44 protein-coding genes and 2 pseudogenes (2 of these 46 running past the window's edge) are annotated in these 57,671 nt (G+C 30.9%); 28 read left to right on the plus strand and 18 right to left on the minus strand.

What is annotated here, in order from left to right; translation table 11 throughout:
- The 3 genes in view from arfB to pnuC are tightly spaced (each overlapping or abutting the next) and all read right to left on the minus strand, a layout consistent with a single transcriptional unit that may run on beyond the window.
- Positions 1 to 322 carry the 5' portion of an alternative ribosome rescue aminoacyl-tRNA hydrolase ArfB gene (arfB, locus tag MED152_RS09680; RefSeq protein ID WP_015481692.1) on the minus strand. It extends 83 nt beyond the left edge of the window, so the window shows 322 of its 405 coding nt (coding positions 1-322); the start codon lies at positions 320 to 322; its stop codon lies beyond the left edge, outside the window.
- A complete protein-coding gene (locus tag MED152_RS09685) occupies positions 315 to 911 on the minus strand; it encodes an AAA family ATPase (protein WP_015481693.1) in 597 nt (198 codons plus the stop codon). The genes arfB and MED152_RS09685 overlap by 8 nt, the downstream gene beginning before the upstream one ends.
- Positions 875 to 1,504, minus strand: a complete 630-nt coding sequence (gene pnuC / locus MED152_RS09690) for a nicotinamide riboside transporter PnuC (protein ID WP_015481694.1) — start codon at positions 1,502 to 1,504, stop codon at positions 875 to 877. Before pnuC ends, MED152_RS09685 begins: the two co-directional genes overlap by 37 nt.
- Before the next feature lie 123 nt (positions 1,505 to 1,627).
- Here pnuC and MED152_RS09695 point away from each other — a divergent pair, with 123 nt between their 5' ends.
- Entirely contained in the window at positions 1,628 to 1,936 is a 309-nt protein-coding gene (locus tag MED152_RS09695) for a hypothetical protein (protein WP_041383575.1), read from the plus strand.
- A gap of 20 nt (positions 1,937 to 1,956) precedes the next feature.
- Here the strand turns inward: MED152_RS09695 and MED152_RS09700 are convergent, their stop codons facing one another.
- Positions 1,957 to 2,583, minus strand: a complete 627-nt coding sequence (locus tag MED152_RS09700) for a 4'-phosphopantetheinyl transferase superfamily protein (RefSeq protein ID WP_015481696.1) — start codon at positions 2,581 to 2,583, stop codon at positions 1,957 to 1,959.
- A 63-nt stretch (positions 2,584 to 2,646) separates the two neighbouring features.
- Here MED152_RS09700 and ahcY point away from each other — a divergent pair, with 63 nt between their 5' ends.
- From ahcY to MED152_RS09810, 22 genes are all read left to right on the plus strand, one after another.
- Positions 2,647 to 3,954: an adenosylhomocysteinase gene (gene ahcY / locus MED152_RS09705; RefSeq protein ID WP_015481697.1), complete on the plus strand. Its 1,308-nt coding sequence runs from the start codon at positions 2,647 to 2,649 to the stop codon at positions 3,952 to 3,954.
- Positions 3,955 to 4,195: 241 nt separating this feature from the next.
- Positions 4,196 to 5,335: a PepSY domain-containing protein gene (locus MED152_RS09710; RefSeq protein ID WP_015481698.1), complete on the plus strand. Its 1,140-nt coding sequence runs from the start codon at positions 4,196 to 4,198 to the stop codon at positions 5,333 to 5,335.
- Positions 5,336 to 5,416: 81 nt separating this feature from the next.
- The gene (locus MED152_RS09715; RefSeq protein ID WP_015481699.1) at positions 5,417 to 6,847 is read left to right on the plus strand and encodes a DASS family sodium-coupled anion symporter; all 1,431 of its coding nucleotides are present in this window, start codon (positions 5,417 to 5,419) and stop codon (positions 6,845 to 6,847) included.
- 204 nt (positions 6,848 to 7,051) lie between these two features.
- Positions 7,052 to 9,352, plus strand: a complete 2,301-nt coding sequence (locus MED152_RS09720) for a chondroitinase-B domain-containing protein (RefSeq protein ID WP_015481700.1) — start codon at positions 7,052 to 7,054, stop codon at positions 9,350 to 9,352.
- 17 nt (positions 9,353 to 9,369) lie between these two features.
- Entirely contained in the window at positions 9,370 to 10,395 is a 1,026-nt protein-coding gene (locus MED152_RS09725; RefSeq protein ID WP_015481701.1) for a polysaccharide lyase family 7 protein, read from the plus strand.
- 1 nt (position 10,396) lies between these two features.
- Complete coding sequence (locus tag MED152_RS13835; protein WP_238559137.1) at positions 10,397 to 10,888, plus strand: gluconokinase; 492 nt, start codon at positions 10,397 to 10,399, stop codon at positions 10,886 to 10,888.
- The gene (gene gndA / locus MED152_RS09735; protein ID WP_015481703.1) at positions 10,881 to 12,284 is read left to right on the plus strand and encodes an NADP-dependent phosphogluconate dehydrogenase; all 1,404 of its coding nucleotides are present in this window, start codon (positions 10,881 to 10,883) and stop codon (positions 12,282 to 12,284) included. Before MED152_RS13835 ends, gndA begins: the two co-directional genes overlap by 8 nt.
- Before the next feature lie 19 nt (positions 12,285 to 12,303).
- On the plus strand, positions 12,304 to 13,578 hold the full coding sequence (locus tag MED152_RS09740; RefSeq protein ID WP_015481704.1) for an Nramp family divalent metal transporter: 1,275 nt from the start codon (positions 12,304 to 12,306) through the stop codon (positions 13,576 to 13,578).
- Between the two features lie 16 nt (positions 13,579 to 13,594).
- Positions 13,595 to 14,695: a polysaccharide lyase family 7 protein gene (locus tag MED152_RS09745; protein WP_015481705.1), complete on the plus strand. Its 1,101-nt coding sequence runs from the start codon at positions 13,595 to 13,597 to the stop codon at positions 14,693 to 14,695.
- Between the two features lie 13 nt (positions 14,696 to 14,708).
- Positions 14,709 to 15,473, plus strand: a complete 765-nt coding sequence (locus MED152_RS09750) for an SDR family NAD(P)-dependent oxidoreductase (protein WP_015481706.1) — start codon at positions 14,709 to 14,711, stop codon at positions 15,471 to 15,473.
- Between the two features lie 150 nt (positions 15,474 to 15,623).
- Positions 15,624 to 17,108, plus strand: a complete 1,485-nt coding sequence (locus MED152_RS13415) for a T9SS type A sorting domain-containing protein (RefSeq protein ID WP_015481707.1) — start codon at positions 15,624 to 15,626, stop codon at positions 17,106 to 17,108.
- A gap of 86 nt (positions 17,109 to 17,194) precedes the next feature.
- The gene (locus MED152_RS09760; protein ID WP_015481708.1) at positions 17,195 to 19,456 is read left to right on the plus strand and encodes an alginate lyase family protein; all 2,262 of its coding nucleotides are present in this window, start codon (positions 17,195 to 17,197) and stop codon (positions 19,454 to 19,456) included.
- Between the two features lie 15 nt (positions 19,457 to 19,471).
- Positions 19,472 to 19,846, plus strand: coding sequence for a cupin domain-containing protein (locus MED152_RS09765; protein ID WP_015481709.1), 375 nt, complete (start codon positions 19,472 to 19,474; stop codon positions 19,844 to 19,846).
- Positions 19,847 to 20,122: 276 nt separating this feature from the next.
- Positions 20,123 to 23,353, plus strand: a complete 3,231-nt coding sequence (locus MED152_RS09770) for a TonB-dependent receptor (protein WP_015481710.1) — start codon at positions 20,123 to 20,125, stop codon at positions 23,351 to 23,353.
- Positions 23,354 to 23,359: 6 nt separating this feature from the next.
- Positions 23,360 to 24,955: a RagB/SusD family nutrient uptake outer membrane protein gene (locus tag MED152_RS09775; RefSeq protein WP_015481711.1), complete on the plus strand. Its 1,596-nt coding sequence runs from the start codon at positions 23,360 to 23,362 to the stop codon at positions 24,953 to 24,955.
- Between the two features lie 13 nt (positions 24,956 to 24,968).
- On the plus strand, positions 24,969 to 26,153 hold the full coding sequence (locus tag MED152_RS09780) for a hypothetical protein (RefSeq protein WP_238559138.1): 1,185 nt from the start codon (positions 24,969 to 24,971) through the stop codon (positions 26,151 to 26,153).
- 26 nt (positions 26,154 to 26,179) lie between these two features.
- Positions 26,180 to 27,658 carry a PKD domain-containing protein gene (locus tag MED152_RS13420; RefSeq protein ID WP_015481713.1) on the plus strand — a complete coding sequence of 493 codons (1,479 nt, stop codon included), beginning with the start codon at positions 26,180 to 26,182 and terminating at the stop codon, positions 27,656 to 27,658.
- Positions 27,659 to 27,820: 162 nt separating this feature from the next.
- Positions 27,821 to 28,522: a FadR/GntR family transcriptional regulator gene (locus tag MED152_RS09790; RefSeq protein WP_015481714.1), complete on the plus strand. Its 702-nt coding sequence runs from the start codon at positions 27,821 to 27,823 to the stop codon at positions 28,520 to 28,522.
- Between the two features lie 14 nt (positions 28,523 to 28,536).
- Positions 28,537 to 29,838 carry an MFS transporter gene (locus tag MED152_RS09795; protein ID WP_015481715.1) on the plus strand — a complete coding sequence of 434 codons (1,302 nt, stop codon included), beginning with the start codon at positions 28,537 to 28,539 and terminating at the stop codon, positions 29,836 to 29,838.
- A 39-nt stretch (positions 29,839 to 29,877) separates the two neighbouring features.
- On the plus strand, positions 29,878 to 30,642 hold the full coding sequence (locus tag MED152_RS09800; RefSeq protein ID WP_015481716.1) for an SDR family NAD(P)-dependent oxidoreductase: 765 nt from the start codon (positions 29,878 to 29,880) through the stop codon (positions 30,640 to 30,642).
- A gap of 470 nt (positions 30,643 to 31,112) precedes the next feature.
- Positions 31,113 to 34,280 carry a TonB-dependent receptor gene (locus MED152_RS09805; protein ID WP_041383979.1) on the plus strand — a complete coding sequence of 1,056 codons (3,168 nt, stop codon included), beginning with the start codon at positions 31,113 to 31,115 and terminating at the stop codon, positions 34,278 to 34,280.
- An 11-nt stretch (positions 34,281 to 34,291) separates the two neighbouring features.
- The gene (locus tag MED152_RS09810) at positions 34,292 to 35,614 is read left to right on the plus strand and encodes a RagB/SusD family nutrient uptake outer membrane protein (protein WP_015481718.1); all 1,323 of its coding nucleotides are present in this window, start codon (positions 34,292 to 34,294) and stop codon (positions 35,612 to 35,614) included.
- Between the two features lie 388 nt (positions 35,615 to 36,002).
- On the opposite strand, the gene MED152_RS09815 is transcribed toward MED152_RS09810, so the two are convergent.
- The 4 genes and pseudogenes from MED152_RS09815 to MED152_RS09830 form a co-directional block, all read right to left on the minus strand.
- Positions 36,003 to 38,396, minus strand: coding sequence for a polysaccharide lyase 6 family protein (locus MED152_RS09815; protein ID WP_015481719.1), 2,394 nt, complete (start codon positions 38,394 to 38,396; stop codon positions 36,003 to 36,005).
- Between the two features lie 84 nt (positions 38,397 to 38,480).
- Positions 38,481 to 39,185, minus strand: a pseudogene (locus MED152_RS09820) (YifB family Mg chelatase-like AAA ATPase); the annotation flags it as partial.
- 27 nt (positions 39,186 to 39,212) lie between these two features.
- Entirely contained in the window at positions 39,213 to 39,494 is a 282-nt protein-coding gene (locus MED152_RS09825) for a hypothetical protein (protein WP_015481721.1), read from the minus strand.
- A gap of 336 nt (positions 39,495 to 39,830) precedes the next feature.
- The gene (locus MED152_RS09830) at positions 39,831 to 40,385 is read right to left on the minus strand and encodes a tyrosine-type recombinase/integrase (protein ID WP_015481722.1); all 555 of its coding nucleotides are present in this window, start codon (positions 40,383 to 40,385) and stop codon (positions 39,831 to 39,833) included.
- A gap of 787 nt (positions 40,386 to 41,172) precedes the next feature.
- Between MED152_RS09830 and MED152_RS13745 the strand changes: the two genes are divergently transcribed.
- The 4 genes from MED152_RS13745 (at position 41,173) to MED152_RS09845 (ending at position 43,976) form a co-directional block, all read left to right on the plus strand.
- Positions 41,173 to 41,325 (plus strand): hypothetical protein, encoded by a 153-nt coding sequence (locus MED152_RS13745; protein WP_187288757.1) that lies wholly within the window; start codon positions 41,173 to 41,175, stop codon positions 41,323 to 41,325.
- 98 nt (positions 41,326 to 41,423) lie between these two features.
- Positions 41,424 to 41,906: a hypothetical protein gene (locus tag MED152_RS09835; protein ID WP_015481725.1), complete on the plus strand. Its 483-nt coding sequence runs from the start codon at positions 41,424 to 41,426 to the stop codon at positions 41,904 to 41,906.
- Positions 41,907 to 42,256: 350 nt separating this feature from the next.
- Positions 42,257 to 42,412 (plus strand): hypothetical protein, encoded by a 156-nt coding sequence (locus MED152_RS13750; RefSeq protein ID WP_015481727.1) that lies wholly within the window; start codon positions 42,257 to 42,259, stop codon positions 42,410 to 42,412.
- Positions 42,413 to 42,590: 178 nt separating this feature from the next.
- A complete protein-coding gene (locus tag MED152_RS09845) occupies positions 42,591 to 43,976 on the plus strand; it encodes a hypothetical protein (protein WP_015481728.1) in 1,386 nt (461 codons plus the stop codon).
- A gap of 358 nt (positions 43,977 to 44,334) precedes the next feature.
- Here the strand turns inward: MED152_RS09845 and MED152_RS09850 are convergent, their stop codons facing one another.
- The 10 genes and pseudogenes from MED152_RS09850 to lpdA all read right to left on the minus strand — a co-directional run bounded on the left by MED152_RS09850 (position 44,335) and on the right by lpdA (position 57,362).
- On the minus strand, positions 44,335 to 46,053 hold the full coding sequence (locus MED152_RS09850; RefSeq protein WP_015481730.1) for a recombinase family protein: 1,719 nt from the start codon (positions 46,051 to 46,053) through the stop codon (positions 44,335 to 44,337).
- A gap of 50 nt (positions 46,054 to 46,103) precedes the next feature.
- A pseudogene (locus MED152_RS09855) lies at positions 46,104 to 46,940 on the minus strand (YifB family Mg chelatase-like AAA ATPase); the annotation flags it as partial.
- Positions 46,941 to 47,029: 89 nt separating this feature from the next.
- A complete protein-coding gene (locus MED152_RS09860; protein ID WP_015481732.1) occupies positions 47,030 to 49,609 on the minus strand; it encodes a phosphoenolpyruvate carboxylase in 2,580 nt (859 codons plus the stop codon).
- Positions 49,610 to 49,757: 148 nt separating this feature from the next.
- Positions 49,758 to 50,165, minus strand: a complete 408-nt coding sequence (locus MED152_RS09865; protein ID WP_041383581.1) for a hypothetical protein — start codon at positions 50,163 to 50,165, stop codon at positions 49,758 to 49,760.
- 2 nt (positions 50,166 to 50,167) lie between these two features.
- Positions 50,168 to 52,138, minus strand: a complete 1,971-nt coding sequence (locus MED152_RS09870; protein WP_015481734.1) for a protein-disulfide reductase DsbD — start codon at positions 52,136 to 52,138, stop codon at positions 50,168 to 50,170.
- On the minus strand, positions 52,138 to 53,448 hold the full coding sequence (gene tilS, locus MED152_RS09875; RefSeq protein WP_015481735.1) for a tRNA lysidine(34) synthetase TilS: 1,311 nt from the start codon (positions 53,446 to 53,448) through the stop codon (positions 52,138 to 52,140). The genes MED152_RS09870 and tilS overlap by 1 nt, the downstream gene beginning before the upstream one ends.
- Positions 53,449 to 53,470: 22 nt before the next feature.
- Positions 53,471 to 54,292, minus strand: a complete 822-nt coding sequence (locus MED152_RS09880) for an alpha/beta hydrolase (protein WP_015481736.1) — start codon at positions 54,290 to 54,292, stop codon at positions 53,471 to 53,473.
- Between the two features lie 51 nt (positions 54,293 to 54,343).
- Positions 54,344 to 54,577: a hypothetical protein gene (locus MED152_RS09885; protein ID WP_015481737.1), complete on the minus strand. Its 234-nt coding sequence runs from the start codon at positions 54,575 to 54,577 to the stop codon at positions 54,344 to 54,346.
- A gap of 2 nt (positions 54,578 to 54,579) precedes the next feature.
- Complete coding sequence (pabB, locus tag MED152_RS09890; RefSeq protein WP_015481738.1) at positions 54,580 to 55,881, minus strand: aminodeoxychorismate synthase component I; 1,302 nt, start codon at positions 55,879 to 55,881, stop codon at positions 54,580 to 54,582.
- Between the two features lie 80 nt (positions 55,882 to 55,961).
- Positions 55,962 to 57,362 (minus strand): dihydrolipoyl dehydrogenase, encoded by a 1,401-nt coding sequence (gene lpdA / locus MED152_RS09895; protein ID WP_015481739.1) that lies wholly within the window; start codon positions 57,360 to 57,362, stop codon positions 55,962 to 55,964.
- A gap of 103 nt (positions 57,363 to 57,465) precedes the next feature.
- Between lpdA and MED152_RS09900 the strand changes: the two genes are divergently transcribed.
- Positions 57,466 to 57,671, plus strand: partial view of a heme-binding domain-containing protein gene (locus tag MED152_RS09900; RefSeq protein ID WP_015481740.1) — the 5' portion only. 268 nt of this gene lie beyond the right edge of the window; 206 of the gene's 474 nt are visible here — the first part of the coding sequence; it begins with the start codon at positions 57,466 to 57,468; its stop codon lies beyond the right edge, outside the window.

The raw sequence follows: 57,671 nt of genomic DNA on the forward strand, positions 1-57,671 counted from the left end.
TGCTAGGTTTAGTAGGTCTTCTTTTTTTGGGTCTAATTAAATTGGTTTTAAGCAATCGTAAAAAACGTTTTATTGATAATTCTTTGTTCTTGTGTTGCGATCTTGTTTCTTCACAAAATAAAATTAATTGATTTTCCTTGGTTAATTTAGACGCTAATTTCTCTTTCAGCAAATCTTTTTCTTTATCAGATAAAGCCAAAGAATTTTCCAAATCGAAGGTCAATTCAATTTTTGACGAGGTTTTATTTACATGCTGACCTCCAGCACCAGAGCTCCTAATAGCCTTAAAGTTTAGCTCTTTTACAATTTGCTCTTTATTCATTATTAGCTTTACATTGTAAATTATTAACGCCAACAAGCAATTCATCTATAGCTTTTGTAGCTGTGTGCAAGCGTGTTTGTTTATCTCCCTTTAATAAAATATAATTACAATTATGAGATTTTAGTGCATCTTCAAAGGCAGAAAACATTTCTTTTCTTAAATCTGGTTTGTCTCTAATTTCATCTGCTTCCCAAGGAATATCAATATAGGTGAGCAAGTATAAATCGTATGAATTATTTTTGGAAGCTTTGTCCAGTTGTTCATCAACAAAACCTCCATAGTAAGCTTCAGAATAAACTTTAGTTTCTAGTAAATCTGTATCGCAAATAAGAATTTTATTGGCTTTTTGGGCTAAGGTATTTTCTAGTTTCATTTGACCTATAGCAATAGGAAGTAAGTCTTTAGCTTCGCAAGTTTTTTGCTCTTTGTTCCATTTTTTTTGTAAATATTCACGTGCAAATTCAGGAGCCCAAACAGTATTGTAGTGCTCTGCTAATTGTTTAGAAAGTGTAGTTTTTCCAGTAGATTCTGGTCCGAATAATACTACTTTAATTAGGTTGTTGGGTTCTTGTGTAAGCTTTTCTTCCATGTTAAATAGCCAAAAATGGCAATAAATGTAAATCCTAAATATTGAAAGCTGGTAAAGGTAAATCCTTTATAGAAATATAAAGGTATAGAAATTAAATCTCCAACAATCCAAAAAATCCAATTTTCTATTTTTCGTTTCGCCATTAACCACATACCCACAAAGAAAATTGCAGTTGTAGTTGTATCTACATAAGCTACCCAAGAGGTCCATTTATCAAATTTTGTATATATTAAATACACAAAAATAAGAGTGGCAATAAATATAAAAACAGAGGTTGTTTTCTCTTTTTTTGTAGTTCTAGAAATTGGGGTAACATGGGTTTCATCAACTTTGCTTGTCCAAATATACCAACCATAAATACTCATTATAAAATAGTAGGCATTAATCATCATATCACCTAAAAGTTCCCATTTATAAAGCAAGTAAACAAATATTACTGTACTTACCATACCTGTTGGGAAAACCCAAATTTTGTTTTGCTTAGAATACCAAACAGATAAAAAGCCAAAAATTACTGCTATTATTTCTAGGGATGTATCTAGGGTAGAATAGTTTTTGTATTGACCAAAAAGAAAATCGAAAGCTTGCATCATTATTTACTGAACTTAAAAAAAAGTTTTGACACCCAATAGGTGATTAAAATTAAAATCGGGATTATTATAGTACCATAAGTATTTATCCAAAATAGTTTCATAGCTAACTGACCTCCTTGAAAATTGTTCGTTTCTGAAAAAGTAAATGAGATATTACCAGCTAAAATATATGAAATAACAATCCAAAGAACAGCCAAAGTTATTGAAGCCTTTGAAAGATTGGCTAACATTTTAGTCATTTTTGTAGATGGATTCTCGAATTCATTTATCCCAAAATATAAAGTTAGGGGTAATGCGATTATTCCAAACCATGTTATAAAGGTGCCTAATGGTAAAGTATTACTTTCATTCAAAGACAAAGTTAATAGTGATGAACCTGTGATTAGTAATAGGCTTGTTGTACAAAAGAGAAAGAAAGCACAGAGAAAATAGAGTTTTCTTTTTTTCATAAATTAAAGAGCATAAACACAAGTAAACCCTTCAAATTCGGTAAAAGCAACGTCGTAAGTAGCAGTTTCTCCATTAAAACGAATTTCTCCAGTTGTTTTAGCAGATTCAAATTTGAAGTCTGCTACATAAATATGATGTAAAAAAAGCAACTTTTTCTTCCCATAAATTTTATACAAACTTTCTTTAGCACCCCAAACAATAGTTAATTTTCGAATTAAAGCATCATGGTTTGCAATGGTTTTGTATTCTTCAAAAGGAGTAAATTTATGTGCGATTTTTAAAATTTTATCTCTTTGTTTTTCAATATCTATACCTACTTCTTTTTCTGTAGAATATATGATTGCTGTAAAATTAAACGAGTGTGTAATAGAAATATACCTTTCATTTGCTAAATGAGGTTTACCAAATTCATCGTAAATTAAATCAGCATCAGTTAAACCCACTTCTTTTAGTAAATGTCTAATAGATAAAAAACCTTTTTGATGCAATTCAGACTTCATAGATTGCAATCTTGCCTCATTTTTATCGGTTAATGAAATTGTTTCTTTTAGCGTTTCTAAGCTTTCTTCAATCTTCCAAATGAAGACTTTAGTAGTTTGTGAAACTGTTATAGTTTTGTAAAGAGGCATAGGTTTTAGAAAATGATGTTGTATCTTTGCAATCGATAAAATTAGACAATAAATATACATAATATGAGCACAAATACAGCGTATGTACCATTTAAAGTTAAAGATATTTCTTTAGCAGATTGGGGTAGAAAAGAAATTGAATTGGCAGAAGCAGAAATGCCAGGTTTAATGAGTTTAAGAGATGAGTATGGAGATTCTCAACCTTTAAAAGGTGCAAGAATTGCAGGTTGTTTACATATGACAATTCAGACTGCTGTTTTAATTGAAACTTTACAAGCTTTAGGAGCAGAGGTAACTTGGAGTTCTTGTAATATTTTTTCTACACAAGATCAAGCTGCTGCTGCAATTGCTGCAACAGGCACTCCAGTTTATGCTTGGAAAGGTATGAATGAAGAAGAATTTGACTGGTGTATAGAACAAACTTTATTTTTTGGTGAAGATAAAAAGCCATTAAATATGATTTTAGATGATGGTGGAGATTTAACCAACATGGTTTTAGATAAATATCCAGAATTAGCTGCAGGTATTAATGGTTTATCAGAAGAAACAACTACAGGAGTTCATAGACTTTACGAAAGAGTAAAAAACGGAACATTACCAATGCCAGCTATTAATATTAACGATTCTGTTACAAAATCTAAATTTGATAACAAATACGGTTGTAAAGAATCTGCAGTAGATGCAATTCGTAGAGCAACAGATATTATGTTAGCAGGTAAAAGAGTAGTAGTTTGTGGTTATGGAGATGTTGGTAAAGGTACAGCAGCTTCTTTTAAAGGTGCAGGTTCTATTGTTACTGTTACAGAAATAGACCCTATTTGTGCTTTACAAGCAGCTATGGATGGTTTCGAAGTGAAAAAATTAGAAACAGTTGTGGCTAATGCAGATATCGTAATTACCACTACTGGAAATAAAGGAATTGTAAGAGGTGAGCACTTTGAAGCAATGAAAGACAAAGTTATTGTTTGTAACATTGGGCACTTTGATAATGAAATTGATGTTCCTTACTTAAATAACAATAGCGAGAAAGTAGAAATTAAGCCACAGGTTGATAAATACAACATTAATGGTAAAGATATTATTCTTTTAGCTGAAGGACGTTTAGTAAACTTAGGTTGTGCAACTGGGCACCCAAGTTTTGTAATGTCTAACTCATTTACAAATCAAACTTTAGCGCAAATTGAACTTTGGAATAATGCTGATGCATATGAAAACAAAGTTTATATGCTACCTAAGCATTTAGACGAAAAAGTAGCAAAATTGCACTTAGCTAAAATTGGTGTTGAGTTAACAGAGTTAAGCAATGATCAAGCAGATTATATTGGTGTAACTGTAGAAGGGCCATACAAGCCAGAACACTACAGATACTAAAATAGATTTAAAAATAATTTTAGTAAAAGGTTCTTTCTCTCAGAGAAAGAACCTTTTTTTATTGCTAATAAGTAAGAAGATTATATATCTCATTAATATTATTTAAATTTAATCTAAATAAACTTTGTAATTTCAAATCCACGTATTATTTTCGCACTTTATTTAAAATCATTCTAAATGGTTAGGCTGTTGCCTTCATTAGAATTGGTAAAAATGGTTCTAAAAATAGTGTTTGATTAAAATGGGTAAGAAAAAATATAGTGCTAAAAAATTTATTAATGATGTTCATCTATGGTTAGGTTTAGCAAGTGGAATTATACTGTTTTTAGTTTGTTTAAGTGGAACAGTTTTAGCCTTTGAACATGAAATAAAAGATGCTTTTTCAGAGGAATTTTATATTGAAAAAAAATCAGAAAGATTAACTATTGATCAATTGGTTTTAGCTTTAGAAACCAACAATGAAGGCACTGTATCAAGTGTTAAAATTCCTGAAAATGAAAGCAAACCTTATAGTTTTAGAGTAAAAAAAGATCCGAAGCAAAGAAGAGGTTCTACAGTTTTGGTAAATCCGTTTACAGCAGAAATTAAAAAGGTAGAAAAATCTAGTGCAGATGCATTTTTGTCTACGATGTTTAGACTACACAGATGGTTGTTACTAGACACCAAAATAGGTAGACCAATTGTAGGTACAGCAACAATTATATTTTTAATATTGGCCATTTCTGGTGTGGTTTTATGGTTTCCTAAAAAGCTAAAGTGGAAATATTTAAAACAAGGATTAAAAATTAAAACCAAGGCCAAATGGAAAAGAATTAACTATGATTTACACAATACCTTAGGTTTTTATGCCTGTATTTTCTTAATTATTATGAGTATTACAGGTTTATGTTGGTCTTTTGCAAGCTACAGATCAGGTTTAAGTACTTTAATTGGTGCAAAAGTTTTTAATAGATCTTCACCCAAATTTAACTTAGCTCAAAATAAGGACGGAAAAACCATCTCACTTAACGAAGCTTTAGCAATTACAAACTCAAAATTAGTTTACGAAGGTGATGTTTCTTTGAGTTTCCCTACTAAGAAAAATAATTATTTTAGTATTAGTAAAACCAACAAAGAAAACTGGTCTCCTGTTACTTCAGACAGATTATATTTAAGCAATTCTGGTAACGTATTAGAAGTGCAATATTTTAAGGACAAACCTTTAAACGTTCAATTTGCATCGTTAATAAAACCAATTCATACAGGAGAAATTTTTGGCAATTTTTCTAAAATAATATATTTTTTAGCGTGTTTAATAGCTACAAGTTTGCCTGTAACAGGTACTATTATTTGGCTAAATAAATTAAAGAAAAAGAAGAAGAAAAAAGCCAAAGGAGCCTAAGATTTATTTTAATAGGTAGTTTTAAGCTTTCAGTTAGTTTGTAAAAACTTTTACTATTTTGCAAATGCTTAATGCATTAACATGAAAACTACTAAAAAAATAGGATTATTTCTAGGGCCACTTCTATTTTTCCTAATCAAATTTTTACCGATAACTTTGGTTTCCCAAAAAGCAGATGCAGTAATTGCAGTTGCTATTTGGATGGTTATTTGGTGGATAACCGAAAGTGTTCATATTGCTGTTACTGCTTTATTACCACTTATTTTATTTCCGCTTTTAAAAGTGATGCCAATTGCAGACGTTGGCGCCAATTATGGGAGTCCAATTATCTTTCTGTTTTTTGGTGGTTTTGTGTTGGCCCTAGCTTTAGAAAAAGTAAACCTTCATAAAAGAATTGCACTAAATATTGTAAAATTTACGGGTACAACATCAGAAAAAGTTGTTTTAGGTTTTATGCTGGCTACTGCTTTTATGAGTATGTGGATCAGTAATACAGCATCTACAGTGGTTATGCTACCTATTGCAATATCTGTAATTCGTTTATTAATAAATGATGAAGATGGTTTTACAAAGGGCGATAAGAATTTTGCACTAAGCATTATGTTAGGTATTGCGTTTGCTGCAAATGCAGGTGGAATTGCTACAGTTATTGGTACGCCTCCAAATTCGGTTTTAATTGGTTTGTTAGAAAATCAATACAATATCCAAATTTCGTTCTTAACATGGATGAGTTTTGGATTGCCATTTTCTTTAATAATGATAGCAGTTGTGTATTTTGTATTAGTAAAATGGATGTTTCCTTGTAGAGAAATTCAATTTACAGCATCAGCTAATGTTATAGATGATGAGATTAAAAAATTAGGCAAAATTTCGTCCGAAGAAAAAAGAGTGTTAACCATATTTGGTATTACCGTTTTTCTTTGGATTACAAGAACCCTTATTAATGCTATTTTTCCAGAACTAAAGCTTTCAGATACAATTATAAGTTTAATAGCGGCTGTTGCATTATTTGCAATACCCATGAGTTTTAAAAGAGGAAACTTTGTTTTGCACTGGGATGATACTAGCAAATTGGCTTGGGGTATTTTACTGCTATTTGGTGGTGGTTTAGCATTAGCAAAAGGCATGGCTTCAAGTGGACTAGTTGCTGTTATTACAGATGTAATTGCTGCAGGTAATTTTAATATTTTACTAACAGCCTCATTGCTTATACTATTAATGTTATTTATGACAGAACTAATGAGCAATGTTGCTTTAGTTGCTGTTTTAGCTCCTGTAGTTGCAGGTATTGCAATAGGTTTAAATATACCAATGCTTAATTTACTAATACCAGTAACCATGGCAAGTAGTTGTGCTTTTATGCTACCTATGGCTACTCCTCCAAATGCAATTGTTTTTGCCAGTGGTTATGTAAAAGTGAAACAAATGGTAAAAGCAGGTGTTGTTTTAAATATGATTGCAGTAGGCTTATTAATTCTTTATTATCAATTTATAATTCCTTTATTTTTCTAATTGATTTCAATTAGTTTTTGAATTTGTTTGGTATAATTTAATAGCTAACTACAAACGAAATCCACTATAGAATCACTAGGGGTAGCTTTATTTTTTTGGTGAGAAACAAAAGCAATACTTTCATTTACATATCTCATTACTTGCATAGTATAAAATAAATATTATATTTGGTAAACCAAACTGGTCAACCAATTTATTTTATTTATGAAACAGTTCTTTAAAATTTTTATTTTATTTCTAGTAATTTCTTCTTGCGAAGAGAAAAAATCGAGCATAATTGTAAGTTCTAATTCAGAATTAGAAGAAGCTTTAAGCAATGCTAAAAAAGGCGATAATATTGTGCTTAAAAACGGAACTTATAAAGATGTAAACATAAAATTTATAGGTGAAGGTACCGAAAATGAACCTATAACTTTAAGTGCAGAAACTGCAGGAGAAGTATTTATAGAAGGTGAATCTAGCTTAGAATTAAGTGGTAATTATTTACAAGTTAGTGGTTTGTTTTTTAGAAATGGGCACTCGCCAAAGAAGAATGTAATCGCTTTTAGAACCAGTCCTAAAGATGTTGCAAATCATAGTTCGGTTACCAATTGTGTAATTTTAGATTTTAATAATTTAGAAAGAGATCAAGACAATCTTTGGGTACAGTTTTATGGTAAACACAATGAATTAAGTAATTGTTATTTGGCAGGTAAAACGAATGGAGGCCCAACTGTTAGAGTAGATTTAAAAGGTAATCAAAGCATTAGAAATTATCATAAAATTGTAAATAATCATTTTGGACCAAGACCTAGAAAAGGTGGTGCTAGAGGAGAAACTATTCAATTAGGAAGTAGTTTTACATCAATGTCTCCTAGTAATACAACCATAGCAAATAACTTATTTGAAGAATGTAATGGAGAAGTAGAAATTATATCGAGTAAAACCAACTTCAACATCATTAAAAATAATGTATTCTACAAAAGTGAAGGATCTGTAGTTACAAGACATGGAAACTATGTTTCTGTAGATGGTAATTATTTTATTGGTGATGGTGTAAACGAAAATTATGGAGGAATTCGAATCATAAACACAGGTCACTGGGTAACCAACAACCTTTTTTATAAAATTAAAGGGAAGAACTTTAGAAGTCCGATTGCAATTATGAACGGAATTCCAAAGTCTCCATTAAACAGATACAATCAAGTAACAGATGTAGTTGTTGCTTATAACACTTTTGTAGATTCAGATTCGCCTTTTCAGTTTGGTGTAGGTACAAATATTGCACAGGCAGATGTGTTGCCAAAATCTGAAATTAGATCTGCAAGACCTTTAAGAACAGAGGTTGTAAATAATGTAATTTACAATGCAGAAGGTGATACTACACCTATTGTAGAGCATGATAAAGCAGATGGTGTTACTTTTAAAAGTAACGTAATTGATAATAATGGAGTAGCCATTGCAAATGACAAAGGTTTAATTGTTAAAGACTTAACATTAACAGATATTGGTAGCAATTTAGCTGCACCTGTAAGTGGTTTTAAGGATGTAGAGCCTTATAATGGTTTCGATTTTGAGGTGATTACACATGATTTATTAGGAAAATCTAGAAAAAACAACAATCAAATTGGTGCTATTTTAAGCGATGAAAACATCAAATTAAATTTATTAGACAAATCTAAATATGGAGCTTCATGGTTCTCGAATGAAGTTGAAGAAAAAGAGGCAACTACGCATACAGTATCAAATGCATCTGAGTTGGCAGATAAATTAAAAGCAGCTGTAAGTGGAGATATTATCAATTTAAATTCTGGTGAATATGTAATTTCATCATCTTTAACTATTGATAAAACAATTACTGTTCAATCTTCAGGAGATGCTCAAATAATGTATAATGGTGCTGCAAATACACCATTATTTCAATTACTGCCTTATGGAAAATTGATGGTTAAAAGCATCAATTTAAAAGGCTCAAACACCCAACAAGCTTTTGCTACATTAAAAAAGAACATGTCTAATCATTTTGGCTTAGAAGTTCACGATGCTGAAATCAGTAATTTCAATTATGCTTTAAAAGTGTATAAACAAGCATTTGCAGAAGAAATTACATTTAAAAATACTTCAATTCTTAACTGTGAAAACGGATTAGAATTATCCGAAGAAACCAATGATAGAGGAGATTATAATACAGAATATTTAACAGTTGATGGTTGTACATTTAACAATGTAAAACAAAACGTAATCGATTATTATAGAGGTGGTTATGATGAATCTACAATTGGTGGTAATCTTTTGGTGACCAATAGCACGTTTGTAAATTGTGCTGCTAAAGAAAAAAACAACAGACTTTTTAATCACAATGGAATTCATAACGTAAACATCAACAAGAATACTTTTAAAAATAATCCAGTAAAATTCGTGTCTATTTTATGGGGAGCAAAAAACAATAAAGCATCTGACAATAAATTTATCAATTCTGGAACAATAATTACAGAACAAAATTTAAAGCAAACTTTAATGTACTAATCAATCAACTTAAAAACATGAAAAGATTAATCATACTCTCACTTAGTGTTATTGTATTTGCAGCTTGTATGCAAAATTTAGCAAAAGAAGAAGCGCAAGATTCTGTTAAAACAGCTACTATTAAATACCCAAGTGATGTAATACCATTTATGGATAAATGGAAAATTCTTTTGGGTGATGGGACACGTTCAGATAGTTTAGTAAATTTTCAAAAAGACAAATTCTTTTATGTACAAACAGATTCTGTTGCAGATTGGGTGGTATACAAAACTCCAAATTCAGGGGTTACCTCTAGAACATCAAGCAATACAAGAACAGAGTTAGGAGAGAAAAAACATTGGATTCCAGAAGAAGGAGGTAAATTAACAGGAACACTAAAAGTTCAGCATGTTTCAACAACTGGTCATGCCAGTGCAGCCTCATCATTTTCTGTAGTTGTTGGTCAAATCCATAGTGATGAAGGTCATGAAAACGAGCCATTAAAAATTTACTACAAAAAGTTTCCAAATCATGAAAAAGGTTCTGTTTTTTGGAATTACGAAATAAATACAGAAGGAGATAACATTGGCAGATTTGATTACTCAACTGCAGTTTGGGGTCATGATTTTGCTGTAGTTGGTAAAACTCCTACAGACTTTCCTGCTGAACCTGAAGATGGTATTAAGTTGGGCGAGGAATTTAGTTACGAGGTAAATGTTCATGAAGGCATTATGTATTTAACCTTTAAAAGTGAAAACCATAAAACTGTAACTTTTACAAAAAGTTTAATAAAATCAGAATTTTCAACTAGAGCAGCTGTTCCTGATCAAGTAAAAAGGGTGTATGCAAATAGAGAAAAAGGGGGTGGAGTTGAGCGTGAAATAGCTTATGCAGGTGAAATTAATTACTTTAAGCAAGGTGCATACAACCAAGCAAATGCCAAAAGCACCAAATCTGAAGTTTATGGTGGAGATATTGATAAACAATATGCAAATGGCAGCTATGCAGAAGTTTGGTTTAGAAAAGCAACTGTAGGCCCAAGCACCAAGCCTTTAAACAAGTAAGGTGAAAAAGGTATATTATATCATGGGTGTTTCTGGTTCAGGTAAAAGCACCATTGGTAAACTGCTTTCAAAAGAATTAAAAATTCCTTTTTTTGATGGTGATGATTTTCATTCAGCAAACAACATTCAAAAAATGTCTGAAGGACTACCTTTAACTGATGATGATAGGCAAAGTTGGTTACAAACACTTAATAATTTAGCTGTTGAGCAATCAACAAAAAATAGCTGTGTTATTGTATGTTCTGCCTTAAAACAAAAGTATAGAGATATCTTAAATACAAACCTAACAAGTAAAACAGTTTGGATTCATTTGGTGGGTTCTTTTGATTTAATTCAAAAAAGAGTGCAAAGAAGAGCAGACCATTTTATGCCAACTGCTTTGTTGCAATCTCAGTTTGATATTTTAGAAAAAGATGCCAATGCAATTGAGATTTCAGTGGATTTATCACCCCAAAAAATTATAGACATTATAAAAAATCAACATCATGAGTAAGTCTGATTTTGGACTTTTTGGGTTAGGAGTTATGGGCAAAAGCCTAAGTAGAAACTTAGCTCAAAAAGGGTTTAAAATTTCTTTATTTAATAGGCATGTACCAGATGTAGAAGTAGATGTTGCCAAACATTTTAAAGAAGCACATCCTGAACTTAAAACAGCAGAGGCTTTTGATGATATTGAAGCATTTGTAGCTTCTTTAGCATCACCAAAAAAAATTATGCTAATGGTAAATGCTGGTAAAACTATAGATATTGTAATAGATAGTTTACTGCCTTTTTTATCGGAAAATGATATTATAATTGATGGAGGAAACTCTAACTACAAAAAAACTAAAGAACGTTTTACCTATTTACAAACTAAAGGAATTGAGTTTATAGGTACTGGCGTTTCAGGTGGTGAAGAAGGCGCATTAAAAGGGCCTTCAATAATGCCAAGTGGAAGCAAATACGCATATAATAATGTAGCTAAGTATTTAGAAACCATAGCTGCTAAAGACAAAAACAATTTACCTTGTTGTACCTACATTGGCCCAGAAGGAAGTGGCCAGTTTATAAAAATGGTACATAATGGAATTGAATATGTAGAAATGCAATTATTGGCAGAAGTTGCTACAATTTTAAAACATAAAGGTAAAAACCCAGAAGAAATTGCAAATACTTTAGACAGTTTTAAAAGTACTGCAGATAGTTACTTGTTAGAAATTACATCGAATATTTTTAGAAAAAAAGAAGACGATTCTTGGTTGGTAGAAAAAATACTAGACAAGGCTGGAAACAAAGGTACTGGTAATTGGGCTACAATAGCATCAGCAGAATTAGGTGTACCAAATACTTTAATTGCATCAGCTTTATTTGCTAGGTATATTTCATTTTATAAAGATGAGAGAGTTCAACTTTACAACCAATTCACTAAAAAATCGGTTTCTAGATTAAATGTAAACGATAAAGATTTGCTTAACGCCTATCAGTTTGCAAGAACTATAAATCATTATCAAGGTTTTAAATTGATACATGAGGCATCAGAAAAATTAAATTGGAATCTTAATTTAAGTGAAATAGCAAGAATTTGGACAAATGGATGCATTATTAGATCATCTCTTATGGAAGATTTAGTTGCTGTTTTTAAAGAAACAAACGATGTTTTAATGAGTGCTACTATCGCCAATAATATTATTGGGTGTAAACCAGCTATAAAAAGAGTGGTTTCAGATTGTGTTTTGAGCGATGTTCCAACTCCTGCCTTAAGTGAGGCTCTTCAGTTTTTTAATGGGATAACTACACAAAATTCATCAGCAAATATTATACAAGCACAAAGAGATTACTTTGGTGCACATACTTACCAAAGGATAGATGATGCTTCAGGGAAGTTTCATCACACTAACTGGATTTCATAAATTTTAAATAACAAAACTAATGAGCACAACCAAACCAAAAAAGTCACTATTAAAAAGAATTATTGTAATAGTCTTGGGTTTTGGTCCTGGTATTTTTGCTATTGGTTATACTATTGGTACAGGTAGTGTAACTTCTATGATTGTTGCTGGTAGTAAATTCAACATGCAATTATTATGGGTACTATTTTTAAGCTGTTTATTTTCTGGAGTTTTAATGTTTGCATATGGTAATTTTGCTTTAATTACTGGAGAAACTGCACTTTACGGATTTAAAAAACATTTAAAGTTTGGTAAACCTTTAGCCATTGCTATAATTATTGGAATAACCTTTGGGCAATGGAATTCACTAATGGGTATTTTAGGAATTTCAGCCAATATTATTTTTGAAATTCTATCACTTAATTTTCCTGATATTGTTCCTTATAAATACGAAACAGTTTTAGCAACTGCTATTGTTGTTATTGTTATTTTCTATTTGCTAATGCTTGTTGGTAAATATACTTTCTTCGAAAAAATATTAGTGATTTTTGTAAGCTTAATGGGTTTATCATTCATCTTATCTTTATTTATGGTACAACCTTTAACAGCAGACGTTATTAAGGGTTTTATACCAACAATTCCTGATGTGTCAGGAGGTAAAATGTTAGTAGCTGCGTTTGTAGGCACAACAATGGCTGCAGCCACTTTTTTATCAAGGCCTTTATTTGTGAAAGGTAAAGGTTGGACTATTAAGAACCTAAATCAACAAAAGAAAGATTCTATTACTGCAGCCATTTTAATTTTTATAATTAGTGGTACAATAATGGCAGTTGCTGCAGGTGCTTTATTTTATGAAGGTAAAGAAGTTACGCACGTTTTAGATATGGCAAATACTTTAGAGCCTGTTGCAGGTAAATGGGCTGTAACTATTTTCTTTTTTGGAGCACTAAGTGCAGGTTTATCTTCTATTTTTCCTTGCTTGTTAATTGCGCCCTTATTAATTGCAGATTATCAATCTGGTATTTTAGATACCAATTCAAAACAGTTTAGAATCGTTACAGCTATTGCATGTTTGGTAGCTTTAATTGGGCCAGCCTTTGGCGCAAATCCTATAGAAGTTCAAATATTATCTCAAGTATTTAATGTGTTTGTTCTGCCTTTGGTAATTTTAGGAATCATCATTTTATTAAGTAATAAAAAAGTGATGAAAACCTACAAAACCAATATTGGTGTTTACATTGGCATGTTTGCAGCTTTATTCTTCTCCTTAGTAATTTCTTACAACGGAATTCTAGCTTTACTCGATTATTTTTAATGATAAAACTCAAATTATGAATGTATATATAAGACCTTTTTTAAAACTGATTGCAATAATTTTAGTCACTTTTTCTGTAGCTATAGGTTGCAAAAAATCAGAGGGAAAAAAAGAGGAAATAAAAAAACAGGAAACAGTTTATGCAAGTGATGTAATTCCGTTTTTTGAGCATTGGAAACTTATTTTAGGCGATGGTACTAATGTAGGAGTACCATTAAATTTTGAAAACAAAGACTATTTCTACACAGAGAATGATGGCCAAAATAATTGGGTAGTTTTTAAAGCGCCAAATGGTGGTAATACGCATGGAACATCTAACAATACCAGAACAGAATTAGCACAATTAAAAAAATGGTACCCAAAAACGGCGAACGAAAAAATGACAGCCACTTTAAAGGTAATGAATGTTTCTGCTACTGGCGATGAAACAGTTGCAGCAACCCATTCTGTGGTGGTAGGTCAAATTCATAGTGCAGATAAACATGAAAACGAACCTTTAAAAATTTTTTATAAAATTTATCCAGGGCATAAAAAAGGTTCTGTTTTTTGGCATTATGAAATTAATACCAAAGGTGATGATAATTCTGGTAGATGGGATTTTTCTACAGCAGTTTGGGGTTATGATTTTTCAGTGGTTGGCCCATCAGCAAATGAAGTTCCAGATGAACCAAAAGACGGAATTGCACTGGGAGAAGAATTTACCTATGAAGTAGAAGTGAAAAACGGAATAATGTCTTTAACTTTTAAAAGTAAAGGACATGAAACCAAAACTTTTAAAAAAAACTTAATTGAATCAGAATACGTTACAAAAGCAGACATTCCACTACAAACTCAAGAACTATTTTTTCCTGTAGGTCAAGATGGTGTAGAGCGCAAAAATGCTTACGAAGGTGAAGGATGTTTCTTCAAATTAGGTGCCTATAATCAAACAAATGGTAAATCACCAGAAGTAAATAGAAATTGGTGTTCAGGAGCAGAGACCTTTAATGGCGATGTAAAAAAACAATATGAGACTGGAAATTATGTAGAGGTTTGGTTTAAATCTGGCAGTTTAAAAATAAGTGATAAGGTAGTATCTAATGAAGGCTATTTTTCTAAAAATGATAATGTAAAATAAACTTAAAAAACACATGAATACAAAATTAACAGGTAAAAATGTATTGATTACAGCAGGTGCTCAAGGTATAGGAGAAGCAATTACAAAACATTTTATAGCGCAAGGAGCTAATGTTGCTATCCACTATTTCTCTAGTGCAGATACAGCCAATGAATTGGTGCAATTAGCAAAAACCAAAAAGGTAAAAGCTGTTGCTATTAAAGGTGATTTAACAAAAGATGAGGATGCAAATAACACCATAAAAGAAACCATTACTGCTTTTGGTGGCTTAGATATTTTAATAAACAATGCAGGTTCATTGGTGGCAAGAAATTTATTAGAAGATATGCAAACCGATTTTTGGCATAAAGTAATGGATATTAATCTAACATCAATGATGTTGGTTACAAGAGCTGCAGAGCCTTATTTATCTAAAAATGAAAATAGTAGTATTGTAAATTTGGCTTCTTTGGCAGGAAGAAAAGGTGGGCATCCAGGTTCATTAGCTTATGCAACTAGTAAAGGTGCTATTTTAACATTTACAAGAGCTTTGGCAACTGAATATGGTGCAAAAGGCATTCGAGTAAATGCTGTTGCACCAGGATTAATCTTAGGTACACAATTTCATGATACACACACTACTAAGGAATCTGCAGCAAAAACTATAGCAGGTATTCCTATTGAAAGAGCAGGAAATCCAGATGATGTTGCTAGAGCTGTTTTGTATTTAGCTTCAGAATTTGATGGTTTTATTACAGGCGCTACTTTAGATATCAATGGTGGTGTTTATAATATGTAGAAAATGTAATGTTTTAATCGATTATTAATCAAGTTTTTAATTTAACTCAAATAAATTTTTATAATTCATATTTATTTGTATTTTTGAAAGCTAAGTTGGTAAACCAATTTGGTAAACCAATAATCACACTAATTAATTAATACTTATCTTATGAAAAAAACATTACTTTTATTTTGCTTAATTTTAATAAGCGCTTTATCCTATGGGCAAACTCAGCCAGTAGTTCATAATGCAACTTTTAATAAAATTGCAAAAAATTCAGGTTCAGATTGTGCATGTTCTGGTTGGATTAATAAATCAGTAGGAGATCAAGGTGAATCATCTACAAAGAACAGTCAAGATGTTGTAAAATTAGATGACTTAGAGTCTGATGCAGTTTATCAAGAAGTTGCAGTAGAAGCTAATAGCGATTACACTTTAGATTTAGAATACTGGTTTAATGATGCTACTACTACAACTGAGTATATAGAGGTTATTATATTAAAAGGTAGTGCTTACGTTTCAGGTTATACGCCTTTATATGCAGAGCCTGCAACAGCCCTACAAGATGATTATGGTTATGAAACATTGGCTCAAGTAGATGACACCAACAACCATGTTGCTAGAACAACGATTGTTCCTCCAGGAAATACAGATATGAATGATATGACGCAATTAACCTTTAATACAGGTTCTGAAACTAGTATAGCTATTTATATTAGAGCAATTGGGCCATATGATGCTTCAGCTCATGGAGATTCTGGTAAGGATAAAGGTTTTATGAATGGAGATACCGAAGTTAGAATAGATAACTTAGTACTTGCAAACTTAGGTGCTGCTTCATCTTCAGGGAACACAGTAGATCCTTTAACAGCTAGTGCTGCAGATTGGATTTCTTATTTCAATGCATTTAATGTTTCTGATGATGCTTTTGCGTTTGGTTTTCAATACAACATCCCAGAATCTAAAACTACAATAACATCTTCATCAGTTACACTTCAGCCAAATTTTGCAATTTGGGCAGCAGAGGCTTCAAATGCTGCTTGGTTTGATCAAAATGCAGCTACTCAAACTCCAGTTAAATATATAGAAGCTAATTCTTTTGTAGAAAGTAGTACAGAGTTTAATGGTGAAGATTTAACTTTTGAAGGAAATGTAAGTTCTTTTAATTTAGATTCAAATTATAAAGCGATCGCTTTTATTAAAGTGTTAGCATCAGATTATTCAAGCACTTTAGTTAATGAAAATGTTGAAATAACTGCTACAGGTGATTTTTCTGTAACAGTTCCTGCAAGTTCTCTTACAACAGGATTAGTAGTACAATATGGTTTTTCTATTATTGGTGTGCCTGCTGACCCTGCAAATGAATCAGCTTTAGGAAGTGTTGTTGTAGGTGCTAAAGCAACTGCTTCTGTTGATGATGTATTTGCATCTAACCTTACAGTTTATCCAAACCCAGCTAATTCTTTTGTTAATATTTCTTCTTCAGAAAACATTTCTGGTGTAGAGGTTTACAATGTAATTGGTAAAAGAGTTTTACAAGTTACTAATGTTGTAAACAATAGCATAGATGTATCTAGCTTATCTAAAGGAATGTATATCCTTAAAATTGCAAGCGGAGATTCTGTTGCAACTAAAAAGATTATAAAGAACTAAATTCTTTAAAATATTATAATTACAAGAGCTTCATTATGTAAAAATTTTGAAGTTCTTGTTTTATACAATAACACTAAAATTTTATAATGCTAAAAATTGCCAGACTTTTTCTACTTTCAATTCTAATATACTCATGTTCTAATGATAATAAAGTATTAGTAGACGATTCAGAAGGAAATCATCCAAATTTAATATTAACAAAATCAGCGGTTTCAGAAATCAAATCACAATTAGGTGCTATTCCTATTTTTGATGAAACACTGGCTTTGGCAAAAGAAGAAGTTGATGCAGCAATAGAAAAAGGAATAGATGTGCCAATGCCTAAAGATATGGCTGGTGGATACACACATACACAACATAAATTAAACTATGCTCACATGCAAAAGGCTGGTGTTTTATTTCAACTTTTAGGAGATGAAAAATACGCTGTTTTTGTTAGAGATATGCTCTTAGAATACGCAAAAATTTTTCCAACTTTTGATACGCATCCAGAACCTAGAAGTTATGCAACAGGTAAATTTTTCTGGCAATGTTTAAACGATTCTAATTGGTTGGTATATACAAGTCAGGCTTACGATTGTATTTACGATTGGTTACCAAAAGATCAAACTGCGTATTTAAACAAAAACCTGTTTAGACCTTATGCAGATTTTCTATCCGTTAAAAATCCAAAGTATTTTAATAGAGTGCATAACCATTCAACTTGGGGTAATGTAGCTGTTGGTATGATTGGTTTAGTAATGGATGATGAAGAGCTTATCAATAGATCTTTATATGGTTTAGAAAAAGGAAATGTAGACTTGAACGAAATAGATAATGATGGTGGCTTTATTTATGATAAAGAAGGCAAAGCTGGCTTTTTAGCCAATGTAGATTCGCCATTTTCACCTGATGGATTTTACACAGAAGGTCCTTATTATCAAAGATATGCTATGTATCCTTTTTTAATTTTTGCAGAAGCACTACAAAACAAAAAACCAGATTTAAAAATATTCGATTATAAAGAAGGTGTTTTAATAAAAGCAGTAGATGCTTTATTAAATCTTACAGATTCAGATGGCGAATTTTTCCCCTTAAATGATGGGCAAAAAGGAATGTCTTATTACACATCATCTTTAGTATCTGCAGTAGACATTGCCTACTATTATGGTAATCAAGACCCAAGATTATTGTCTGTTGCTAAAAAGCAAGGTACTGTACAATTAGATGCTACAGGTTTAAAAGTGGCACAAGATTTAAAAGCGGGTAAAGAAGAGCCTTTTGTAAAACAATCAATGATGTTATCAGATGGTTCTAAAGGAGACGAAGGTGGAATAGGTATTTTACGTTATAACAATAAAGATGAAACAATGGCTTTGGTTTATAAATATGCTGCCCAAGGATTAAGTCATGGTCATTATGATAAATTGTCTTTCTCTTTGTATGAAAATGGAGATGAAGTTTTACAAGACTATGGTTTATCACGTTTTGTAAATGTTGAGCAGAAAAATGGTGGAGGTTATTTAAAAGAAAATAAAACGTATGCCAAACACACAATTGCACATAATACAGTTGTTCAAAATGGTGTGTCTCATTACAAATATGATTTTGAAACTGGGAGTAAAAACCATCCAGAGCAATTTATTTTTGACGCCACTGATGCTAAATTTCAAATTGTAAGTGCAAAAGAAAGTAATGCATATCCAGGTACAGAAATGCATAGAACTTTAATTATGATTAAAGATGATGCATTAGAGAAACCTTTTATAGTTGATGTTTTTAATTTGCAATCAAATTCCAAAAATCAATACGATTTACCATTTCATTATTTTGGACAAATTATAGCCACAAGCTTTGATTATACTGTGCCAAAATCGTTAACCACGTTAGGAGATAAATATGGTTACAATCATATTTGGAATGAAGGTAGTGGAACCGCAAATGCAGAAAGTATTCAATTTACTTGGTTAGATAATAGAAGGTTTTACACCCTAACTTCTGCCACAAGTAAAAATGATGAAATTATTTTTGCAAGAGTGGGCGCTAATGATCCTAAATTTAATTTAAGAAAAGACCCTTCTATTATTATCAGAAAAAACAATAAACAAAACACAACATTTGCTTCTATTATAGAATCTCATGGAACGTATAATCCAGTAAAAGAAGTGGCTGCAAATGCATATAGTAGTTTTTCAAATATAGAAGTAATTTCTAGTTATGAAGATTATACAGCCATAAAAGTGGTATTTAAAAATGAAGAGGAGAAACTGCTAATTTTGGCCAATAAAGATAGCAACCCAAATACAGAACATAATTTTAAACTAAAAGACAAAACCGTAAACTGGAAAGGAGTTTACTATTACAAATAATTAAACAATAACAAAATGAAAAGATTTAGTGACAAGTATATCATAGCCAATAAATTAGAGTGGGAAGAACTTGGTGGAGGTGTATCAAGAAAATTTTTAGGCTATGACAATCAAATAATGATGGTTAGTGTAAAGTTCGAAAAAGGAGCTTTAGGTTCTCCTCATCAACATTTTCATACTCAAGCAACCTACTGTGTATCAGGTAAGTTTGAATTTGAAATTGATGGTGTTAAGCAAATTGTAGAAGCAGGTGATGGTGTTTACATAGAGCCAAATTTATTGCACAGTGCAATATGTTTAGAAGAGGGGCAATTAATAGACACATTTAGTCCAGTGAGAGAAGACTTTCTAACAGGTGATGGCCCATCTTATTTTGGAGATAAAGATTAAGCATTACCAAATCAATACATTATAAAAAATATCGTACTGAATTATTACTAGTTCAGATACGATATTTTTTTGACTCAAAAATTGCCAAATTAGAATTTTATTAACCTTTTTTTAAGAAATTACTTGGTAAGTAGCAAAAAAAGATATATGTTTGGTAAACCAGTTTGGTAAACCAGTTGTTTAGGTGACTAAAACTGGGATTCAAAATAAGTTTAGATATTCTGTGAGTCAAATCATTAGAATATATTTTTAATCCAACAATTCAATACATTGACTATGAATTTAAAAATTAAATCAGTCTTATTTACGTTGCTTTTATGCTGTTCTTTCTTGTATGCACAAGAAGAGGTAACAGTAAAAGGTACAGTAACTTCAGAAGCTGATGGTGAACCAATTTTTGGAGCTAACATTCTAGTTCTAAACACAAAAAAAGGTACAGGTACCGATTTTGATGGAAAATTTCAAATTAAAGTAAAAACTGGTGAGATTATTCAAATTTCTTACCTAGGTTTTAAAACTGTTACTATTCCTTATGTGAATCAAAAACAGTTAAACATTTCTTTAGCAGAGGATGCTAGTACTTTAGATGAAATTGTGATTGTAGGTTATGGAGATCAAAGAAAGAAAACTATAACTAGTGCTTTAACAAAAGTAGATGGAGATGATTTACAAAAACAATCTGTAGCCAGAGTAGAAGACGCCCTTAGAGGTAGAGTTGCTGGTTTAAGAATACAAACTGTAGCTTCAGAGGCTGGTGGAGATCCTAAAATTACATTAAGGGGTCCAGGTTCTGTTACAGGATCATCATCGCCATTAATTGTGGTAGATGGTATTGTTTTAGGTACAGATCCAGATATATTAGCTACAATAGATAATAATAACATAGAATCTTTAAGTGTTCTAAAAGATGCTTCTTCTGTAGCAATTTATGGTTCACGTGGTGCAAATGGAGTTATTTTAGTTACTTTAAAAAAGGGAGTTGTTGGTAAAACTTCTTTCTCTTACAATACGTTTACAGGGTATAAGTTTTCTACAAACAACGACAACTTTAACACAACAATTGCTCAAGAAAGAGCAAGATTAAATGGTTTACAAAGTGAAGTAGCTGCTATTTTGCCTTCAAGCCCAAATTTTGATAGAATTAATAGCGATTATAATAATGCATTTGCAGAGTTAGAAGCTATGGATTTTATTGCTTCTTTAGGTGGTGGTGAAACAAATTGGCAAGATGCTATTTTTACAGGTGGTTTTATTAAAAACCATTCTTTTGCTGCTAGAGGTGGTACAGATTTAACTACGTATACTGCTTCTTTAGGAGTTTTAGAAGATCAAGGTATTGCTTTAAAAGATAACTTTAATAAATATAATATTCGAGTTAAGATTGATAGCAAATCAAAAAACAAAAAAATTAAATACGGTGCTAACGTTCGTGTGAACTATAATGATCAAGAAAGATTACCTTCTAGATTTACAGATCCATTAAGACAATTAGGGCACTTACCTTTATATTTAAATGAAGATCATTTAGATTATGTTACACAATTCTCTACAGATGTTGGTGTATCTACAGATGCTGGTAAATTATTCGAAAATTTAGGTGTTGGTAGCTATGGTTTCTCAAGAGCTTTTGATCATGTTTTTACAGTAGATCCTAACAATCCAAGATCAATTTTAAGAGATCCTGTTACAGGTTTGCCAATTGCAAGTCCGTTAACATCTGGTGGATTAACATTATCAACTACTAAGAATGTACATCCTTTAGTTCACTTCTTAGAAAGATCTAGAACTAAGAAAAAATTAGCTTTAAATGCTTCTTCATATATTGATTTTAAATTAGCAAAAGGTTTAAACTTTAGACAAACAGTTTCTGGTGTATTCAGACATAATAAATCTACAGCAGATGACTTTTTCTTTGGTCAAGAAAATAGAGATCAAGAATCTTTTAGGTTTGAAAGAAGAGATGAGCTAAATCAATATGCATTTGAGTCTACATTAAAGTATAAGAGAGAAATTAAGAAACATAATTTTAACGGAATTCTTGGTTTTGAATATACACAGAGAGATTTTTACAGACAAGAATCTGAAGCAGTTGGTTACACTAATGATTTTAACAACAATATAGCATTAGCAGATGGTGGAACAACATATACAGATAATGGTACAGATAAATTAGTATCTTATTTTGGTAGAATCGATTATAGCTATGATGATAAATACTTATTCCAAGTTTCAGCACGTGCAGATGGTAGTACAAGATTTGGATCTGATAATAGATTCGGATTTTTCCCTGCAGCTTCTGTGGGTTGGGTAGCTTCTAATGAAAAGTTTTTAGAAAATAACGACTTTATTTCGTTCTTAAAATTCAGAGCAAGTTATGGTGTATCTGGTTCTAACCAAATATCAAATAACGTTTATGAATCTTTATACAGATTCGAAGAATCTTTTAGTACAATTAGTTACGATCAAAATACGGGTGTTAAGGGTATTACTTTAGCAAATCAATCTTTAGGTTGGGAAAAACTAATAGAATTTAACCCAGGTATAGATGTAACTTTTGCAGGTGGTTTATTTAGCTTAACAGCAGATTATTACATTAGAACAAGTGAAGATTTATTATTATTTGCGCCTGTTTCTGCAACTTATGGTACAGACAACTGGTTACAGAATTTAGGTGAAGTAGAAAATAAAGGGGTAGAGTTAGAATTAAGCTCTAGAGTTATTACTAGAGAAAACTTTAGATGGACAGCCTCTGGACAATTTTCTCTAAACAGAAATGAAGTAAAAAGTTTGGGAAGTAATGAGCAAATTATTTCGAGAATTGATCAAGATACAAGACCAACAGAATTTATAGCAAGAGTTGGGCAGCCAATTACTTCTTTTTATGGTTGGGTTTACGATAGAGAAATTCCTTTAGAGTGGGTAGATAATCCTTTTAACAGATTTAATAATGATTTTGCAGATGTTTACGTAAAAGATTTAAATGGTGATGGTATTATTGATGGGGATGATAGAACAGAATTAGGTAGCCCTTATCCAGATTTTGAATGGGGTTTCAATTCAGATTTCGCATTCTATGATTTTGATCTTTCATTACAATTACAAGGTTCTCATGGAGCAGAAGTTAGAGTGGCAGATTTAGACCAACTTTATTATGCAAGTGAATCTGCAGTAAACGAAGTTTCTAACTTTCCAGATAGAGATTTAACAGTGCACAGAAGGTTTACAGATGATCATATTCAAGATGCTTCTTTCATTGCATTAAGAAATGTAACTTTAGGTTATACTTTTCCAACAGATGTTACTGATAAGCTGAATATTAACAGATTAAGGTTATATTTAACTGGTGAAAATTTATTATTCTTCACAGCTAAAGGTTATGAAGGTTTTAATCCAGAAGCACAAGGTCAAACATCAAATAATGCAAATACACCTTTAACTGCAGGTTACCAAAGAGGAGATGGTCCTATAGTAAGAACAGTATCAGCAGGTATTAACTTTCAATTTTAATTAATTATGAAAAATATATATAAAAATATAATCGTAGGTTTTTCTTTCTTAGCTTTATTGACAAGTTGTGAAACTGAACTAGATTTAAGCAATCCAACTGCTTTATCTTTAGAAGAGTTACTGCAGACAGATGATGGTTTTATTGCACTTTCAAATGGTATTTTAGATGCATACCAAAAAGTGCCTGCAAATGAATTTTACTTAACCGAATTAAGATCAGATAATGTAAGAGCAAATTCAGAGAATGGAAACTTTCCGTTAATTAGTTCTTATAATGTAGATCCTAATAATGGTGATGTTGCAACCTACTACTCAAATAATATGCATACAATTAAGCATGCAAATACTATTATAGATAACAGGTTTTTAGCACCAGAAAGTCAACAATATACTGTTGGTGAAGCTTATTTTATGCGTGCATTATGTCACTTTAATTTAGTAAGAGCTTACCAAAATGTGCCTTACATAGATAAAGTTTTAGACGTAACAAAGAACGAGGCATTAGATTATCCTCAATTACCAGAAGCAGAAGTTTATGAAAAAATTATTGAAGATTTTAAAACTTCTATTGCTTATTTAGATGGTGCAACTGTAGATAGATATCGTCCTTCAAAAGGTGCTGCTATTTGTTTAGCTGCTAAAGCTTATTTAAGTCAGCCAAGTCCTAATTATGGAGAAGCTGAATTATTATTAGCTTCTGTAGTAGAAAACAGCGCTTCTTACAATTACAATCTATTATTTACAGAAAGAAGCAATGCTAGACAGTTTGAGTTTAATGCAGATCCTGCAGATCCAACAAATGATTTACTAACAGATGATGAGTATAATGCAAACTTGGTAATTGACTATGGTAACATTTTTGGTAACGAAATTTCAGATGGTTATACAGATGGTGTTTTAGACGGTTCATGGTCTAACAACCCAGGTTTAGAAATTAACAATGAGGTTATTTTCTCTATTGCTTATGATTTAGTAAGTAGTGATAACTATGTAACTAGTGATAGTGGTTTAGATGATCAAGTAGAAACAGATTCTGAATCTCATAGTTTTGCAATGACTTTACAAGGGCCTTCAAATGGTGTTAATATTGCAACTTTAGAGTTTTTAGATGTAATTAAACCAGAAGAGCAACCAGTAAGATTTTATGCAAGTATAGATGCTTTATCTTATAACCCTGCAGATATTACGAACGATACTTTTAATGCTAAATTTCCTACAGATGGTGAAATTGGTGACAATGATTGGATTGTTTTAAGATATGCAGATGTTCTTTTATTATATGCAGAAGCAATATTAGCTGGTGGAGATTCTACTACAGATACTAGAGCTTTAGCTGCTTTTAACCAAGTTAGAAGAAGAGCAGGTTTAGATGAAGAAGCAATTTTAACAAAACAAGCTTTATTAGACGAAAGACAAGTAGAATTCGTTTATGAAAATCAACGTTTATACGACTTAATAAGATTTAATGAAGCAGATAATGTGTTAGGTACATTCTCAACAAATAATAGTTTGAACTATACAAGTGGTAAGAAATATTTACCATTTCCTCAGAGAGAGATAGATAACTTACCTAACTTTTACAAACAAAATAATGGATACTAAAATTTATATACTTATGAAAAAGCAGATATCTAGATTTACATACATTACATTAACATCACTTTTGTTGTTTGTATCTTGTGTAGATGACGATTTACCAGGAGTTGGAGATCTACCAGATTTCACAAATCCTACTCCATTTTACAATTTTTCAGATGTATCATCATCAGAATTTGATTGTAATGATGTAGAAATTTCAGCAAATTATGATTTTCAATTTCAAGCTGGTTCTAACTTAGCAGTAAATGGTACTCAATATGAGTGGTCTGTTACTCCAGATGCAGGTGTAGTTTTAATCAATAAAGACTTACCAGTTTTAGAACAACAAATAGATGCACAATTAGCTACAGTTGTTGCCATTGAAAATGAAATTGCAAAAATTGAGTTTAAATTACCTTGTGAAACAAATCAGGCAAAAATTGATGTTTTAGAAGCACAGTTGGCAGATTTTAAAGTGCAATTACAAATAGAGCAAGATGCTTTATCAGATGAAACATTAGCAGCAGTTGCAGATTTACAAGCTCAAATAGCAGCTTTACCTGCAGCAACTTTACAAGATCAAGAATTAATTTTCTCTTTTCCTGGACCAGATACTTACACTGTTGGCTTAACAGTTACAGATAATTTAGGAAAATCAGAATATACAGAAAAGTTAATTACAGTAAATCAAGCAGTACCACAAATTCCAGTTCCAGAAATTGGTGAGCCAAGTTTTGAAGACAATAGCTTGTTTGATGGTACAGGAGATGGTAGAGATTCTTGGAGAGCACCTAGTAGTTCAAGGTGGGGTAGTGTGTTTCAAATCAATACAGACACAAACCCAGTAGATGCTCCAAATTTACCAGATGGTAGACAAGCAGCTAAGTTTCCTGCAGATGGTACAAGAACAGGTTATCAAGAAATTGAGGTAACCCCAGGTGCAACTTATGTATTAACTTACTTCAGTGCGTTTGAAGAAAATTCTTTTGGAGATTTAACAGTTTCTATCATTAACACAAATGCAGATAGTTTAGCAGATGCACAGTTAGATGCTAATATTATCGCACAAAGAACAGACAATAACATTGGTAGAGTAGATAATGTTTTTAAGAAACATGCACTTACTTTTGAGGCAGGTACAAATGAATCAGTAATAATTTTATTAAGAGGTTCAGGTGTAGAAAGTAGATTAGATGCTTTTGATATTTCAGTAAAACAATAAAAAACATTTAAAAAAAATTAATAATTATGATAAATAGAAATCACAAAACATTTAAGGCTAGCACTTTAATGCTGTTCTTTATGTTTTTAGGTATTGTCTCATGTTATGATAGTGGTTATGAAGAGTTTACGCCTCCTACAGGAAATGTAAACAATATTCAACCAAGCACATTATTTACTACAAGTCCAAAACCAGATGATAACTTATCTGTAATCTTTAGAAGTTATTCTACAGATGCAGTTTCTTACGCTTGGGATTTTGGAGATGGAGGTAGCTCTGCAGAAGCAAACCCAGATTATACATATGCAGAAGGTGGTTTATTCAATGTAAAATTAACAACTACAAGTTCAGATGGTTTACAAGCAGTAGATTCTGCTTTTGTAGATCCTATTTCTGTAGATTTTTCTTTTACTTCTGTAGATTCTCAAGTTACTTTTACAAACACAACTTCAGGTGCACAGAGTTTAACGTGGGATTTTGGAGATGGTGATACAGTAGAGTGGAATGCAGATGACACACAAAGCGATCCAGATTTTAGCCCAATACATACGTATGCTACAGCAGAAACTTTTGAAGTTACGTTAACTGCAACAACATTTTTAGGTAAACAAGTTTCTGTTACAAAAAAAGTAGAAGGTTTAGTATTAGCTGCAATTCCAGATTTTACATTTACTACAAATTCACTTACAGCAACCTTTACAGATGCTTCTTTATTAGCAGTTTCTCATAGTTGGGATTTTGGTGACGGATCAACATCAACAGAACAAAACCCATCACATACGTATGCACAATTAGGTACTTACGATGTAACTTTAACTATTACAAATAGTGCAGGTGTACCAAGAACAATTACAAAACCAGTACCTGTAGGTGGTGTAAAAGCTACTTTCAAGGCTATTGTGTTAAATGGTACTGCAAATGATTGGACAGCCTCTACAGGTGACAATGCTGATGCTTGGGATATGACTCCAAACTCAACAATTAAAGATAATTCAGGTGCAACTGTAGATAGCCCTTATAGAGCTATTTGGTATAATAAAGATTTAAATGATTATATCGATGCTACTTACTGTACAAGTGAGCAGCCAGGTTCTACCAGTGATGGTAATAAATTCGGACCAAATGCAGGTGGAGGAAGAGGAGTAAAACTAAGTAATAGCTGTAGAAGATTGTATCAAGTTGTAGCAGTAGAGCCAGGAGTAGAATACACCTTTACTATTGACACAAGATCAGAAGCAGCAGGTATAAACACAGAAGTATTTATTTTAAATAAAGAAATTACAACAGAAGTAAATATTGAAGATCATGCAGATGGTTATTTCGATATTACTAATGATTTTAACTCTAGCAAGAGTTCATCAAGCAATGATACTTTTACAACTACCAGTTTTGTTTTCAAAGCAACATCTAATACAGCAGTAATTTATGTTAGAGCTTTAAAAGCAGTAGATAGCAGTAACGAAGTGTTTATTGATAATATTGATATTATTACCCCAGGTTTTTAATAATATTGGTTTTTGCTGTATGAAATTTTAAAAAAAGTATAAATTTCATACATTTTAATAAAATGGTACCATATAATGGTAGTTTTCAGTACGTTTGTGCTCTTAAATTAAACTACAATTAAATATCATTTAATAAGCTATTAACCTTAAAAAATTTAGGAAATGAAGTTAGAAACACTCGCAAAATTAGACCAATCTAAGATTCAGAAGAGTATTATTTCACAAATTCGTGATTTAATAAACTTTAAGAATTTAGAACCTGGAGACAAATTACCATCTGAAAGAATGCTTTCAGAAAAATTTGGAGTTTCTAGAAGTAATATTAGAGAGGCTATAGAAAAGCTTGAGTTTTATGGGTTGTTAAAATCTATTCCACAAAGTGGAACTTTCGTTGCAAATATTGGGGTAATAGCTATGAATGGTATGATAGAAGATATTCTACGTTTAGAAGATCCTGATTTCAAATCATTAGTAGAAACAAGAATTTTATTAGAATTAAAAACAGTAAGGTTAGCAGCTACTAGAAGAACAGAAGAAGATTTAGAAAATATTGAGGAGGCATTATATGCTTATAAAGAAAAAGCAATAAATGGTCAAGATGCTGTACAAGAAGATTTATTATTTCATTTAGCTATCGCAAAAGCAAGTGGAAACAGCACAATGAATACATTTATGTTAATTATAATTCCAGAAATCATTACAAATTTTCAAAAATATCATGTTTGTGATGCTGGCTTAACCAAAAGAGGTATTGATGATCATCAAGCAATTTTTGATGCCATTAAGAATCAAGAACCTCAATTAGCAAAACAAAAAATGAAAGAGCACTTTAGAGAGCTTTATCAATACTGTTATAGCAGTTAAAATAAACAAATAGAATGAAGATAAAAGGATTACGTTGGTGGGTTGTAGGGCTAGTAGCTTTGGCTGCAGTTATAAACTACATAGATAGACAGGCTTTTGGAGCTTTATGGCCAGACATTGCTAAAGAATTATTTCCTGATATGACTTCAGATGAAACGAAGCTTATCTATGGTACTATTTCTGCTGTTTTTATCTTGTCTTATGCTGCAGGTCAAACAATCTTTGGAAAAATCTTTGATTGGATTGGTACTAGAATAGGATTTGCACTATCAATAGGAATTTGGTCTCTAGCAACAATGGTTCATGCATTTGCTAAAGGAATGATAAGTTTTTCGATTTTTAGATCTATTTTAGGAATAGCAGAAGCTGGTAACTGGCCAGGTGCTGCAAAGGCCAATGCAGAATGGTTTCCTACGAAAGAAAGAGCTTTTGCTCAAGGAATATTTAATTCTGGAGCAGCTATAGGTGGTATCGTAGCTTATCCAATAATAGGTTTACTTTCTGTTTATTTATCATGGCAAGCTATATTTGTTTGTGTTGGTTTGGTTGGTCTTTTATGGTTAGTACCTTGGTTGTTTATCGTTAAATCATCACCAGACAAACATCCTTGGTTATCAGAAGACGAAAAAAAATACATTCTATCTGGTCAAAGAAATGAAGATGCTGATAAAGATGGTAATTTTGAAGAAGGTTATAATCCTAGTACAGGAAAATTATTAAAACATAAAGAAAGTTGGGGCGTAATTATAGCTTCAGCTGCAATAGATCCTATTTGGTGGTTATTCATTGTGTGGATTCCTATCTACCTTAACGAAGTATTTGGTTTAGATGTAAAAGAAATTGCATTTTCTGCATGGGTACCTTATGTTGGTGCTATGCTTGGTGCTTGGTTTGGAGGTCTTTTGGCTCAGAATAGATTAAGTAAAGGATGGTCTGTAGACAAAACACGAAAAATGGTAATTACATTAGGTTGTTTAGTTATGATTCCTTGTTTCTTTTTATTGAAAGCTCCTGGATCTGCTATAAATGCAGTTATTATTATGGCAGTACTTTTATTTGGTTTCCAAATAGCAATTGGTAACGTTCAAACTTTACCAAGTGATATGTTTAGTGGAAAAGTAGTAGGAACATTATCTGGATTTGCTGGAACAGCAGCGAAATTAGGAGCCTTTGGACTTACAATATTAGTACCTATGTTAACTACAGGAGGTAATTATACTTCAGCTTTTTTAATAGGAGGAGCTTTAGCAATAGTGGCATTATTAGCAGTTTGGGTATTATGTCCTAAAATTGAACCAATCAAAGAATCAAAATAAATTAAAATCAGTTCATAAAATTATATAAATATTAGAAAAATGAGTAAAGCGCAAGGACAATTAGCAATAGTAACTGGAGCCACAGGTGGTATAGGTTTTGCAGTTGCAAAAAGATTAGGAAACGAAGGGTATACAGTTATTTTAAATGGGATAGATGATGATGCTGGTGCTGAAAGATTAAAAGAACTTAAAGCTGATGGTATTGAGGCTGATTATTATGGGTTTGATGTAACTGATGAAAATGCAGTAACTTCTAACATTACTAAAATTGGTGAAAAATACGGTAAAATCGATGTATTAGTTAACAATGCAGGTGGTTTAGGAGGTAGATCTCGTTTTGAAGAGATGACTACAGATTTCTATAGATTTGTAATGGCATTAAATCTAGATTCTACATTTTTTGCTTCAAGAGCAGCCATTCCTTTCTTAAAGAAGAGCGATAATCCATCAATTATTAACTATACATCTAATGCAGGTTGGAATGCAGGTGGCCCAGGTGCTGGTATCTATGGTACTTCTAAGGCAGCTGTACATGCTATTACAAGAGCTTTAGCAAAAGATTTAGCTGAGTATCAAATTAGAGTAAATGCTGTATCTCCAGGAACAATTGATACAGATTTTCATAAACAAATTAAGTCTACTAAGCCAGAGGTATTTAAATCTTGGGCAAATAACATTATGTTAGGTAGATTAGGTCAGCCAGAAGATGTTGCTGGTGTAGTTGCATTTTTAGCAAGTAAAGATGCTGCTTTTATCACTGCAGAAACTATTCAAGTTGGTGGTGGTCAAGCATTAGGTATCTAAGACCAATAAATTTTTAATTTCAATAAGCGCACTGAGTATTCAGTGCGTTTTTTTTGTGCTTTACGTATATGGTTTTGGCTTATGATAAAGTAAATAACACCTAATCAGCCTTTTATAAGAATGTCATATTTTTAATGATATTACCAAAATGTTGAATTATTGTTAACAAAAGTATTTAAATCGCCTATTTCGTTGAATTAAATTGAATAATTAATAAAAAATTAACATTAAAATTGTGTGAGTCTAAAAAATGCATATATTTGGAAAACCAATTTGGTTTACCAATTTGGTTGACCAAGTTGGTTTTCCAGATTGTTAAGTAAATTGTAACATTTTATTTAAGATTGAATTTGAATTAATTAAGATTAGAAGGGTAGACCTTTATCTGCCCTTTTTAATTCAAATCTAAATTAACACGTATTACCAGGGTCACACAAGTGATGAATTATATATTAAACATTAACATTATTATGAAACTAAAACTGAAATTGGCATTACTGTTTGTAATGTTGGTAAGCTTTTGCAATTATGCTCAAGAAGCTTACACTCTTAAAGGTAAAGTAACTACAGAAGTAGGTAATGAGATTTTACCAGGAGTTTCTATTGTTGTTCAAGGTAGCACAGTAGGAACTGAAACTGATTTTGATGGTAACTATACTATTAAGGTTAAACAAGGAGATGTGTTGGCATTTTCTTATTTAGGTTATGCTACTAAAACTTTTACAATTACCAATCAACAAACTTTAAATGTAACCTTAGCAGAAGATTCAAGTGCTTTAGATGAAGTAGTAGTTGTAGGTTATGGTAGTAGAAAAAGATCTCAAATAACTGGAGCTGTTGCCAAAATTGGTGGTGGTGAAGTTGCAGCTGTTCAAGCAGTTCGTGTGGACGACGCTTTAGCAGGTAAATTAGCAGGGGTTTTAATTCAGAATCAAGATGGTTCTCCAGGTGCTGCACCAAAAATTCAAATTAGAGCAGCATCTTCAATTTCTGGGGCTTCAAACCCATTAATTGTTGTAGATGGTTATCCTATCTCAGGTGGTTTAGAAACAGTAAACCCAAATGATATTCAAAGCTTAGAAATCTTAAAAGATGCAGCTTCTGCAGCTATTTACGGTTCTAGAGGTGCGAATGGTGTTGTTTTAGTAACAACTAAAAAGGGTTCTTCTGGTAAAACTACTTTTAACTATAATGCATACACAAGTATTTCTAACAAATACAGAGAAAATATTTTAATGTCTGGTCCTGAGTGGGCTGCACATTCTAGAGCTCAAATTGCAGCTGGTAACTGGACAAGTACAGTTAACTTAGTAGACCCTGCATTTTTAGAGTACAGATTAAGTGCTTACGAAAATTCACCTGGAGCAATTAGTCCAGAAGACTGGTTATTTCAAACGGGTTCTACTACAGCTCATGATTTTAGTATGAGTGGTGGTAATGAAGGTACTAAGTACTATGCTTCTGTGGGATACCAAAACGCAGAAGGTGTTGTACAAACACAAGGTTTTGAAAGACTAAATGCTCGTTTAAATGTTGATGCAACTTTAGGCGATAAGTTTAAAGCAGGAATTGCTTTCAATGGATTTACTTCTAAAAGAGACATTTTAGGACATGATATGAGAGATTTATTAAGAGCTTATGGTGTTCATTCAATTTATCATACAGCAGAATCAATTGCATTCGTTCAACAATTAGATCAACAAGCACAAGCTTTAGGTTTAGCTGCTTTTGATAATGGTTATAGAGGTTCTACTTACGAAGCAAGTTCTATTTATGATTTAGAGCCAGGAATGGCTGCTCAAGATTGGCATTATGGTAGAGCTAACAATGGTATTGGTGGTTCTGGAGATGCAGGTCCTGCAGCTAAGTTAGACAATGTAGATAGCTGGCAAAAAACGTTTTTTGGAAATGTAAATACGTATTTACAGTACAATATTTTAGAAGGATTAAATATCAAAACCGTATTAGGTGGAGATATGAGAGATACTCAAACCTATGCACATAGATTATTAGGTTACGATTCAAGAGCAAGAGATTCTCAAACATTTATGGATCAAGCAGATTTAAAAGTTTCTACAGTATTAAGTGAAACTACATTAAACTTTGCAAGAACAATTGGTAAACACGATATTTCTGCAGTAGTTGGTATGGAATTCCAAAATACTAGATTTATTGGTACAAGATTAGATGGAGCTAACGTTCCTGATGAAGCTGTATTAAACTACAACTTATTCGATCCTGCAGATATTACTGTTACAGAAAGAGATGAAACAAGAGTTAGAGAAAGTGTATTTGGTAGAGTAAACTACTCTTATGATGATCGTTTCTTATTAACTGCTTCTTTAAGAAGAGATGGTGACTCTAGATTTGGAGCTAACAATAGATATGAAACATTCCCTGCAGTATCTGTAGGTTGGAATTTACATAACGAATCTTTTTTACAAGATAGTGAAACATTAAGTAGATTAAAATTAAGATTTAGTACAGGTTCTTTAGGTACAACATCTTTCTTAGGTTCTTATGATTCTTTAAGTTTATTAGATCCTTCAGCAACTATTTTTGGAACAGGATATTTAATTCCATCTAACTCTGCTAACCCAGATTTAACATGGCAAACAAATACAGAAACAAACTTTGGTGTAGATTTAGGTTTCTTAAACAACCGTTTTACAGTTGGTTTAGATTACTATACATCTGATATTGAAGATATCTTAATTAACCAAGCACAATCAGAAGTGTTAGGTAACCCAACATCTATTCTTAACGTTGGAGATGTAAGAAGTTCAGGTTTTGAATTTGAATTTTCTGGTAGCATAGTTAGTCAAGAAGACTTTTCTTGGAGTGCAAGTGCAAACTTATCTACAGTAGATACAGAAATTACAGACTTAGGAGGTTTAGATGAATTACCACAACAAATTTTTGGTCAAAGTGGTAGAGGACCAGTATTTAGAAACTACGTTGGTGGTGGAATTGGTGAAATGTGGGGATTAGAAACTATTGGAGAAGTAGAAATGGAATACTTAGCTGATGGTACAAGACACCCAAACAATCAATCTGGTGAATCTTATGTGGTAGATCAAAATGGAGATGGTATTATTGACAGAACAAGAACTGTAGAAGATGGTGGAGATTTAGTAAAAATCGGTCAGAACACACCAGATTTCTACTGGGGTATGTCTCAGAACTTTAGATACAAGAAATTCGATATGTCTTTCCAATTACAAGGTTCTCATGGAGCAGAAGTGTATAATATAGATCCACTTTACTACGGTTCTCAATGGGGAGGTAGATTAGACTATGCACGTTTAGATGCAAATGGAGATGGTATTGCTGATCATAATGGAGAATATTATGAAAGAAACAGAAACCAAACAGATGCTATGATTCAAGATGCTTCTTACGTTGCATTAAGAAACTTAACTATTGGTTATACTTTAGATGACGTTGCAAGTAGAATTGGTTTAAACTCTATTAGATTATATGGAGCAGCAACTAACTTACTTTACATTATGGCAAGCGATTATACTTCTTATAACCCAGAAGGTGTGAATACTACAGACCCAACAGTTTATGGTGCTCAAGTAGGTGCTAGCCCAGTTGTTAGAAGTTTTACAATTGGTTTAAATGTTAAATTTTAAAAAATAAAAAGATGAGAAAAATATATATATTACTAGCTGCGCTGTTTATTGCAACAGCATGTGACTCAGATTTAGATCAAGCACCACCAAATTTAGCAAGTGCAGATTCTTTAACTGACTTTTCAGGAGTATTAAATGCAGCATACTACTACCAATTAGGAAGTGTAACACCATTAGCAGTAATGGGCGAGTTTAGATCTGATAACGCAGTTATGGACGAAGCACCATACACAGAGTTTGACGCTTTTACAGCAAACTTAACAACCATGGAAGATCAGTTCTTTGGCCCACTTTATACAGCAATGTATAAGTCAATTTTAAGTGCGAACAACGTAATTGAGAATTCAGAAGATGCTACAGAAATAGCAGAAGCTAAGTTTTTAAGAGCATTATCTTACTACAAATTAGTAAAGTCTTTTGGAGCAGTAACCGTAAATTTAGAAGCATCTCCAAGTTTAACAGATACATCTATTTTAGCAAGAGTACCTGCTATGGATGTGTATAGTAATGTAGTAGTTCCAGATTTAAATGATGCAATCTCTGGTTTATCAACTACAATTACAAACGGAAGAGCTTCTAGATATGCTGCACAAGCATTATTAGGTAAAGTATATGCAGCAATGGGTAACTATGCAAGTGCTGCTACTAATTTAGGAGCAGTTGTAAATGGAGCTTCAGGAGCAGGTATTGCTTTAGAAGCAAACTTTAGTGATATTTTCGGATTTGAAAATGAAGGAAATTCTGAAATTATTTATGCTACACAAATTTCTAGTTCTATTGTAGATGAGTATGGTTTTGGTTCTGATTTTTGGAACTGGTTTGTAGGAGATGATTCTAAAGCAGATTTTCCAGTAGATTCAGATTTAGTAGCTGCCTTTGATGCAAGTGATGCAACTGGTGCAACAGATTTAAGAAGAGCTGTTACTTTAGATGCAGCAGGAACAACTGCTATTAAGTTTCCAAAAGATGGTGGAAATGGAGGAGAACATGATTGGATTGAAATCAGATTAGGAGATGTAATTTTATTATATGCAGAGGCATTAAACGAGAATGGAGATCCAACAGGAGCTGCAACTCAACTTAATAAAATTAGAAATAGAGCAGGTTTAGCGAACACTACAGCTTCTACGCAAGCTGAGTTAAGAACAGCTATTTTAAACGAGAGAAGATTAGAGTTAGCCTTTGAAGGTCATAGATGGGATGATTTAGTAAGAACAAACACTGTAGACGCAGAAATGGGTACTACTGTAAATAGTAACTACTACTTGTTTCCAATACCAATTTCTGAAATATTAGCAACTGGTGGTGTTATAACACAAAATGCTGGTTACTAGTCTTTGTTATTAAGTTTTATAAATGTAATAAGCTGGCTTCATGAAAATGAAGCCAGTTTTTTTTGCAATAATGGCAAAGCAGTCTATTTGTTAGTTATAAAGTTAATTATTGTAAGTATAGCAGAGATTAAGAGGGTTTAAGGTTGAGCCTTATATAAATCCTTTTATAAGGGCTATAATTCGTGTTCTTAGGTATTAATTAAAAAGTTGGGAGCTTTAGAATAGCTAGGCATCTTTTCCTCAGCCAAATCAATATTAGAGCAATCTATTTAACTTTGATTAGTTAATAACTAAGAGCATATACTAGAAAGAAAAAAAACACCTCTAGAAGGTGTTTTTTATATACTATAGGTAATGCAATGTTAAGTTGATTAGAAAGAGCCTTTGTTTAACTTTTAGGCTGAATTAAACCAATATCATCTATATCATTATTCGTTTTTAATAAAGGCGATTTTTTACTTGGTATAAATAGATTCTTATCATCCCATTTTGGACTTCTGTAAATAAGATTTGCGCTTTTTGCTCCACTATTTACCTTTACTTTTCCACATAAATTAATAAGACTGTTTTCAATTCTATTATCCTTACCATATAAACTTACGGCTGTTTTAATTTTGTAACTATTCTCAAAAACCGAGTTTTTAATAATCACAGTAGGTATCGATTTTAATCGAATAATATTCCCTTTTTCGCTATTATTAACATTACTAAATACAGAGTTTGTAACTACTAATTTAGCTGGGCTATCATTCACTAAAGGTCCTGTTTTTACATAGTTGATGGCAAATTCCTCAATATTATCAAAAACAGTATTATGTATTAAAATAGTATTGGCATTGTATTTGGCAAAATTGTTCTTTTCGTAAGATAAATTTAAGCCTCTGTAACTATCTTTAAATATTGAGTTCTTTATACTTATTGTATCTGCTAACGTGCCTATGTATGCTTTGTAAATACTACCACCATTGGTATTTGTAAAATTTTGAAAAGTACAATTGTCTACAAATAAATTGTAGGTTTCACCTAGTTCTTTATCTGGCGAAACTACAGCGTATTTAACTTTTGTGTCATTATCACCATCAATAACTAAATTTTCTAATCTTAATGTGGCATTTTCTTGAACTCTAAAGAAATAATTTAAGGGTTTTGGCAAATCATCATTTGCTTTAATAATTGTTTTGGCAGTTCCTCTAACAGTAACATCACCTTTAATTTTTTGAGTTTTATTGATGTAATAAATTCCATCTGATAAAACCATTGTTGTCTTTGCAGTTGCTTTTTTAAGCGCTTTTGCAAAAGTATCTGAGCCTGGAGCTACTTTTATTTCTTTTTCTTTTATTACAACCTCTGGCTCTTCAATTATAGGTTTCCAATATGGCCCAGTCCTTATTAATAAAGCTTTCGGAAACCTTTTATTTCCTAAATTAAAAGCACCTACTACAAGCTCTTTTCTTGGGTAACCAACAATATCTTTTTCTGGACTTGAGCTATCCTTATAACTAGAAATCAAAGAAGGATTATTAGCAGTTGGCATGGGTATAGATTGTAGTAATTTCCAATCTACAGTTAGTTTTTGAAATACATTAGCATCTGCAGATGCACTTGAATCTAATATATTTTTAAAGAATTTGATACCACTAATGTTATCAGAAATATCTAAAACTTCACTACCATCTGTATTGGTTACTAAATTATTTGCAAAAATAGAATTGATAGGAGGTAGCGTTCTTTCATCGTCTTTACCAGCACCAAATGCTATAGGCCCACAATTGATGATAGTATTATTTTGTACGTTTACATTCTTAACTTGGTTGTATCTATTTAGAGGTGAGTTAGGAACACCATTCATAATAACAATTGGTCCTCTAAAACCATCGCCTCTTAAACCAATTAATAAATTGTTTCTTACAATATGGCCTTCGTTTATAATTCTAATTCCACCTGTTCTTTTAACATTATTACCAATAAAAACATTGTTTTCTACAAGAGCATTATTTCCATGTCTTAAGGTTAATGTACCCTGACTTTCAATAAATAGGTTGTTTCTAAAGATATTGTCTGCAGATTTATTTGAAATAATTTCTATTTCACCATCACAATTTTGAAAAGTGTTGTTTTCTACGAGTGTTTTAGAAGATTTCATAGAATTTGCACTTGTACCAATTCTAATAGTTTCTCCACCATTTTTGCCTAAATCTGGTCTTTTACCGAAAAAATTATGATCTATTTGATGATTATTTTCAACATGTTCTTCGCCTTTAAGCCAAACAACTAAAGTAGTACCATCATTTGTTTTTCCAGTAAAATTGTTATGGTCTACTCTGTTATTTTTACCCCAAATATCTACCCAATGAGAATTTATGCTAGTATCTTCTGGGTTATAATAAGAAATTGTGTTGTGTGTAAATCTGCAATTATTTGCAAATTCTTTAGAGTTTTTACGAAACTGCACTATAGATTTTTTTGTAGGATTACCATCTTTAAACCATAAGCCTTCTACAATGATGTAAGTACCATAAATTTTAATAGAAGAGTTCCCATCCAAAATAACTTCACCAGCTTTTTCTGCTTTTACTGTAATTGGTTGTGCCTCTGTTCCATTACCATATGCATCAAGACTAACATCTGTCCAAACTCCGTTTTTTAATATAATTGTAGAACCTGCAGTAGCATTTTTAATGGCTTCTTTGTATTCTGTAGTGTTTGAAACTAAAATTTCTTGTTGTGCATAACAGAAAGACGTAAGAAAAATAAGGGCTAAAGTAAAAATTGAATTTCTCATAATCAAGTGGTTTACCAATTTGGTAAACCAAATATACAGGAAAGAATTTATTTTTAAATAAAGATTTTTAGCTTATTTATTAGTTTACCCTAGCCAACCATCTCTATCCAAGCTTCTATATTGTATAGCTTCAGCAATATGGTCTGGAGTAATGTTTTCTGAATTGGCCAAATCTGCTATAGTTCTAGCCACTTTTAAAATTCGGTCATAAGCTCTAGCAGAAAGGTTCAATTTTTCCATAGCTGTTTTAATTAATAGTAAACTTTCTTCAGATAATTTACAAAACTCTCGAATTTGTTTCACATTCATTTGAGCATTATAATGCAAGTTCTGGTAGTTTTTGAAACGTATAGATTGCAGTTCTCTTGCAGCTGTAACTCTCTTTCTAATTACAACTGAAGACTCTCCTTTTCTTTCTTCGGATAATTTTTCGAAAGGGACAGGTGTAACTTCTATGTGTATATCGATTCTATCTAATAATGGGCCAGATATTTTACTTAAATAACGCTGCATTTCTTGAGGAGAGGAGGTCATTGGTGAATTTGGATCATTAAAAAAACCAGATGGACTAGGATTCATGCTTGCTACCAACATAAAACTACTAGGGTAGGTAACTGTGAATCTTGCTCTAGAAATTGTAACTTCTCGATCTTCTAAAGGTTGACGCATTACTTCTAAAACTGTACGTTTAAATTCAGGCAATTCATCTAAAAACAAAACACCATTATGAGAAAGTGATATTTCTCCTGGTTGTGGATATTGGCCTCCACCAACTAGAGCAACATCTGTTGTTTTATAATAATGTGGTGGTATTAATTATCTGTACCCAAAAAAATCGTTACACACCAACTCTCCTTGTTTTGGTCTTTGACTTAAAGAAATAAATCTTGTTCTTTTTAAAACTAATTGATTCGTGCAAGTATTTTTAAATGTTACTTTAAAATCGTAGTTACAACTTGGGTAGGCACTACAATCTCTACTTCCGTTTTCTACTAATATTATTTCATAACATTCTTCTCTGCAATTATCATCTTCTTCAGAACAACTTAATAATGTTGTTACGACTAATAATACTGCTAATAATTTAACTGTTTTCATTTTCATTTTTTTTTTAAAATTACAAAAGATATAACTAAATACAAAGTTTCCAATAATCGACTATAGCTTGAATTTATTAAAAAGCCCATCTACCCTACCTAACATATTCTTTTTACGTAAAATCGACTTACTGTATATTTTCCAAAATGGAAAGTTGAGTTAAGTTAAAAACATATTTGAATATAGGTATATATAAGACCTTATTAGACTGTTTTGGTAGTCTATATTAGATAATATTGTAGAGTAGCTTAAATAGGCTAATATGAAGTGTTTAAGCATAAAAAAACCTACTGTAATTAGTAGGCTTATATTATATTTTATATGTAGTTTGTCTTATTAGATTGCCAAGTAAATATCTTCAATTTCTTCTTGTGTAATATCTAAATATCTTCTTGTTATTCCAACAGATGAATGATTGTACATTTCAGATAACCATATAAGAGCTTTCTCGCTTTCTCCTTGACTTTCATAAACTCTTCTACCAAATGATTTTCTTAATGAATGAGAGCTTATGTTTTTATCCTTAGACTTAAAGACTTGTTTTAACTTTCTATTAATTTGTTGTGATGAATATACAGAACCTTTTTGAGAGATAAATATTTCATTTCTTGTTGGATTAAGTTTATTGAAAGCATTACTAATTTCCTTATGGTCTAATCTTACTTTTTTAGGCTTATTGGTTTTTTTCTCTCTAAACTGTGCATATCCATTTATAAAATCATTCTTAGTTAATCTTAATATATCTGAAATTCTTAAACCAGTATGGATTGCAACAATAATATAAAAACCAAAGTTTCTATCTTTTTGACTATTAAGTAATTCTTTACCTTTTGATAATGCTTTATAAAATTCAATGTGATTTGCAGTTGTAATACTATGCTTAATGCTCATAATTTTATTCTTATTAATTACATTGCAAATATATTCAATAATATGCAATATAACTCATTTTTGAACATTATTTTTTATACTTTATTTCTTGTGATACTTTAAACTATTGTTTTTCAGTTGTTTAGATATAAAATGTTCACTTTTGTAATTAGTGAACATTATTAATATTACAACAGAATTGCCAGCATTATTATAACAAATATTACTATCAGTAGAATAATAAGTTTACTACTAAACTCCTCTTCAGATTCTGGAAAAAGTAATTCAAAAAAGTCCTCTATATATTTTTTCATAGCAAATCAAAAATAAGCAATCCAAATAATATTGTAGTACCATAATAGAATCATAATAAAAGACTGTTCATAGCAAAAGAATCATATTAAAATAATTTAGCATTGATTTAGTGTAAAAAATAAGCTATTTCCCTAATTTACAGATACTTATACTCATTTTCAACACGTTATAAAAATATTTATATCCTTTTCTAACTAAAGATGTAGCTATTTCTACAGCATCATATTAGCACTAAAAAAAGAACAGTAATTTGTTATTGCATTATATAGTTATAGAGAAATCTAAACGTATATGTTTACTAATTAAAATGAATAATAAATGAATGCTAAAAAAATTAAGAGGTTAGATGTTAATCCTAAGTCGGATATACTGTACACTAGAATAACTAAAGCAAAGAATATACAACTGCAAAACCTTGCAGATGATTATGGATTAAAAAAATCTACAATCGTAAGAACTGCTATCAACGAATATCTCTCTTCGCATGCATAATATGAAGAATAGAATTTCAACTTTAAAAGACTGGATTCGTTCAACTCCAGAAGGAAACAAAAGACTTAATAGAGCTTATGAAACTTATAAAAGTGAAGCTGTAAGATTAAGAGATGCACGTAAAGAATTACCATACATACCAAATTATGAATAAGAGTGAAAAGTATTTAACAGTATCATATTTTATTGTAGTAACAATAACAGTAATTCTACTTGCATATCTAATTTTTAAATAATCAAATACAAATCAAAATGAATAATAAAAAAATCAAATATTTCGCAGAGCATCCATTTCAGGTAAAACTTGGAGAATTAAACAAAGAACTAAAAGCTTATAAAGAGTTAATGCAGATAGTTCAAAAGATAGAACCAAATGCAACTTCAGTAAGCCAATTAGAAGCAATGCTAAATCTTAAGACAAAGTTCTTAAACGCTGAAATGAGCTTTGCTGCTTTTAATCTTCAAAATGAATATAGTAAAATACAAGATTTACAGAAGAAATGTAGAAATATTGAAAGTGAGATGTTAACCTCTAAAAACGAATTTAAAGGTAGTTACCTTAAAAAGTTAGAAGAGGAGTTTAAAACATACTATGATGACAATGAGCTTCAAGCTAGAGAGACGTTACAACGTATATTCAAAGAGTTTAACGAATTGGATTTGAAATATAGAGCTATTGTAAGCTATAATAACGCTCGTTTAGGTTATAATCCCTTTCACAATCTAAATATTTAAGCTATGAAATTAGATGTTACAATAAGAACAATCGATTCTACTAGCTATACTAAATTTAAGGGTATATCTGTATATAAGCTCATATCATATCTAACTAGAAAGTTTGGTAAAAGCTTGAAAAACAACATTACAGAAGGAACTAAGATAACTGGCAAGCATAATGCTTCAAGACGACCTAAACAGGTTAATCAAACCAATGATAATTTATAGCTATGAGCATAAGCAAAAAGGAAAAAGAACAATCACACTTTGGCAATGATGCAAGTGATAATGAAATCGGTTTTGGCACTATCTATACACCTAAACAAGATTTAGAAAAATAAGATACAAACGAATAAAAATTAATTAAAATGAATAATAATAGCAAATATTTTATTAGTGCTTCTGACTTTCAGAGAGTAGAGAATAATAGAAGAGTAACTGTTGGAGAATTAGAGAATTTGAAGAGAAAATTAAATATACTCTTTAACAACTTTATAAAGCAGTACAATCGAATTAATGGTTAACTGTTTGACTTGGTTTGTTTGATTGGGGAGTATTGAAAATCTTACTTCGTACTCCTCTTTAAACAACAAACAAATATAAACCTAACAAAAATCAGTTGTTTTTTGTGAAACCAAAATAAAAGAATCATAGAAATTTGAACTTAATAAGAGCGTAGGAACTCTTCTAAACCAATAAATTATGTATTTAACCACTTTAAATGGTGTAAATAAAATAGTGCAAAATTCAGCCTATTATAAAGGAATTAGGCAAGAAAGCTATAAGCGTAGACTTATCGATAAATGCAATTTTGTGGTTAATGCAATCTTACAAGGGAATCAATACAAATACCAATCACAAAAGACAAATTCAATACCTCTTCATAACGATATACTGTTAAACCAATTAGGTAAAAATTATCAAAAAGTATTAAGTATCCTTTTAGATGCTAATCTAATTGAAACTAATAATAGTTATAAAGTTAATGAGCATTCTAAAAAATATAGGCTAACCAATGAAGCCTTAAAAATGGATATTATAAAAGGTGGAGTCTTGCACCATACAACAATTAGAAAATTCAATTCCTACAGAAAAGATACTTTAAAATCATTACTAAAAGATAAAGATATTGCTAAGATATTTTATAGTGTAACAGATACTTATTTTAATGCACCTAAAGATATGGATGCTTATTTAGATTCTATTATTGGAACTGATAGAGATGAACGTAGATTGCACTATGAAGACTGGTTTAAACAATTAGTACAATTTAATAGCTTTACAACAACTAAAGAGTATTTAGAAAGTCAATTTTACATAATGAAATGTAAAAAGACAAGTAGGATTTATAATACGTATACTCATATTCCTAAAGAATTTAGAAAACTATTAACCACCAAATCAAATGATAAACTAATAGAATTAGACTTAAAAAATAGTCAACCTTTTATTTTATCTATTATGTTTTATTTGTCTTCTAAAGACGTAAGTTCAAACCGAATGACCTCTTCTGCATATTCAAATAAGTTAATTGAAGCCAATAGAAATAAAATCAATAATACTTTATATAATGGTAGTCATTTTTCTAATTTAACATTTGATATGCTTACAGATATTATAACAGGTGATTTTTACTTAAAGTTTATCAAAACAAAAAATAAATTAGGCTTTCAAAATGATATACCAACTAATGACAGAAAAGAGATTAAACCTTATGCATTAAAATCATTTTATGCTTATTGTAGTGAGGATTTAAGTAAAGAAGAGCAAGTTTTAAAGTATATGTATCCAATGTTTTTTAAATGGCTTAAAAAGGCTAAAAACGAGCTAAATAAATTAAGTAATATCAAAGAAAATGCTGGTCATAAATTATTCGCTCAAATTGTACAAAATATAGAGAGTAATATATTTGTAAAGCAATTTTTTAGTAAATTGCCTATGGGTATGTTTGCATTCCCTATTCACGATTCTATAACGTGTAAAGAGACAGATAAGGAGTATATTAAGGCGTTAATTATAGATAGTATACAAACAATACTATCAGATGCTCAATTAGATAGAAACATAGTAAAAGACCTAATAAAATAGATATGAAAAAATACAATCTAAAATCTATAGTAGATGCTAAAACAGGAAACACCTATCTAATAGATAAGAACACTAAAAAGATAGTATCCTATAGAGATAAGACAGGAAATATTTATAATAATGTTAATAAATTAGTCGCTACTATTTAACTAGATATCATTATATTGTAATAGTTATAAGCATAGTTTCTTTTGGTTTAGAAACAATTTAATAAGCCTTGCATTTCCTACACTAGCAAGGCTTTTTTATTTAATATATTTTTAATTCTTTGAATCCCTTGCTATCACTGGGTAAACTTGAGATGGGGTATACATATACTATTATTTATTATTTCTCTATTATTTACTATTATTTATTATTATTTCGGGTTTTTTTCGGATTTTGGAAACTCGATAGAGTTATTTTCTAGGTCTATTATTGGTTTATGCAAAACATTAAATTCGTTTTCTACTCTATCAGCATAAATCTGTAATTCTTTTTCGCTAAGATTCCTTACTTTTTTAGAGATTGGATGTAAGTGATTGTAACAAAAATCTATAGCAATATTATAACTCCTATCTATGATATAATTCTCTATTAAGTTTTTTTCAGTTATAGAATTTACTGGATTTATAATTTCTTCAGATGAACCACTAAAGTCAGTCTTAAAATTATCTTCGTTTATGTAATAATCATTTATTTTAAACTCTATTCGAATAACGTAATGTGGTGCTTTATAATCTATGGTAATTGATTTGATATACTTTTTAATCAATTCACTTTTATTATTAAAACTTGCGTTTTTTAAATTGGTTAAATCATCCTTTACATTTTCTTTTGTAAGTTCAGATTCTTCAAAGAAACTTATTTGCTCTATTAGGTTATCCAATTTAATTTTTAAATCTTCAATTTCATTTTTAATTCTTTGTTTAGAATTAGTAAACTCTTCTTCAGAAATAATATCTTTTATAAGCAAATCCACTGCCTTCTTTTGCTCCTTTTCTAACTTATCAATCTTCTTTTTTAATTGCTCTTTATTCTCTCTTAAAACGTCTAGTTTGCTCTCTATTTCATCATTCTTTAGAAAGTCTTTGGTTATCTCTAAAATACGTTGGTCTGCAAAGAATCTACCCCAAATAAAGTTCTCTAAAACGTCTATATTGATGCCTCTATTTTTACATCTAATTTCCTTGTATCTTTTACCTACACAGCTATAGAAATTATCACTTAAATTAACCCTTCTACGACCATAGTAATTTTTACCACACTTGGCACACCTTATAAGACCTTTTAATAAATATTTATGCTCTACTTTTTTACCACTATTATTTTTATTGTTTTCTAAATTATCATTTACTTTTTTCCAATAATTTGGCTCAATAATTATAGGTGCATCATAATTTTTACCACTATAAACCCTTACACCTTTATAAAGGGTATTTTTAATAATACTTTGCACAGTTCTAGCTCTCCACAATTTATTTTTTCGTGTTGGTATTTTTTTATCATTTAAATGATTTGCTATGTGATTATATCCTTTACCACTTAAAGAAAGTCTGTAAATTTCTTTAATAATTTCAGCTTCTTTTTCATCAATAGCTAAATATCCATTATCAGACCTGTAACCATATGCAACAACACTCCATACTCTGCCCTCTGTAATATGGTCTTTTAATGTCTTTTTAGTTTGTGCAGATTGTAGTTTTCTTGAATATTGATTAATTGATGAAAACATAATACCCATAAAATTATCTATAGGACTATCATAATCGACTTTCTTATCATCAAAATAAACATCAACTTCATTTGATTCGGCATATCTCATAAATAGTATATAAGTTTCAGCATCTCTCTCTAATCTATTCTGATTTCTAAACCACACTACTTTTATTAAACCATTAACAATATCCTTAATTAAACTATCTAACTTAGGACGGTCTTCAATTTTAGCTCCACCACTAACACCCTCGCCTTCATTATAAACCTTTAAATCAGTAAAACCCTTATCTTTAGCAAAAGCCCTGCCTTCTCTAATCTGATTTTCTATAGATGTAGAGTCTTTATCTTCTCTACTTAATCTCGTATAAATTGCTAACATATTCGATATTTTTAGCAAATATACTAAACCTCCACATCATACTACACAAAATCAGAAATTGTATGGTGAGGACTTCTAAAAGGACGTTGAACCATTAAACCATTTTCTTTGGTTTTACCTACTACAGAATGAATTTTAGTAGTTTCTAGAGCTTCATGTAAAGTCATAGGAGGTAAAATACTTGGTAATCTCTTAGCTAACATGGTTTTACCTGAACCTGGTGGACCAATAAGTATGATGTTATGGCCACCTGCTGCAGCTATTTCCATACATCGCTTTATAGATTCTTGCCCTTTCACATCAGAAAAATCAAATTCTGGGAAATCTATGTTTTTATAAAATTCTGCTCTTGTATCAATTATAGTGGGCTCAATCTTTGATTCACCATTAAAGTGCTGTATCACTTCTAAAATATTATCAACTCCTAATATTTCTATATCATTTACAATAGCTGCTTCTTTAGCATTTTCTTTGGGAAGTATAAAATATTTAAAACCCTCTTCTCTAGCTTTTATGGCAATTGGTAATGCTCCTTTTATAGGTTGTAAACTCCCATCTAAAGAAAGTTCTCCCATAATAATATAATCTTTTATTCCATCGGATTTTATTTGATTGGAAGCTGCCAAAATACCTGTAGCTAAGGTTAAATCATATGCAGCACCTTCTTTTCTGATATCTGCAGGAGCCATGTTTATGATTATTTTTTTTCCAGGAAGTTTAAAATTGTTGTTATCTAAAGCTGCAGAAATCCTATAGGAACTCTCACTTACAGCTTTATCTGGTAAGCCCACTAAATGGTAACCTATACCTTTATCTATATTTACTTCTACAGTAATTGTAGTAGCCTCTATACCAAAAACGGCAGAGCCAAAAACTTTAACTAGCATTCTTTTTTCTTTAAATGTAAAGAAATTTAGTGCGCAAAAAAAATGCAATCAATTTATTTGATTGCATTTTTTTTTAGATTAATTAGTTTCTATGCTGAATTTCTACTAGCGTTAATATTACCAAATAAAGAACGCATTACCATTTTTTCATAGACTTCAATCTCTGCTTCATTACCTTCAGATTGTTGTAAATCTTGAATTTTCTTTAACGCAAATTGCTGTATGGTTAATAATGGTAAAACAATGCTCTCTCTCATTGCTATAGAAGCTTTACCTTCAGGATAATTCTCCATTAATTCTTTATGACCTGTAAGTTTTAGTAACAATCTTTTTGTTGTTTTATACTCCTCATAAATTAATTTCCAGAATTCCCCATAAACAGGATCATCAGCCATATATGCTGTTAAACCAAAGAAAGATTTGGTTAAACTCATCATACTATTTTCTAGTAAAGTTTTAAAGAAATCTGAAGCATTATAGAAAGCTACAATTTCGTCAAATCGATCTGCATCTTCATATTTTTTTAGTGCAGTTCCTACACCAAAAAATCCTGGAACATTTTGTTTTAATTGACTCCAACTACCTACAAAAGGTATAGCTCTTAAAGCAGAAAAATCTAAAGTATCTGAGTTAGATCTTTTACTTGGCCTACTACCAATATTTGTTTTCGCGTAATATTTTAAGGTACTCATTTTTTCTAAATACGATAAAAATTGTGGATGATTTTTGAAATCTACATACGTTTTATAACTTGTATTAGCCAAGTCATTAATAATTTCTCTATTGGTATCGTTAATTTGGTCTTTAGTAAAAACCTCATTTTTAATACCAGAACTTATTAATTGTTCTAAATTAAATTGTGAAGAATCTAAAGTACCAAAGTTAGAACTAATGGTTTGACCTTGAATAGTTAATTGTATTTCTTTATCCTCTATAGTAGGGCCTAAAGATGCATAGAATTGATGCGTTTTTCCTCCACCTCTTGCTGGTGGTCCACCTCTACCATCAAAGAAAATAACCTCTATATCAAACTCTCTAGATACTTTTGTTAGTGCTTCTTTTGCTTTGAAAATTCCCCAATTTGCCATTAAATAACCACCATCTTTAGTTCCATCAGAGAAGCCTAACATAATAGTTTGTTTGTCTTTTCTTTTAGATAAGTGATATCTGTAGGCTTTATTAGAATAAAGCGTTCTCATAACATCGCTTGCGTTTTCTAAATCGTCTACAGTTTCAAAAAGCGGAATTACATCTACAGGTAATTCATTCTCAAAACCACATAAGTTTAGCATCGCAAAGGTTTGCATTACGTTTAATGCAGTTTGGTTGTTACTAATAATATATCTATTTGCACCACTTTCACCATTTCTTTGTTGTATGGTCTTTAAGGCATAAATAGATTCTATAGTTTTTACAGACATTTCATCTGAAAAGATAGAAGGATCAATATTGCCTTTTACCAAGGCTAAAACTTCTACTTGTTCTTCTGGTGATAATCTTTGATAATTTTTTGGGAAAGTAGTATCTCCACTTGCCAATAAATCATCAACAATTTGAGTAAACGCTTTATGATGCACTCTACTATCTTGCCTAATGTCTAATGTTGCAAAGTGAAAACCAAAAATTCTTACTTTATTAATTACATCATTAAGTTCATCTATAAATAACGAATCATGATTTTTAATGACAATTTCTCTAGCGTTTTCTAGCTCTTCTAAAAGTATTTCTTTAGAGAAATTTACTTTAGCATAACTTCTAACAACATGTTTGTATAAGCGCTTTTCTACTCTAGATAGTATTTCTTGTACACCATCAAAAGTAAAACGTCTTTTTAAACGTCTTACATCTCTGTAATAGTTTCTTAAGATTGATTGACGCAATCTTTCTGCAACATCTAAAGTAATTTGAGTAGTTACAAATGGGTTACCATCTCTATCTCCTCCAGGCCAAAACCCTAAATCTATAATTTCATTTTCTGTAGGTTGCCCATCGTAAACATGCTCTTGAATATAGTTGTGAATTTTACTTACTGAATGATAAAATACGTTTTCTAAATACCAAATTAAGCTTACAGCTTCATCAAAAGGTGTTGGTTTAGATTTTTTATAAAATGGTGTTTTACCTAATTGAGCTAATAGCTTTTTTATTAAAAGTAAATCATCATTTTGTATGGCTTTATCTAAATCTGTAATGATACCCAAAACTGAACCTGGGTAAAATTGAGTAGGATGAGCAGTTAAAACTACACGTACTTTAAAATCTTCTAAATACTTTTTTAAAGCTTCATCTTTACCACTTAATGTAGCAGATTCTTTAGAGTTTCTAAGTGTTCCAAAACCATCCATATTATTTACCACAGGAAAAGCAGCATCTTCTATCGCATCGAATAAAACTACTTGACGTTCTATGTATTGAATGAATTGAAAGAGTAAATCTTTCTTGTCTTTTTCTGATGGTGTATCTTGATATTTTTTAAAGAATTTTTCTACAAGTTCTGTAGGATTTTTTCCGTTTTTAAAACCTTTTTCACATACTTTATGAAATAGAGGTAGCAATACACCAGTGTTGTTTATCGTATCAAAAGGTAGCGTAATAAAAATACTATTATAAATTTGATACTTAGACAAGACATTGTCATTGAATTTGGTAAGTTTTGGTAAGGTAGACATAAGCTATAATTTACTTTGTGAAATTACAAAAAACCAAAAATAAAGATGCTAGGTATTTGGCAATAATTCCTATTTTCATTACGAATAATGTAGAAATTTAGACCATAAATTTTCAAATAAACAAAAACTGAAGAAAAGTGTTAAATATTTAGTTTTTAGAAATTGTGGGTTGTACAGAAAGCGGACTTGGGCATTGCAAGTTCCAACGAGTAGGATCATTCTCTAATCTAAATCCTTTTAAAAGGTTCTCATCTCTATAGGCATTATAGTCATCGTAAATAAGAGGAGATGGAGTTTTACTAAAGTTAGCAAAATCAATCGAAAATTGATTTAAATCTAAGTCTAACAAATTCACATACACAAAATCAAAACCTTTTAATTTTAGTTTATTATTTAACGCAAAACTACTGTTTGTAAGAGCAATTGAAGAGTAGGTGTAAATACTTTTTGGCTGATTTGCTTTTTGTTGAGCAAAAAATGAGAGCGTAAAAAAGTAGACCAATACAAATAGTGGCAATAGTTTCTTTTGAAGCTTTGTTTTTGCTTTATACATCATAATTATTCTTTGCTATTAAAGTTTATCAAGCCATCTTTTAACCATGCATAATAAGTATCTCTATCTGTATATTGTTGTGCAGTATTTAAGACTTCTAAATCTGGACTTAATAATACGTAATAAGGTTGAGATGCATTTTTAAAATTAATTACCTGAAAAGTAGACCATTTATCACCTACAGTTTTAATCTGTTTTAATTTACCATTTTCTTTTAAGAAATTAAATTGTTGGTTTTCTGGTAGTTCTTTCTCATTGTCATCTACATACAGAGAAATTAAAATATAATCGTTTTTTAGGAGTCTAAAAATGTCTAATTCACTCCAAACATTTTCTTCCATTTTTCTACAATTTACACAAGCCCAACCTGTAAAATCTAGTAAAATTGGTTTATTAACAGCTTTTGCCTTAGCTAAGCCTTCATCAAAATCTTTATAACAATCTAAGCCTAAAGGACAATTGTTCTCTTGTTCGTAAATGCTATAAAATTGAGGAGGAGGAAAACCGCTTAATAAACTCAAATTCCAAGTTGGATTTTTCAAAACTCCTGGAGCTAAATAAACGATAAAAGCAATCACTAAAACACCAAAAGAGACTCTAGAAAAAGAAAGTTTTTTAATTGGAGAATCGTGAGGGAATTTAATTTTAGCGAATAAATACAAGGCTAAACCAATGAATATAATTATCCAAATAGCTATAAAAACTTCACGTTTTAAAAGATCCCAATGTGCAACTAAATCTGCATTCGATAAAAATTTAAATGCCAAAGCTAGCTCTAAAAAGCCAAGTACAACTTTTGTTGTATTCATCCAACCACCAGATTTTGGCAGTGCATTTAACCAATTAGGAAATAAGGCAAATAGGGCAAAGGGTAAGGCTAGGGCTAAACCAAAACCGGTCATACCTGCAGTTAGCTGTGTTGCACCACCATCTGCAGTTAAAGAACCTGCTAATAATGACCCCAAAATTGGTCCTGTGCATGAAAAGGATACAATGGCTAAGGTTAAGGCCATAAAAAAGATTCCTAAAATACCACCTACAGAAGATGCAGAATCCATTTTATTACCCCAAGAACTTGGTAAAGTTATTTCATAAAAGCCAAAAAATGAAAACGCAAAAAACACCAAAACAGCAAAAAAGAAAATGTTTAGCCAAACATTTGTAGAAATAGTATTTAAAATTTCTGGGTCTAAATTGTCTAGAAAATGAAAAGGTAAACTCAATAAAATATAGATAAACACGATAAAGAATCCGTAAAGAACGGCTCTAAAAATTCCTTTTCTTTTATTATTAGTCTGTTTTGTGAAAAATGAAACTGTTAAAGGAATCATAGGGAAGACGCAAGGTGTTAATAAGGCCAAAAGGCCACCTACAAACCCTAGAAAGAAAATGCTAAACAAACCATTTGAAGAGGTTGTATCAACATCTGAATTACTTCTTAGAAGCGCTTTGTTTTTTAAATCTAATTTTAAATTTTGAGTCAGTAATTTACTTTTTTCATCTAAAACAATGGTTTCTGCTAGTACTGCTCCAGATAAAGAAATTGTAAAATTTTCATCGATATTAATACAAGCTGTTTCACAAACTTGACCAAAAAAGTTAATTTTAATTTGAGTTATATCTTTGTTTGTTAGCTGAATTCGTTGGGTGATTCTTGCTTTATCTTTAAAAACGATTTCTTCTACTTCCCAAACATCAGAATATTTTTTAAAGGTATCTTCTTCTTTCGGATTTCCTATTAATTTATAACCAGTTGCACCTTCAGGAATAGAAACTTCTAAAGGCAAAGATGCATCTTCAGGATTGTATTGTGAGTACAAATACCAGCCCTTAAATAGCTTGGCATTAAAAATTACATCATATTCAGTTTCTGAAATTTTATTGATAGAAGCTTCAATTTTTATGGGGTCACTTTCTGTTTGTGCTTTTGCTAAAAAGACAGTCAAAAAGATAAAAAGTGTGATGAATTTCTTCATTATAATTTGTTGATTTTTAAATAATTTTTGGTTGATGTTGTTGCCATAAATCTACGATCTTGTCTATAGCCAATCACCCAAACAATAGCATTTTCTGAATTGCAAAGTAACCAAGTATTTTCTTTATCTAAAAGCGAAAATTTCTCATCTTTAAAATACTTGCTTAACTTCTTTTTTCCTTGCATTCCAGAAGGATAAATATAGTCTCCATTTTGTTTTTTTCTTAAATAAAGAGGGTAATTTAACAAATCTTTATCAACGTAAATGCTGTGCTTGTTTTGTGGTTTTATTTCTGTAACTTCTTGAAAATTTAAATTTAAAGGTTGAGAAATAAGAACATCGTTCTCTGTAATTCTATAAACCTCGTTAGTATTATTTTCTAATTTAGAAAGTATCAAAAACGATCTATCTTTTAATAAACGATGGGTTTTAGAATATACAGCTTTACCTGATTGTGAATCTAACAAATGGTAAACGTCATTCCACTCAGTAAAATGATATTCTTTTAAAATCTGATATAAGTAGGCTTTAGGATTCGCCAATTCTTTAATTTTCTGAATATCAATTTTTATACTTTCCTTTTCTTTAACAACAGATTGTTTAGTAACATCGACTATTTTATCGTTTACAATTTCTTGAACTTCTTTTAAATGATGTATAGAATTTGAAAAGGATTCTAATAAACTAGGATTAATTTCTTTGAGAACAGGAATTACCTTGTGTCTAATTTTATTACGTACATATTTTATAGATGCATTACTTGCATCTTCTCTCCACTCAATATTATTACTTTTTGCAAAGTTTAGAATTTCAGATCTACTAAAAGGTAAAAGTGTTCTTACAATATTCCCATTAATAGCTGGTATGCCAGTAAAACCATCTAAACCAGAACCTCTAGTTAAGTTAATTAGAAAGGTTTCTAAATTATCATCTGCATGATGTGCTGTTAAAATATAATCTAATTGATGTTCATCCATCAATTCTTGGAACCAATTATATCTTAATTCTCTTGCTGTTATTTGAATAGATTTTTTTTGATTTTCTGAAATTTTTTCAGTTTGAAATGATTTTATAAAAATCTGATTAGACGTTATTTGAGATAATTTATTAACAAATTCTTCATCTAAATCACTGGCTTTATTTCGTAATTTAAAATTACAATGTGCTAATGCTATTTCTGCAATATTTAATTGATGAAATAAATGTGTTAAAACAACAGAATCTAATCCTCCAGAAATAGCTATCAATAGTTTTTTATCCTTTAAAAAAGGAAAATTTTTGTTGATATGATTTTTAAATTTTTGAAGCATTTCTGCCTCAAAAGTAATGAAATTATAGTTGAGAATTTAACCAGTTAACAATATCCTGAAGCATTTCTTCTTGACACAAATCGTTATGCAATTCATGATAACCACCCTTGTATAATTTAAGCTCTGCATTCTTGCTATTCTTGGCAAAAGCTTCAGTACCCTTATAATCTATAATACTATCTTCTGTGCCATGAACTAAAAACATTGGTATTTTTAATTTATGTGCATTTTCTATAGCCCATTCTCCTGTTTCTATAAATTTTATAGAGTAATTAGGACTTATTTTAGAATGCACTAAAGGATCTTGCACATAACTTTTCACTTCTTTTTCATTTCTAGAAATCGCATTAACATCTAGCTCATTACCCATGGTTAAAGAGGGTACTATATTTTGTAAAAGTTTACCCACAAAAAGTTTTACAGCTGGCGGATCAAAGGCTAGTTTTAAAAACGGACTTGTAGCTATAGCACCTTTTAAATCGTGTTTTTTTCTTAATACATAATTTACAATAGTATTACCACCCATAGAATGGCCATAAAGAAAAATTGGTTTTTTTGGATAAAGTGTTTTTGCTTTTTCAATAACTTTTTCTACGCTCTCTAAAACTGCATCAAAGCTTGGGTTGTGACCTCTTTTGCCACCCGTTTTTCCATGCCCAAAATGATCAAAAGCTACAATAGCATAACAATGCTCAGTTAGTTTTTTAGCTACGTGTTCATACCTATTAGAGTGTTCTCCCATTCCATGTGCTAAAACAACAACAGCTTTGGTTTCTTCTCCTTCCCAATATTGGCCATAAAACTCGGTATCGTAAATGCTAAAATTAAATTCTTTATTGATCATGATTGAAAGTTAATGGGTTAGAAAAAAAATTGAATAATGTTTTCAGCCAATTTATCTTTTTTTAAGCCAAACTCTAATTTCTTTTTTTAGAGATTGTTCTGGTTTGGGTAATGGAATGGTTTTTCCAAATTGTTTACTTCTGTTAAATTTACTAAAATTTATTTTTAGCTGTTTCCAGTCTTCTGGATACAGTTTCAAAAAACCACTAAACATATTCATTTCGTTTGGCTTTTCTTTAATTGAAGACAGAATAGCTTCAAACTTTTCCTCTTTGTTTTGAATCATAATTAATTAGAATTCAGCAATACATAACGCATTGCTTTTGCTTTTAGTAAACATTCTTCATATTCCTTTTCTGGAATTGATTTTGCTGTTATTGCACCACCTACAGAGTAAGAAATATATTGCTTTTCTTCATTGTACAATATACTTCGAATGACAACATTAAAATCAAAATCGCCTTCAGGTGTAAAATAACCAACAGCCCCAGAATACAAACCACGTTTTGTTTCTTCTAAGTTCTCAATAATTTTCATGGCAGATACTTTAGGTGCTCCTGTCATGCTTCCCATAGGAAAAGTATCTTGAATAACATCTACAGCATGAATATTCTCTTTTAGTTCAGAAACCACTGTAGATATCATTTGATGTACTTGTTTAAACGAATATACTTTGCATAGTTCTTCTACTTTTACAGAACCTTTTTTTGCAGATTTCGATAAATCATTTCTTACCAAATCTACAATCATTACATTTTCTGATCGTTCTTTAATATCTTTAGATAAATCTGATGCAATTTTCTGATCGTCAATAATACTTCTTAAACGTTTGGCTGTACCTTTAATGGGCTGAGAAACAATTTTTGAACCTTCTTTTCTAATGTATCTTTCAGGAGAAGCAGATAACAAATATTGATGCTCCATTTTAAGAAATACTGCAAATGGTGGTTCAGAAATAGCATTTAAATCTTGATAGACTTTTAATGGGTTTATAGTTGCATTTTCGGCATAAAATTCTTGACAAAAATTGGCTTCATAAATATCACCTCTTTTTATGTGATTTAGCACTTTTTGAATTTTGCTATAATATTCCTCTTTATGAATTCTTAGTTTTATTTTTATATCACTTTCTGCTTTTTTACTTGCTAGGTTTTCTGTTTTTTGAATGGTTTCAAAATCGCTTTTAATTTCATCATCAACCATCTTTAAATAATGAAATTCAACTGTATTTCCTTTTATAAAAAATAGTTTTTGTGGTTGAAAAAAGTACAAATCAGCAAAATCTAAGCCATCAAAATTTTGAGAAGAAAGTTGTTCTACATCGTTCTTAACATCATAAGAAATATATCCAAAAATGTAGTCTTTTGTAGAGTTTTGATATTCTTTTAATTTATCAAAAGCGTGGCTATAATCTGTTTTAATAGCCGTGAATTCTTCTACAGCTAATGCACAATCGAAACTTGAATATTGTTGCTTGTATTGATTGGAGTCTAACCAAACAGCTGTATCAAATTGTTGTGCCCAAATTAGTAATGCATTTTTAAATTCAGCTACATTACTAACAGTAAAAGACTTTGTGGTTCTTAGCATATTTATAACAAAAATACTTGAAAGTTTTGGAAACAAAAAAACCTCACCAAAGAGTGAGGTTTTTGTTTTATTTTAAAATATTATGCGTTTAAAGGTTTACCATCCCAAGCCGCTTTTGCTGCTTCTTTTACAGCTTCTGAATACGTTGGATGACCATGACAAATTCTAGCTAAATCTTCTGCAGATGCTCTGTACTCCATAGCTACAGCAGTTTCCATGATTAAATCAGCAACTCTAGCACCAACCATATGTACACCTAAAACTTCGTCTGTTTTTTTATCTGCCAATACTTTTACAAAACCGTCTAAATCTCCACTAGCTCTAGATCTTCCTAAAGCTCTCATAGAAAATTTACCAGATTTGTATTCTATTTTTGCGTCTTTTAATTCTTGTTCAGTTTTACCAACTGCAGCAACTTCTGGCCATGTATACACGATACCAGGAATTAAATTATAATCTATATGAGGTTTTTCGCCAGCTAAATATTCTGCTACAACAACACCTTCTTCTTCTGCTTTATGAGCTAACATTGCACCTTTTACAACATCGCCAATGGCATAAATATTAGAGATGTTTGTTTGTAAATGATCGTTAACTTCTACCTGTCCTCTTTCATTTACTTTAACACCAGCTTTTTCTAAACCTAATCCTTCTGTATATGCTTTTCTACCAACAGCAACTAAACAATAATCTCCAGTAAAAGTAACTTCTTCTCCTTTTTTATTATTTGCTTTAACTATAATTTCATCACCATTTCTTTCTACAGATGTTACACCTGTACTCACATTAAATTTCATTCCTTGTTTCTTTAAAACTTTTTGAAGTTCTTTAGAAACGTCAGCATCCATAGTTGGTGTAATTTTTGGTGCATATTCAATAACAGTAACATCTGCACCTAATCTTTTATAAACAGAACCTAACTCTAGCCCAATTACTCCACCACCAATTACCAATAAATGTTTTGGAACTTCTTTCAGTTTTAAAGCCTCTGTAGAGGTGATAATTCTGTCTTTATCTACAGTGATAAAAGGCAATGTAGATGGTTTAGAACCAGTTGCTATAATAATATTAGTACCTTCAATTACTTCTGATGAGCCATCATTCTTAGAAACTTTTACATGAGTAGCATCTTCAAAAGAGCCTAAGCCCTCGTAAACATCAATGTTGTTTTTATCCATTAAATATTTAATACCACCAGTTGTAGTTTCTACAACTTTAGCTTTACGATCTATCATTTTAGAAAAATCGAAACTTGGTTTTTCTACCGAAATTCCATGCTCTTCAAAATGATGAACAGCATCGTAAAAATGATGAGAAGAATCTAATAATGCTTTAGAAGGAATACAACCTACGTTTAAACAAGTTCCTCCTAATGTGCTATATTTTTCTATGATAGCTACCTTTTTACCTAATTGAGATGCTCTAATTGCAGAAATGTATCCTCCAGGTCCAGAACCAATAACTATAATGTCGTATTTCATAATATCTTTTAATGGAAATTTAAAGTACAAAAATACTAATATTTTTAGAGAATACATTCAATTTATGTAGATTTACACTTCTAAAAATATAAAGTTCCATCTAATGAAAATACTAAAAAAAGTAGGTCTTGTTTTACTATTAATATTGATAATTGCGCAATTTTTTGGACCAGAAAAAAATGATGGCGATTTACAATCTGTAGACGCATTTATTGCAGAAACAAATCCGCCAAAAGATGTTTTAGAAATTATGAAGACTACTTGCTTTGATTGTCATTCTTCAAAAACGGTGTATCCTTGGTATGATAA

It is taken from the genome of Polaribacter sp. MED152 (assembly GCF_000152945.2).
Lineage (GTDB): Bacteria > Bacteroidota > Bacteroidia > Flavobacteriales > Flavobacteriaceae > Polaribacter.

Excerpts from the sequence above, each read along its gene's own strand:
- MED152_RS09685 (WP_015481693.1), bottom strand. The coding sequence starts at position 911 with ATGGAAGAAAAGCTTACACAAGAACCCAACAACCTAATTAAAGTAGTA.
- pnuC (WP_015481694.1), bottom strand. The coding sequence starts at position 1,504 with ATGATGCAAGCTTTCGATTTTCTTTTTGGTCAATACAAAAACTATTCT.
- MED152_RS09700 (WP_015481696.1), bottom strand. The coding sequence starts at position 2,583 with ATGCCTCTTTACAAAACTATAACAGTTTCACAAACTACTAAAGTCTTC.
- ahcY (WP_015481697.1), top strand. The coding sequence starts at position 2,647 with ATGAGCACAAATACAGCGTATGTACCATTTAAAGTTAAAGATATTTCT.
- MED152_RS09710 (WP_015481698.1), top strand. The coding sequence starts at position 4,196 with ATGGGTAAGAAAAAATATAGTGCTAAAAAATTTATTAATGATGTTCAT.
- MED152_RS09715 (WP_015481699.1), top strand. The coding sequence starts at position 5,417 with ATGAAAACTACTAAAAAAATAGGATTATTTCTAGGGCCACTTCTATTT.
- MED152_RS09720 (WP_015481700.1), top strand. The coding sequence starts at position 7,052 with ATGAAACAGTTCTTTAAAATTTTTATTTTATTTCTAGTAATTTCTTCT.
- MED152_RS09725 (WP_015481701.1), top strand. The coding sequence starts at position 9,370 with ATGAAAAGATTAATCATACTCTCACTTAGTGTTATTGTATTTGCAGCT.
- gndA (WP_015481703.1), top strand. The coding sequence starts at position 10,881 with ATGAGTAAGTCTGATTTTGGACTTTTTGGGTTAGGAGTTATGGGCAAA.
- MED152_RS09740 (WP_015481704.1), top strand. The coding sequence starts at position 12,304 with ATGAGCACAACCAAACCAAAAAAGTCACTATTAAAAAGAATTATTGTA.
- MED152_RS09745 (WP_015481705.1), top strand. The coding sequence starts at position 13,595 with ATGAATGTATATATAAGACCTTTTTTAAAACTGATTGCAATAATTTTA.
- MED152_RS09750 (WP_015481706.1), top strand. The coding sequence starts at position 14,709 with ATGAATACAAAATTAACAGGTAAAAATGTATTGATTACAGCAGGTGCT.
- MED152_RS13415 (WP_015481707.1), top strand. The coding sequence starts at position 15,624 with ATGAAAAAAACATTACTTTTATTTTGCTTAATTTTAATAAGCGCTTTA.
- MED152_RS09760 (WP_015481708.1), top strand. The coding sequence starts at position 17,195 with ATGCTAAAAATTGCCAGACTTTTTCTACTTTCAATTCTAATATACTCA.
- MED152_RS09765 (WP_015481709.1), top strand. The coding sequence starts at position 19,472 with ATGAAAAGATTTAGTGACAAGTATATCATAGCCAATAAATTAGAGTGG.
- MED152_RS09770 (WP_015481710.1), top strand. The coding sequence starts at position 20,123 with ATGAATTTAAAAATTAAATCAGTCTTATTTACGTTGCTTTTATGCTGT.
- MED152_RS09775 (WP_015481711.1), top strand. The coding sequence starts at position 23,360 with ATGAAAAATATATATAAAAATATAATCGTAGGTTTTTCTTTCTTAGCT.
- MED152_RS09780 (WP_238559138.1), top strand. The coding sequence starts at position 24,969 with ATGAAAAAGCAGATATCTAGATTTACATACATTACATTAACATCACTT.
- MED152_RS13420 (WP_015481713.1), top strand. The coding sequence starts at position 26,180 with ATGATAAATAGAAATCACAAAACATTTAAGGCTAGCACTTTAATGCTG.
- MED152_RS09790 (WP_015481714.1), top strand. The coding sequence starts at position 27,821 with ATGAAGTTAGAAACACTCGCAAAATTAGACCAATCTAAGATTCAGAAG.
- MED152_RS09795 (WP_015481715.1), top strand. The coding sequence starts at position 28,537 with ATGAAGATAAAAGGATTACGTTGGTGGGTTGTAGGGCTAGTAGCTTTG.
- MED152_RS09800 (WP_015481716.1), top strand. The coding sequence starts at position 29,878 with ATGAGTAAAGCGCAAGGACAATTAGCAATAGTAACTGGAGCCACAGGT.
- MED152_RS09805 (WP_041383979.1), top strand. The coding sequence starts at position 31,113 with ATGAAACTAAAACTGAAATTGGCATTACTGTTTGTAATGTTGGTAAGC.
- MED152_RS09810 (WP_015481718.1), top strand. The coding sequence starts at position 34,292 with ATGAGAAAAATATATATATTACTAGCTGCGCTGTTTATTGCAACAGCA.
- MED152_RS09815 (WP_015481719.1), bottom strand. The coding sequence starts at position 38,396 with ATGAGAAATTCAATTTTTACTTTAGCCCTTATTTTTCTTACGTCTTTC.
- MED152_RS09825 (WP_015481721.1), bottom strand. The coding sequence starts at position 39,494 with ATGAAAACAGTTAAATTATTAGCAGTATTATTAGTCGTAACAACATTA.
- MED152_RS09830 (WP_015481722.1), bottom strand. The coding sequence starts at position 40,385 with ATGAGCATTAAGCATAGTATTACAACTGCAAATCACATTGAATTTTAT.
- MED152_RS13745 (WP_187288757.1), top strand. The coding sequence starts at position 41,173 with ATGAAGAATAGAATTTCAACTTTAAAAGACTGGATTCGTTCAACTCCA.
- MED152_RS09835 (WP_015481725.1), top strand. The coding sequence starts at position 41,424 with ATGAATAATAAAAAAATCAAATATTTCGCAGAGCATCCATTTCAGGTA.
- MED152_RS13750 (WP_015481727.1), top strand. The coding sequence starts at position 42,257 with ATGAATAATAATAGCAAATATTTTATTAGTGCTTCTGACTTTCAGAGA.
- MED152_RS09845 (WP_015481728.1), top strand. The coding sequence starts at position 42,591 with ATGTATTTAACCACTTTAAATGGTGTAAATAAAATAGTGCAAAATTCA.
- MED152_RS09850 (WP_015481730.1), bottom strand. The coding sequence starts at position 46,053 with ATGTTAGCAATTTATACGAGATTAAGTAGAGAAGATAAAGACTCTACA.
- MED152_RS09860 (WP_015481732.1), bottom strand. The coding sequence starts at position 49,609 with ATGTCTACCTTACCAAAACTTACCAAATTCAATGACAATGTCTTGTCT.
- MED152_RS09865 (WP_041383581.1), bottom strand. The coding sequence starts at position 50,165 with ATGATGTATAAAGCAAAAACAAAGCTTCAAAAGAAACTATTGCCACTA.
- MED152_RS09870 (WP_015481734.1), bottom strand. The coding sequence starts at position 52,138 with ATGAAGAAATTCATCACACTTTTTATCTTTTTGACTGTCTTTTTAGCA.
- tilS (WP_015481735.1), bottom strand. The coding sequence starts at position 53,448 with ATGCTTCAAAAATTTAAAAATCATATCAACAAAAATTTTCCTTTTTTA.
- MED152_RS09880 (WP_015481736.1), bottom strand. The coding sequence starts at position 54,292 with ATGATCAATAAAGAATTTAATTTTAGCATTTACGATACCGAGTTTTAT.
- MED152_RS09885 (WP_015481737.1), bottom strand. The coding sequence starts at position 54,577 with ATGATTCAAAACAAAGAGGAAAAGTTTGAAGCTATTCTGTCTTCAATT.
- pabB (WP_015481738.1), bottom strand. The coding sequence starts at position 55,881 with ATGCTAAGAACCACAAAGTCTTTTACTGTTAGTAATGTAGCTGAATTT.
- lpdA (WP_015481739.1), bottom strand. The coding sequence starts at position 57,362 with ATGAAATACGACATTATAGTTATTGGTTCTGGACCTGGAGGATACATT.